This window comes from Flavobacterium aquaticum (assembly GCF_003259835.1).
Taxonomy (GTDB): Bacteria; Bacteroidota; Bacteroidia; order Flavobacteriales; family Flavobacteriaceae; genus Flavobacterium; species Flavobacterium aquaticum.
Genome location: NZ_QLMI01000001.1, coordinates 57,672 through 115,342 on the forward strand (window position 1 = coordinate 57,672; position 57,671 = coordinate 115,342).

Consider the following 57,671-nt stretch of genomic DNA (forward strand, 5'->3'; position numbering starts at 1 on the left):
GAGCAAAACACATTCAACTTGGAACCAAAAAAGATTTTACCAAATTAAATTCCGAACTTAAAATTCCATTTGTAGCTGAAATGAAAGAAAACGACACGCTTCACGTTCTTCTAACACCATCACGTGCCGATTTTAGAAAATTACTTCGTTTAGATGGTTTTGAATATGCAACTATTTATTTGATGAAATAATATATTATGAAAACCATCAAAAAACTACTAAAGTATTTCGCAATTTTCATTCTATCATTATTTGCGTATTTGTTAATCGTAACCTTATTGTCATTTGTTTCTGTAAATGAAGATGTTGCTGAAAATCATGGGGAAATTCCAATTTACATTCTAACAAACGGAGTTCATACCGATATTGTTTTACCAATAAAAAACGATTATCACGATTGGTCAACCCAACTCAAATTTGAACATACCAAATCAAAAGACACTACGTATCAATATGTGGCTTTAGGTTGGGGCGACAAAGGTTTTTATTTAGAAACGCCCACTTGGGCTGACTTAAAAGCAAGTACAGCTATAAAAGCAGCTTCAGGTTTGAGCACATCGGCTATGCATGTGACGTTTTATAAACATTTGAAAGAGAACCAATCTTGTAAAAAGCTTCAAGTTTCGTTAGAAAATTACAAAAAGTTAATTGCGTTTATTAATGAATCTTTCCAAACAAAATCAGGTGAATTTCTAAAAATAGAAACCAATGCCGTTTACGGAAAACACGATGTTTTTTACGAAGCCAACGGAAGTTATTCGCTTTTTTACACCTGCAATTCTTGGGCAAATCAAGTCTTAAAATCAGCGAATCAAAAAGCCGCCCTTTGGACAATTTCGGATAGTGGGATTTTTAGGCATTATGAATAACAGATTGATTATTTTTACAAAATGAAATTATTTTTATTTGCTCTGATTCCAATAATACTTTTTGGGACTAAAAAAGATTTAGTTCAGAATAATAAATTCAACAATCATAAAGTTACAGATACAATTAAAGATGTTGATACACTTTTGATTGGAGATTTGAATTCAGATAAAATTCCAGATACAATTTTCCGATTTTATCCTCAAATGATAAATGCAACAGAAGATTATGACGGAGATTGTGTAAATAACGCTTGTGATGTTACGTTTAAGTTTTCGTTCACAGACAAGCAAATTGTAATATACAATGCAATTGGTGCTGGTTGAGAATTTAGGTGACATTAATAAAGATGGATTTTGTGAGTTTGCAATTTTCCCACACTGGTACATCGGTTGTTGGGGGAAGATTCAATATTTTACTTTCAAAAATAATGAATGGAAAAATTTCGGTTTTGCTCGTGCAAATATTTGTGAAGAAGTGACTTTTGAAAAACATGTAAAGGTAATTTCTACAAAGAAAATCAAAGTTATGGAGGTGTATCCTAATAAGGATTATTCTGAAATGCTACAAAGATATAAAACTCTAAAATTGGATTAATTTTTATCTTTTCTCTTTCCTCTTTTCTCTATCTTCTTAACCGTATTTTGTCAATAACTTATCGGTTTTTCGCTTCTAAACTTTGGAGATAAATGCTATATTGCACAAAATCCAAAATCTGTCTATGTTAGAGCAAAATCAATATACCGAAGACAATATACGTTCGCTCGATTGGAAAGAGCACATTCGTATGCGTCCGGGTATGTATATCGGAAAATTAGGTGACGGTTCATCGCCTGATGATGGTATTTACATTCTGTTAAAAGAAGTTATGGACAACTGTATCGATGAATTCGTTATGGGTGCCGGAAAAACCATTGAAGTTACTATCAAAGATAAATTGGTAACCGTTCGCGATTATGGTCGTGGCATTCCGTTAGGAAAAGTCGTTGATGTAGTTTCCAAAATGAACACAGGAGGAAAATACGATTCTAAAGCCTTCAAGAAATCCGTAGGTTTAAATGGTGTTGGTACGAAAGCAGTAAATGCTCTTTCGAATTACTTCCGAGTAGAATCGGTTCGTGATAACCAACAAAAAGCAGCGGAATTCTCAGCCGGAAATCTTACACTGGAAGAAGATATTCAAGAAACTACAAAGCGAAAAGGAACCAAAGTTTCTTTCGTTGCCGATGATACCATTTTCAAAAACTACAAATACCGAAACGAGTACATCATCAAAATGCTTAAGAACTATTGTTATTTAAATCGTGGTTTAACGATTTATTACAATGGAGAAAAATACGTTTCGGACTATGGATTGAAAGATTTATTGGAAGAAAATATTTCGGCTGAAGATATGGTTTATCCAATCATTCACTTGGAAGGAGACGATATCGAAGTCGCTATTACACATAGTAAATCTCAATATTCTGAAGAGTATCATTCGTTCGTTAACGGACAAAACACCACGCAAGGAGGAACGCATCTAGGTGCTTTCCGTGAAGCGATTGTAAAAACCATCAAAGAATTTTACAACAAACCTTTCGAAGCTTCGGATATTCGTAAATCGATTGTTTCAGCGGTTTCGGTGAAAGTGGAAGAACCCGTATTCGAATCACAAACGAAAACCAAATTAGGCTCAACCGATATTGGTCCAAATGGTCCATCAGTTCGTACGTTCGTAAATGATTTTATCAAAACGAATTTAGACAACTTCTTACATAAAAATCCAGAAGTAGCTGATGCGCTATTGCGTAAAATTTTACAAGCGGAGCGCGAACGTAAAGAGCTTTCAGGTATACGAAAATTAGCCAAAGAACGTGCTAAAAAAGCAAGTTTGCACAATAAAAAATTACGCGATTGTCGTGTGCATTTAACCGATGCTAAAAATCCAAGAAGTTTAGAAAGTACGCTTTTCATTACCGAGGGAGATTCGGCTTCGGGTTCGATAACTAAGAGTCGCGATGTGAATACGCAAGCGGTTTTCAGTTTACGAGGTAAGCCTTTAAATTCTTACGGAATGACGAAAAAAATCGTATACGAAAACGAAGAATTCAATTTATTACAAGCGGCATTAGATATTGAAGAATCGATGGAAGATTTGCGCTACAACAACATTGTAATCGCCACCGATGCCGACGTGGATGGTATGCACATTCGCTTGTTATTGATTACGTTTTTCTTGCAGTTTTTTCCTGAGTTGATTAAAGACGGACACTTGTACATTTTACAAACGCCATTATTCCGTGTGCGAAACAAAAAAGAAACGATTTATTGCTACAGCGAAGAAGAGCGCGTTAACGCCATCGAAAAACTAAAACCAAAACCAGAAATCACCCGATTCAAAGGATTAGGGGAAATTTCGCCAGATGAGTTTAAGCATTTTATCGGGCAAGACATTCGCTTAGATCCGGTCATGTTAGATAAAGCCACTACGATTGAAACCTTGTTAGAATTCTACATGGGTAAAAACACCCCAGACCGACAAGAGTTCATCATCAACAATTTGAAAGTGGAGTTGGATGTGGTAGAGAAGAATTAGGTAATGATAAGATATAAATCATACATATATTCTGGTATTGGAATTCCATTTGTAGCGCTTTTGGTCTCTATATTGTTTTATTTTATTGCTATTACATTTTTTGTAGATTGGGTTTCATGGATGGTGATAAGTTTTGGAATAGCACTTTTTGTTTATAGTTTTAAATGGATAAATAATGAAATGTTTGATATTTATTTTAAAGAGAATGAAATAGAAATCAAATATGTTTACAGAAAGAAAATACAAATTATCAATTATCAAGATTTAATAAAATATACATTTATTGAAACATCTAAGAGTTCTAATAATTCGTTTAAAACAAAAGATTTTCATTTTGTCTTTAATAGAGTAGTAGCTAATAATCATTTTATTGAGTTTTATAAATTTTTAAAATCAAAAAACGAAAATTTAGAAATTGAAATTTTTCCATTAAGCTCTAATTTAGAATATTTAAGACAACAAGAATTTGGACTTAGTTATAGAAAAATATTAAAAGAAACATTATAATTCATCGTAATGAAAGACGAAGAAGATAACATCATCCCAGAAGACGACAATTTAGAAAATCAAGATCAACCTCAAAAAGAGGAAGGTTTTGAAGATATTCATGTGTCAACGGGACATCATTTTTACGAAAACAACGAAAATCCAGAGGATACCATTACCAAAGTTACAGGAATGTACAAAGATTGGTTCTTGGATTACGCTTCCTATGTAATTTTAGAGCGTGCTGTTCCTGCGATTGAAGACGGTTTTAAACCGGTACAACGTCGTATCATGCATTCCATGAAGGAGTTGGATGATGGTCGTTACAACAAAGTAGCGAATATCATCGGACACACCATGCAGTATCATCCTCACGGAGATGCGAGTATTGGGGATGCTATGGTAAACATCGGGCAAAAAGATTTATTGATTGATTGCCAAGGAAACTGGGGAAATATTCTAACAGGAGACGGAGCCGCAGCACCTCGTTACATCGAAGCGCGAATTTCGAAATTTGGTCACGATGTATTGTTCTCGCCAAAAGTTACCCAATGGCAATTGAGCTATGATGGTCGTAAAAATGAACCAATTCATTTGCCTGTAAAATTCCCATTATTGTTAGCACAAGGTGGAGAAGGAATTGCGGTAGGTTTATCAACTAAAATTTTGCCTCACAATTTCAATGAGTTAATCGATGCGTCTATTAAAATTTTAAAAGGAAAACCTTTCACACTTTTTCCAGATTTCCCAACAGCCGGAATTGCTGATGTTTCCAATTATAATGATGGAATGCGAGGTTCTCGTGTGCGCGTGAGAGCTAAAATCGCACCACTAGATAAAAATACCTTGGTGATAACCCAAATTCCGTTTTCAACCGATACTACAAAATTGATTGATAGTATTTTGAAAGCCAATGAAAAAGGGAAAATCAAAATCAAGAAAATTGAGGACAACACCGCTGCCGAGGTTGAAATCGTAATTCATTTACAACCCGGAACTTCGCCAGACAAAATGATTGACGCGTTGTATGCATTCACCGATTGTGAGTTGTCTATCGCGCCTTTAGGTTGTGTTATCGAAAATTGTAACAAGCCTTTGTTTATTGGTGTTTCTGATATTTTGAAGATTTCTACGAATCGTACCTTGAATATTTTAAAACGAGAATTAGAAATTCAATTGGACGAACTCGAAGCGAAGTGGCATTTTGCGAATTTAGAGAAGATTTTCATTCGTGAAGAAATGTACATCGACTTCAAATTGTATTCGGATAGAGATTCGCTTTACAAATACATGTACGACCGATTTGAGCCTTTCAAAACCATTCTAATTCGAGAAATTGAAGACGACGATTTACAACGTTTGACCCAAATTCCAATGATTCGTATCACACGATTTGACTCGGATAAAGCAGATGATGCGATTGCAAAATTGGAAGCCGAAATAGAGCAAGTAAAACATCATTTAGATCATTTGATTGATTATGCCGTGGATTATTTCACCACTCTAAGAGACAAATACGGAAAAGGAAGAGAGCGTTTAACCGAATTACGTAATTTCGATAACATTCAAGCGACGAAAGTAGTATTGCGTAACCAAAAATTCTATGTAAATAGAGAAGAAGGTTTCGTAGGAATGGGCTTGAAAAAAGACGAATATGTAGGTGAATGTTCCGATATTGATGATGTTATTGTTTTCTTACGCGATGGAAAAATGATGGTCACCAAAATCGATGATAAAAAGTTCGTTGGAAAAGACATCATTCACATTGCAGTTTTCGATAAAAATGACAAACGTACCATTTACAACATGATGTATCGCGATGGTAAAAATGGTTCTACGTTTATCAAGCGTTTCAATGTTTCTGGAGTAACTCGTGATAAATTCTATGATTTAACACAAGAAAAAGCAGGTTCAATGGTGTCGTATTTCTCAGCAAATCCAAATGGAGAAGCCGAAGTCGTTACGATTTTATTACGCCAAGTAGGAAGTGTAAAAAAACTGAAATGGGATGTCGATTTTTCGGATATTGCCATCAAAGGAAGAGCTTCTCGTGGAAATACGGTTACCAAATATCCAATCAAAAAAATCGAACTAAAAGAGAAAGGAATTTCAACTTTACGTCCGAGAAAAGTTTGGTTTGATGATACGGTACAACGATTGAATGTCGATGGAAGAGGCGAATTGTTAGGCGAATTTAAACCAAACGACCGCTTGTTAATTGTCAACCAATCAGGGAAACTGAAAACAATAATTCCAGAACTTTCTACGCATTTTGAAGAAGACATGATTGTGTTAGAAAAATGGAATCCAAATAAACCGGTTTCGTGTATTTATTACTGTGGTGAAAAAGACAGATATTTTGTAAAACGTTTCTTAATTGAAAACGAAAATAAAGAGGAAATCTTCATTACTGAACACGATAAATCGCAACTAGAAATCGTTTCTACCGATTGGCGTCCTGTTGCTGAGGTGGTTTTTGCTAAAGTGAAAGGCCTTCAAAAAGAAAATCAAGTAGTGGATTTAGAACAATTCATTGCTGTGAAAGGAATCAAAGCTCTAGGAAATCAATTAACTACGGATAAAATTAAGCAGATAAATATGTTAGATCCGCTTCCGTATGAAGAGATTTTAGAAGAACCAGAAATTCAGCAAGAAACTTCAGATGATAATGAAGGTGCTGATATTCAAGATTTCAATATAGAATTAGACGACGACGGACAAATAACGTTGTCTTTAGAATAAAATTCTGACCTGCAAGGTTTTACTTTGCAGGTTTTTTTATTGATTTTTATCATTTTTCATTCCAAATAAAACACTTAATTTCGCTCCAAAATAAAACACAACAACTAATGTCAACATTTCCATCAGACATTGAAATTGCACAAAATGCAACGATGTCTCACATAAAAGATATTGCCAAAAAAATCAATATTTCAGAAGACGATTTAGAATATTACGGTAAGTACAAAGCCAAGTTACCACTACACTTACAACAAGAAAACCCAAAAGGCAAACTGATTTTAGTTTCTGCCATGTCACCAACAAAATATGGTGAAGGTAAAACTACCATGTCTATCGGTTTGACGGATGGTTTGAATTACATTGGTAAAAAAGCAATTGCCGTTTTACGTGAACCTTCACTTGGACCTGTTTTTGGTTTAAAAGGTGGCGCTGCTGGTGGTGGTTACGTTCAGGTGTTACCAATGGAAGATATCAACTTACATTTTACAGGTGATTTTTCAGCGATTGAAAAGGCAAATAACTTGCTTTCAGCGGTGATTGATAACAATTTACAAAACACGAAATATTCTTTAAATCTTGACCCAAAATCGATTGCATGGAAACGTGTGATGGACATGAACGACCGATCTTTACGTCAGATTATTATTGGAGTAGGAGCGAAAGCGAATGGAACGATGCGTGAAGACGGTTTCAATATTACACCCGCTTCAGAAGTGATGGCGATTTTATGTTTGGCAAAAGATTTAGAAGATTTGAAATTCCGATTAGGAAATATATTCGTTGGAAAAACTTTGGATGGAAAAGCGATATTTGCTCGCGATTTGAATGTAGTAGGAGCCATGGCAACTTTATTGAAAGACGCAATCAAACCTAACTTAGTGCAAACCATCGACGGAAATCCAGCGATTTTACACGGTGGACCATTTGCTAGTATTGCACAAGGAACAAATACCGCAATCGCTACAAAAATGGGATTATCGTTAGGAGATTACGTAGTAACAGAAGCAGGTTTTGGTGCCGATTTAGGTGCGGAAAAATTCTTGCATATCAAGTGCGAACAAAGTGGTTTAAAACCAGATGCCGTGGTTTTAGTGGCAACAATTAGAGCTATTAAACATCACGCGGGATTAGCTGCTGAAGATTTTAAAACGGAAAACGTAAGTGCTATTGAGAAAGGTTTCTGTAATTTGGAAAAACACATTGAAAACATGCAACAATTTGGATTAAATCCTGTGGTTTGCATCAATGCTTTTCCAGATGATACGCAAGCGGAATATGATAAATTGAAAGAATTATGTGTAACTAAAGGTGTAACTGCAATTGTAAGTACCGCTTTTGTTTATGGAGGAAAAGGTTCGGCAGCTGTTGCTGAAAAAGTTATAGCAGAAATTGAAAAAGGAACTGCGAATTATAAACCGTTATATCAACCAACGGATAATATTGAACATAAAATTAATGTGGTAGCCAAAACGATTTATGGTGCGAATTCAGTAGAGTTTTCTCCAAAATCGAAAGCGCAATTAAAAATGATTAACGATTTAGGTTTCAGTCATTTTTCGGTTTGTATGGCGAAAACGCCTGCGAGTTTTTCAGACAATGAAAAGTTAATTGGTCGCCCAACGAATTTTGATATTACGGTTCGTGAATTTGAAATTGCCAGTGGCGCTGGATTTATTGTACCGCTTTTAGGTGAAGTAATGCGAATGCCGGGTTTACCAGCGGTACCAAACGCAGAACGAATTGATATTGATAACGAAGGAAGAATTAAGGGATTGTCTTAGAATTTTGACACAAATAAACAATACAAATCCTATCTAACCCTGATAGGAATGAAAATAAAAAATGGTGATTAATTAAAATCACCATTTTTTATTGTAATGTATAGCAGGAATAGGGTCAGCCGATATGTCCCGAACCATTCGTTGCTGAATTTTATTTTTTCTTACGCATTTTCATGTTTAAAAATTCTACTGCTAATGAGAATGCAATTGCAAAATATAAATAACCTTTAGGAACAGCACCTACGTGTTGACCCACTAATTCGGCATGTGATAAGTGCATACTCTCGGTAATCAACATAAATCCGATTAAGATTAGAAAGGCTAAACCTAAAATTTGAATCGATGGATTAGCGTTTACGAAATTTCCAACAGGAACTGCAAATAACATCATAACTCCAACCGAAATTACTACAGCAGTAATCATAATTACTAATGCACCTTCGATACCGTTTGTCATACCTACCGCAGTTAAAATACTGTCAACAGAGAAAATTAAGTCAATTAGAAGAATTTGTATAATTACACTTGAAAAAGATTTAGTAGCCGAAGTTTTAAGTTCTTTTTCTTCTTCACCTTTATGGTCTACTTTTTCATGAATTTCTTTCGTGCTTTTATAAATTAAAAACAATCCTCCAAGTAATAAAATCAAGGCTTGACCTGTAATATCTGCTGAAAACCAACCAAAGTCAAAACTGAACCAAGGTGCTTTCATGGCAATTAATAAGGTAATTCCAAATAACAATGCAATACGCATAAACATCGCTAAGAATAATCCTATTCGGGTTGCTTTTTTACGTTTTTCTTCGGGTAATTTTCCGGTAACAATTGAAATAAAGATGATGTTATCGATACCTAAAATGATTTCTAAAAAACTTAGGGTTAACAAGGCTACCCAAGCATCGGGATTTAAAAATACTTCCATTTTGTGTTTTAGTTTTAGAACTTGTTATACGATATTAATTCTGTTTTGTTACAGTACCACGTTGCTTTTTTGAATCGCCCACAAAAGAATATTCAAAAGTGTATGAATCAGAGTCAGTAGTCAAAATTTTCATTTGAACTGGTTTTTTCTCTTCGCGATTTTTTGGATTGATATTTTGAATAACATATTCGCAATTGTTAGTCCATCGTACTTTAAAAGTGTCGATTTTTCCTTCGTAGGTTTCTATTTGAATAGAATCGTTTCGTTCAAAAGTACTGGTATATTTTTTACCTTCGATTTCAGTTTCCGAAGTAAATTTTCCGGTTTTAAAATCTTTACAATTGCGTTCTTGATTGTAGCAAGAAACCAGAAGTAGCGCCGAAAATAAAATAAAAATGGATTTCATATTATGTATTTGTGTTTTTATCACCTTCAAACATACTTTTTACCAGAGTAGTAATTCCTTTAAATATCAAAAACATAGCTGCTAACGCAATTATGATTCCTAATGCTAAAATATAAGGATATAACGGATGTTTTTCGTTTTTAAAAGCACTGTTTATAATTACTGGTCCAAGAAATAATAATGGTAAAGCGCCTGAAAGATATTTTATACCTTTTGCTAGTATGTTTTTATCTGTTGCCATTAGAAATTAATTCGAAGTCCAACTCCATTACTATTATTCACAATATTTAGTTCAAAATTATCGCCTAATGTTTTCTTTTCGTCAATTAATCCTTGATTATACATGTCTACACTTTCTTGAACCATTTTTTTTCTTCCCGATAAAATAGGAATAGAAATAGCCATTAAACCAACACCAGCATAGGTAATTGCTGTAGGATATTTTACATCTGAGGTTAATCCCATTACTAAATCGGCAACTGTTCCTCCAATTCCTACTCCCAAAAGAAAACCTCCAAGTGATTCTTTCGTTTTTGCATTTTTAAAAACACGTAACGCTTTTAAATCTGTTTTCATTAAATTTTTGGTTTCAAACGAAGACAATTGTTCTCCATTTTGATAAATTTTACCATTTGTATATTCTAATTTTTGAGCAAAAGATATTGAAAAACCAAATACTGCCAAGATTAAAAAGAATTGTTTCATAGTATGTTTTATTTTTTGTTGTTGTAAAAATCTACTGCATTTCTAACACTTCCGTGTGTTTGTAATAATTGATTGGCTTCTTCATAACTTACCGGAATTTCCTCCATAATCATTCGAGTTCCTCTGTCAATTAATTTGGTATTGCTTAACTGCATGTCGACCATTTTGTTGCCTTTTACTTTTCCAAGTTGAATCATAGTGGCAGTCGATATCATGTTTAAAACCAACTTCTGAGCCGTTCCTGCTTTCATGCGTGAACTTCCTGTTACGAATTCTGGTCCAACTACCACATCAATCGGAAATTTAGCCGTTTTTGATAATGGACTTTCGGCATTACAACTAATACTTCCTGTGCTGATGTTATTTTGATTACACATTTCCAAACCACCAATTACATAAGGTGTGGTTCCCGAAGCAGCAATTCCAACTACAACATCATTTTCATTGATATTCCATTGTTGTAAGTCTTTCCAAGCTTGTTCTCGATCGTCTTCGGCAAATTCTACTGCTTTTCTAATCGCCGTATCGCCACCAGCAATAATTCCGATTACCAAATCAAACGGAACACCGAAAGTAGGTGGACATTCCGAAGCATCTACAATTCCTAAACGACCAGAAGTCCCAGCTCCAATGTAAAACAAACGACCACCTTGTTTCATTTTCGAAACAATTTCTGTCACTAGTTTTTCAATTTGTGGTAACGCTTTTTCAACAGCTAACGGAACAGTTTTGTCTTCGTTATTGATATTCGTCAACAAATCTGTAACCGACATTTTTTCTAAATGTTCGTATTTGGAAGCTTGTTCAGTGGTTTTGGTAAAGTTCATGCGATTATTTTAAAACGTGATGCGCCAAAACATTCTGCACATCATACACATTAACTGATTTATTAAATTGTTTCACGATACTTGGATGAGCTTCGCTTGAAACCCAAATTTTCAATTCGGCTTCTAAGTCAAAAGTTCCTGCCGTTTCTACGCTGAAGCGTGAAATGCTTTTGTAAGTAATGGATTTATATTCGATTTTGCTACCAGTAATCCCTTGTTTTTCAATTAGAATTAATCGTTTGTTGGTGAAAATAAAAGTATCACGAATTAATTTGAAACCTAATTCGATTTCTTCACCTGTAATCAAAAGTTTACCATAATCTTTAACTAAAGTTTCTTGATTTACAGCACCTGCATTGCCAAGTAGCGCAGAAAATAATCCCATATTAAATGTTTTAAATGTTCTTCAAATTTAAGTAAAAAGTACTTATGTTTTATGTTGATTTACGATTAATGCGAATGTCCCATTTCAATAATGTAAGCCAAAACAAAACCAAATACAATCATGGTAATTTTAGCCAAGTTGAATTTATGTCCTTCGTTACTTTCAAAAATAATAGTAGACGAAATGTGAAATAAAATCCCCACTACAACTGCCGAAATTTCTTTTGAATAATGTTGGGCAAAATGCATTTGTTCCGCTAGTAAAGTTCCAAGCGGTGTCATTAATGCGAAAGAAAACATAAACGCAAAAATCATCATTTTATTCATCTTCGCATTTACGAAAAACAAAGTCAAAATAATAGCAATAGGGAAGTGGTGTACCGCAATTCCGTATGCTAAATTGTTGTTTTCGTGAATTGGGAAACCTTCTAACAAGGCATGAATGCACAAACTAATAAACAACAACCACGGAATGTGGTGCAATTCGTTATGCTCATCAGTATGCACGTGAACGTGACCGTGTTCGGCTCCTTTTGAGAAAAATTCTAGTAGGATTTGGAATAAAATTCCAATCATAATAAAAACACCAACAGGTAAAGAGGTATGTGCTTCTTCTCCTTCGTGACTATGATTATGTCCTTCACTAAATAATTCAGGAAGTAAGTGCAAAACTGTTAACGAAAGTAAAAACGCACCACTGAACGCCAATAATAATTTGATGTTTTTTTTCTTTTGAGGCTTTAAAAACAAAGCGATTAAAAACCCTAAAATAACGGCTGAAAAGGTGATGATATATTGCATTATTTAAAAATCATAATTAAACGTTCGGATTGTGTTTTAAAGAATTTTCGCAATTTATAATCGCCAAAAATATCCAAAAGATAAATGCCGGCTTCTTCCATCATTTTCTCAAAATCTTCTAAGCGAAGGGCTTGTACTTTTTCGGTAAAATGAAACTTTTCGCCTTTATCTTCAAAATTAATTTCTTTGTAAATGTGTCCGTCTTTCAAATAACGTTTGATGTGAAAATCAATTCCGTCTACCGATTTTATTTCATCGGCAACTAAATTTTCCAACACATAATCCACATTCATAAAATCGATAACGGCAAAACCTGTTTCGGTTAAACTGTTGTGAATGGCTTTGATGGTTTTGTTATTGTCGGCATCGTCTTCAAAATAGCCAAAACTGGTGAATAAATTGAAAATCGCATCGTACTTTTCGTTACACGTTTCGCGCATATCGTGCACTTTGAAATGCAGTTTCTCATTAGCAAATTCAGATGCTTCTTTAATACTATTTTCAGATAAATCAGCACCTGTAACATCAAAGCCTAAAGAGTTTAAATAAATCGCATGACGCCCTTTTCCACAAGCTAAGTCTAAGATTTTAGCGTCTTCTGGAAGGTTTAAATAATGCGTTAAATTGTCCATTAACAATTGCGCTTCTTCGTCGTTGCGTTCCTTGTATAAAATGTGATAATATTCGGTATCAAACCAAGATTCGAACCAATTTTCTGATACAGGCTTTTGAATTTCTGACATTTATTCTTTTTCTGGCAAATTAATCTTGCAAATTTAATGTATTTTTGCACAAGAATACCTTAATTATTGCGATTGCAATTGATTTTTGCAATTGAACTTGAAATTGAAGAATGGAAAATTATAAAATGACTGCCAAAACCTTTTTTGGTTTTGAAGAAATATTAGCTAGAGAATTACAAATTCTTGGCGCACAACAAGTGGAAATCGGTACACGTGTGGTGAGTTTTAAAGGCGATAAAGGATTTATGTACAAGGCTAATTTGGCGCTTCGTACGGCTTTAAAAATCTTAAAACCTATTAAAACGTTTAAAGCACATAACGATAAAGCGTTGTATGAAGGCATCAGAGCGATTGATTGGTCGGATTATTTAACGGAACACAATACGTTTTTGGTAGAAACGACTTTGCATTCTGAAAACTTCAATCACAGTCAGTTTGTGGCTTTGAAAACCAAAGATGCTATTGTGGATCAATTTAGAGATTTGAACGGAAAGCGTCCAAGTATTGATAAAGATTTTCCAGATTTACAAATTCATATACATATTGATAGAGATACGGTTACGGTTTCTTTAGATACCTCGGGAGCTTCGTTGCACCATAGAGGCTATCGTACAGCTACGAACATTGCGCCTATCAACGAAGTTTTAGCAGCAGGAATGTTGATTTTATCGGGTTGGGAAGGGAAAAGTCATTTCTTAGATCCAATGTGTGGTTCGGGAACTATTTTAGCCGAAGCAGCGATGATTGCTTGTAACGTACCAGCGAATATTAATCGTAAGGAATTTGGTTTTGAGAAATGGAAAGATTGGGATGCGGAATTATTTGATAACATTATGGAATCGTTATTGAAGAAAACACGCGAATTTCATTATACTATTACAGGTTACGATAAAGCGCCAAGTGCGGTTTCAAAAGCAAAAGACAATGTTAGAAATGCCAATTTAGATGAATATATTACCATTACTAACGAAAACTTCTTCGATTCTAAAAAAGAAACCGAAGGACCATTACACATGGTGTTCAATCCGCCTTATGGTGAGCGTTTGGATATTGATATGGAACGTTTTTACAGAGAAATTGGTGACACTTTAAAACAAAATTATCCAAATACCAACGCTTGGTTTATTACTGCCAATTTAGAAGCTTTGAAATTCGTAGGATTAAAACCAAGTAGAAAAATTAAACTTTTCAATGGAAAACTTGAAGCACGTTTGGTGAAATACGAAATGTACGAAGGCAGTAAGAAAGGAAAGTATATGAATACTGAGGAATAGATTGGAGTAATTAGTAAAAAGGGATTAGTCATCGATTTAACAATTAAACATTATAAACAATGAGCAAAAAAGTAAAATCATTCTTATATAACTTCTTAGGATTTGTGGTGATTTATTTACCAACCTTATTTTTAGTAGACGAATTCACGCATTTGAATGGACTTTGGATTCCAATGACCGCTTTTATGGTAGCTTTAATTTTAGCTCCTAAGTTCCAAGCGATAAAAACGCACAACGGTGAAAAAATTTACATGAAGTGGTTTTTTATTAAAGGTGTGAAAGAAATAGAATAAGGAAATCCCGAGTGTGAGCTCGGGATTTTTTGTTTTTTTGTTCACGAGCGTGACGCTCGCGCTGGCAAGGGATTTCTTGTAACTGCTGTTGGCACATGTTTTTTATCTTTTTACTTTATTATTGTTATATTCAATTTTTCTATTTATGTCATTATTTGCTTTACTCCAGTCTACAGTTGGTTGTATAGTTTTTATAGCATTAATGTCTTTTTCATAATTATTTTTATATAAAACTAGGGTATCATTTTCATTAGCATATTCATTAAAAATGATGTTACCAACATATGTAATTTCTCCCTTTTTAACATCAAAAGGAATGGAAAAACTGCCTGAATAATTTGTTCTTTGCAGTGCTGCAATTCCACTGTTTGTAAATAATCGTATACTTGGAATTTCATATTTTCCTTCAGGTCTTTCGATTGCAAATAAATAAGTTAATCCATTATCTAATTGTCCCTTATGTTTCATTTTCCAAATTTGTTCTGGGCTTATTTGTATTTCAGTTGATTTTTTTTTAGCAATTTTTTCATCTGTATCTTTTGCATTTACTCTTATGAAATATCCATTGAATTTAGCTTTCTCCTTTGGAAATGTTATAGAACCTATAATTAATCCATTTTGAGTTGTTTCTTTTTGAAAACTCATAGGCTCACTTGAAAGTCCTGAAACTGCACAACTTTGAACTAAAATAATTGTTGAAAATAACACAACTGATAACGTAATAATTTTGAATAACTTCTTTTTCATTTTGTTTTTTTATCCCTTATTGTTAATTTTTTTGGCAAAATATCTGCCAACTTTTATATGTACTCAGTTTTTTATTGTTTAGTTGAGCATAGTTAGCAGTTTTTGGGTAGATATGCTCAACTTAGTTGCATATTATTTCGTTAGATTCAAATATAATAAAATATTTACAACTTTATGAATCATCTCACAAAAAAAGCGTTACGAAAGTAGCGCTTTGTTTCTTATTTTTTGGCTGTTGTAGTTTTGTTTTTCTTGTATATTGGAATAAAGTAACTTAAGGTGTAATTAAATCCCGCTCCAAATTTTCCATCATACGTTCGGTTGTAACCTGGGATGAAAAGATTGTCAAATCCATCTGGTTTTTTATTGGAAACTAAATAGTTCAATCGCACTGAAAAACCCATGTACAAGTTGTTGAATAATTCGGCTTTGATGCCGCCCACAACTTCTAACCAACTCGCTGTTAAACCATCGTATTCTCTTCCTGAAATTATGATATTTTCACCGTAATAATTAGTAGGATCGTAGATTTTATAACTATTCAAGGTGTGACTAAAACTACTAACTCCATAACGCATTCCTACGTAAATCATGTTTTCCATGTCGAGCCAGTTTTCAAATGAGTTGTAATCAAAACCCACTTTAAAATACGTTCCTTTTGTGGTAAAGTTCAAGCGGTCGTCGTCTACAGTTTTGTTTTCGTTTCCAAGTTCACCAGCGATGTAAAAACGCTTGGTTAAACGATAATCTCCCACTACTTCAAAACCACGATAGTCTTTTTCGTAAAACGAACGCGCAATTTTATGTAAATCGGTACCTAAACGTAAGCCGTAGCGTTCAGGATACATAACTTTTGCAGTGTCTTTAGTTTGTGCATTTCCTAATACTGAAAAGCACAATAAGCTCAGACTAAAAATAAATCTTAACATGTACTTCATTTTCGTTTTCTATATTAGGTTGCATTACTTCAATGTTTTGAATCCAGTTGTTGCCATCAGCAGTTAACACAATTGGATTGATATCGTTTAAATAAAATAGTGTTTTAAAGCCACAAGCACGAGAAACATATTCATTGATTCTTTCATAGTTAAAAGTAATCGCATCAATATTATCATTTGCTGTATCAGTGTCGCTTCCGTTTTGTGTAAAATTCAATGTAGTAATATCAGCCGTTGTTCGCAATGGAACTTGAATTTTAGAGACTCCATTAAAAGGAATTCCTTCTGTGAAAGTAGGTTCAATTATACCTAAATTCGTAACATTTTTTAAAATAGTAGGATTAGCAGCGTCGTAAAACTCAATAATTAATCGAGGTGTTACGGGAGTTCCTTCGGCGCAAATATCATCTTTTTCGCAGTTCCAAAACGAAACGGCTAAAAGCAAGGATAAGGTTATATAAACTATTTTTTTCATATTTATCTTATTCTGTCAGACTGAGCTTGTCGAAGTCGTTTTGTAACATTTCGACAGGCTCAATGTGACAAGTATTATCTTTTTTCTAAAAGAACCACATTTTCCACATGATGCGTTTGCGGGAACATATCCACAGGACGAACACGAACTACTTTGTATTTTTCGTCCATCAAAGCTAAATCACGGGCTTGTGTTGCCGAATTACAACTTACATACACAATTTTTGGTACATCTGTTTTCAATAACATCTCTACCACATCTTTATGCATTCCATCTCTTGGAGGGTCAGTAATAATAACATCAGGTTGTCCGTGTTGGTTAATGAATTCGTCGTTGAAAACGTTTTTCATATCACCTACATAAAACTCACAATTCGTAATGTTATTGCGTTCGGCGTTAGCTTTTGCATCGATAATTGCTTCTGGAACGGCTTCTACACCAATTACTTTTTTCGCTTTTTTCGATACGAATTGTGCAATAGTTCCGGTTCCAGTATATAAATCGTAAACGGTTTCGTTTCCGGTTAAACCAGCAAATTCTCTAGTGATTTTGTACAATTCATACGCTTGGTCCGAATTGGTTTGATAGAACGATTTCGCATTAATACTAAAATGCAAACCTTCCATTTCTTCCAAAATATAATCGCGACCTTTGAACAAAATAATGTCTTGGTCATACAACGTATCATTCAATTTTTGATTGATAACATATTGTAACGAAGTGATTTGTGGAAAACGTTCTGCCAAGAAATTCATCATCAATTCAATTCCGTTTTTATCGTTTTCAAAAAACTGAATCAACACCATAAGTTCACCAGTTGAAGCAGTACGAATCATCAACGTTCGCAACAAACCTTCCACAGCTCTTGCATTGAAGAACGTTAGGTTGTTTTCGTTTGCAAATTGTTTAATTTCGTTACGAATTTCGTTAGAAGGATCTTCTTGTAAATGACATTTTTCAATATCTAAAATCTTATCCCACATTCTTGGAATATGAAATCCTAACGCATTTTTATTATCAAATTCAGTTCCCGATTGAATTTCCGCATCGGTCATCCAACGTGCATTCGAGAAACCAAATTCCATTTTATTTCTGTAGAATAATTGCTTTTCGGAACCTAAAATCGGCTCGAATTCTGGTAATTCAATTTTACCAATACGTTTCAAATTATTATAAACTTCCTGATTTTTATAGAACAATTGTTGGCTGTACTTCATGTTTTGCCATTTGCAACCACCACAAGCACCAAAATGGTCGCAAACCGGTTCAATTCTATGTTCTGAAAATTCATGGATTTTTATAGCTTTACCTTCGTAGTAGGCTTTTCTTTTCTTCATGGTTTGTACGTCTACCACATCGCCTGGCACTACATTTGGAAGAAATATTACTTTACCATCAGGAGCTTTTGCTACCGATACACCTTTTGCACCTGCATCAAGGATTTTTACGTTTTCGAATACGATTTTTTCTGTTCTCTTTTTTCCCATGAGGCAAAAATAAGAATTGTTGGGTGGATTTGATAATATATTTTACTTTTATACCAAATTTTAAAAAATGAAAACCCACTTAGCCTTACTTCGCGGAATCAACGTTTCCGGTCACAACATGATAAAAATGGACATTTTGAAAATGCTTTTAGAAAACGCAGGATTTCAAAACGTACGCACTTATATTCAATCAGGAAACGTTTTTGTAGATTCTGAAGAAAAACATGGTGCGAGTGTTGGGTTTAAAATCAAGCAAGAAATTTTCAAGGAATTAGGATTGGAAGTTCCTGTCGTGGTTATTGGTAAAGAAGATTTAGAATCGTGTTTCAAAAACAATTCATATCTCAAAGAAAAAGCGTGTGATACCAAGAAATTGTACGTTGCTTTTCTATCGAAAGAATTACAAGGAAGCGCCATCAACGATTTAAAAATAAGTCAATTCAAACCTGATGAAGCCGCTATTGATAAAAGTAGAATTTATATCAAATACGCTGTTGGTGCTGGAAAAACCAGATTAGATCAAAAATATATCGAGAAAAAATTAAACGTCGTAGCTACCATTAGAAATTGGAATACGGTTACGACCTTGTTGGAAATGTTTGATTAAGAGTTTTAAAGGTTAAGGGTTTAAAAGTTTAAAAGAGTTTGGCCTAGTTTATATATTTTTAAAATTTCTTCCATTTCTAAAATCTGTGTTCCAAAAAATAGAATTTTTAGAGATTATTGATTTTGAATTTGAACTTGCCCTTGATTTTTGTATTTTTGACAACTATATGGTTGATTTCTCACCAATAAGAAGGAATTGCGATGTAACAATCAATAACAAAATTTTATGTCAGTTTTAGAAAGAATGACTTCGGCTGAAGCAATTGCATTAGAAGACAAGTACGGTGCACACAATTATCATCCACTACCAGTAGTTTTAAGTAGAGGAGAAGGAGTTTATGTTTGGGATGTAGAAGGAAAAAAATATTACGATTTTCTTTCGGCTTATTCTGCGGTAAATCAAGGACATTGTCATCCAAAAATTGTGGGAGCAATGGTGCAACAAGCACAAACCTTAACATTAACTTCAAGAGCATTTTACAATGATAAATTAGGAGTTTACGAGCAATTTGTAACCAACTATTTCGGATTTGATAAAGTATTACCAATGAACACAGGAGCTGAAGCAGTTGAAACAGCTTTGAAATTGTGTAGAAAATGGGCTTACGAGAAAAAAGGAATCAACGAAAACGAAGCACAAATTATTGTTTGTGATGGTAACTTCCATGGAAGAACGACTACAATCATTTCATTCTCAAACGACGAAAATGCACGTAAAAACTTCGGACCCTATACGGCTGGATTTATCAGTATTCCTTATGATGATATTGAAGCGTTAGAAAAAGCAGTAAATTCATCAAAAAACATTGCAGGATTTTTAGTAGAACCAATTCAAGGAGAAGCTGGAGTTTATACACCTTCAGAAGATTTTCTTAAAAAAGCAAAAGCAATTTGTGAAGCAAATAACGTTTTATTCATTGCCGACGAAGTACAAACTGGAATCGCAAGAACAGGTTCGTTATTAGCGGTCTGTGGCAATTGTACTTGTGAAGCAAAATGTGAAAAACAAGCCACTTATACACAACCTGATATTCTAATTTTAGGAAAAGCATTATCAGGAGGTGCGTATCCAGTTTCTGCGGTTTTAGCAAATGATAGCATTATGAATGTTATTAAGCCAGGACAACATGGTTCTACTTTTGGAGGAAATCCAGTTGCAGCTGCGGTTGCTATGGCGGCTTTAGAAGTAGTTTCGGAAGAAAACTTAGCTCAAAACGCTAGAAAATTAGGTAAAATCTTCCGCGAAGAATTAGGTAAATTTATCGAAACTTCAAGCATTGCTACTTTAGTAAGAGGTAAAGGGTTATTAAATGCTGTTGTAATTAACGATACAGAAGAAAGCGATACGGCTTGGAATATTTGTGTTCGTTTAGCAGAAAACGGTTTATTAGCAAAACCTACACATGGAAACATCATTCGTTTTGCTCCGCCTTTAGTAATGAATGAAGAACAATTGAGAGATTGTGTTTCTATTATTATTAATACGCTAAAAGAATTTGAAAAATAATATGGAACAAAATTTAGAATTAAATCAATTAGCAAAAGAAGCATTGAGAGAAGGTTCAAAGTGGACATTCTTTTTATCAATTGTAGGATTCATTGGAGTAGGATTAATGCTTTTAGCTGCTATTTTTATGACCATTTCATTATCTGATTTGCCTGATGAAGCTACAGGTTTAGGTCCATTAGGTTTTATGAAAAATTTCCTTTCATTATTATACTTTTTAATGGCAGGTCTTTATTTTATTCCAATTTATTATTTGTATAAATATTCTACAAATATGAAAACGGCGCTTCAATTCAACGATCAGAATTTGTTAACTGAAGCCTTTTTGAATTTAAAATCACATCATAAATTTTTAGGAATTTCGGTAATAGTAATAATTTCTCTTTACATACTAATACTTATAGGAGGCGTTTTTGCTATCGCTGCCTCAATATCATAAAAAAAAAATCCCGATTTAAATCGGGATTTTTTATTTTTGGAAGGTAGATTTACATACCACCCATTTGTTTTTGAAACTCTTCCATAGTTACTTTTGTAAAACCTTCACCTACTTTAAAAGCATCTGCAGTTATTTCTTTTGAAAATTTAGTTGCCATCATTACCATTTCGCCTTGTGCAGTTTTTACATTCATTTCTAGTGGATAGCCTGAAAGTTTTACTTTAGCATCTGCTTCAACAGCTTGTGGTGCAATTGCATCTGTGATATAAAATACGCTTTTAGTTCCATCGTTCATAGAAATGGTAGCTTTGTAGCATTTGAAGCCTAAAATCTCTTTAGTGTCTTTTTTGTCATAGATAACTTCTGTAGCGTTTTCAACATTTCCTACATTGTTAGTTGCTTTGCTAGCTTCTTCACCAATATCGGTAATTTCATATTTCATTCCCATAACTTCCACAGTCATTTTAGAATCTTTTTTATTTGCTGTAGGAACAATAGTTTTCATTAACATCATGCCGCCCATCATACTCATGTCGGTAGCTTGATTTTTTTCGTCAAAATGTACGGTAATTGTACTTTCGCCCATAGCAGCCATTTCTTCTGAAGCATTAGGCATTGTCATGCTATATGTTACAGAGCCTTTTTTTAATTGAGTTTGCGCAGTAGCTGTAATTCCTACAAATAATAAGGCAGTTAATGCAATTTGTGATAGTTTTTTCATTTGAATAGTTTGTTTGAATAATGTTGTAAATGTAATAAAATACTATTTCAATACAAATTCAAACTGTACATTTACTTTTTTGGTAACTTTTTTACTTACCACACTTGGAATTTCAATGTCGAAATCGTCTGTATTGACACTAAAGTCTGAAACAATTTCTATGCCATCTTTTCCTTTTTTAATTTTTGCGGTAATAACAATATCTTTTAATTTTCCATGTAGTTCTAATTTTCCTTTAATGGTATAATTGTTTGTTGTTGTAGTTATTTTAGATAAATCGAAATTCTCTATTTTTCCTTTAAAAGTTGCTTTTGGAAATTTGTCGCTTTCTACATAATTTTCATTAAAGTGTTCTTCCATTAAGGCGACTTTAAAACGAAACCCTTTCATTAATGCTAATGAAGCAATTTCACCTGTTTTCGTATTTAATACACAAGAAACGCCTGAATTTTTGGCTTTTACTTCTTCAAATGAAGGTGCCGAAGCTTCAAAAGTTATGGTTCCAGTTTTCGTAATTAATTTGTCTTGTGAAAAGCTGAGGCTACTAATTAAAAGTAAAGCCATAATTATTTTAGTTTTCATAATCTTAAAATTTAGTTATTGAGGAAAATCAGCATTTTGCCATGCTATGATAATGTTTATATCATTTTGAGATAATCTAGGACCACCAAGCGGCATGGCTCCAGATGTTCCTTCTGGTCTTGAAATTCGGTCAATTAAATTATTTAAAACCGAAGCCTTCACATTTTCGTAAGTAGTTAAAGAATTGGGCGCGCCAAAATTGGTTGGGTTTCCATGGCAATTCAAACAATTGTTTTGAATTATGGGTCTCACATCATTTTGATAACTTATTGATGTTGGAATTTCGGTTTCTGTTAAGTCGGAAACACTGTCTTCGCTACAACCCGAAAACGTTACTAAAATAAGAGCTAGAATTGGGAGTTTTTGTATCATTTTTTTCATTTTAAAAAGTATTAGTTATGAATAGAAAATTAAAATTTAGATTAGGACTAGGTGTCGCTTTGGTATTACTTTCTGCCATTGTTGTTTTGTATTTTTATGTGTATCAATCCCATCGCGATATTGATGCTGAAAAAGCCGCTTTTGAAACTAGTGTGAGTGAATTATCGCAACGTTTCTTAAATAATCCAGATTCTTCAACGGTAACTTATGCTGACCAAACTATTTCCATATACGGAAATGTTACAGCATTGGATTTAAAACAAAACACGATTACGTTAGATAACAAGTTAATCGCTACTACTTCTAAAGACGAAATGAATAGCGCTAAGATGGGAGAATTGGTAAAATTAAAAGGACGATTTATTGGCTATGACGAATTGTTCAATGAGTTACGAATGGATCAATGTACAATAGAAGAATAAAATGAAACGTATGAAATCAATTATTTTAATCATCGCTTTTTTGGGATTTTCTTCGGTTTTTTCTCAAGTCACTATTTTTGATGTTGCCAGAAGAGGAACAGTTGCCGAAATGTCTTCTTTATTAATAGCACAACCTCAGGCAATTGAGAGTAAGACCGTTCAAGGATTTACGCCTTTGATTTTAGCTTGTTACAACAGTAATGATGAGGTAGCTACTTTTTTAATTCAACAAAAAGCCAATTTAAATAATGTGAGTCCAAATGGAACTGCTTTAATGGCTTCGGTAGTTAAAAACAATCAAAAATTAGTAAAATTATTACTAGAAAATAAAGCTAATCCCGATTTACAAGACGGAAATGGCTTTACTGCTTTGCATTATGCTATTCAATTTAGAAATTATGAAATGATAGCACTTTTAATGCAATATCGACCTCAAATTACTATAAAAGATAATATGGGAATGACGGCAAAAGCATATGCAATCAACTTAAAAGACGAAAAAATACAACACTTATTAAAACTATAGATTATGAAAAAAATTACTTTTTTATTTTATTTTTTAGCCACTTTTTACAGCTGGGCACAGGGTTATTCAACTGGAACAATTAGTTTGAATAATACGGCTGGAGTTGCTATGACAGCTAAGATAGATGTAAACACTTTGGTAACGCTTACTTTAACTGGACCTTCTAATCGTTGGTTTGCTTTAGGTTTTGGAGCTAGTTCAATGACAGCAGGAACAGATGTAGTGGTTTGTCATGCAAATACTGTAGCATTGCCTTCATTTGATCGATATCTAACTGGTTTTTCTGCACCAGTATCAGATCCAACTCAGCATTGGACAGTAACATCAAATACGGTAAGTGGTTCTGTTCGAACTATTATTGCTACTAGAGCATTGAGTACAGGAGATACAAATGATTATATATTCTCATCCAATCCAAATCCAATAAGTTTGATTTGGGCTTACGGAAGTACGGCGAACAGCTACACTTTATCGTATCACGGAGGAAGAGGAGTTACTTCGGCTAATTTTACTTTAGGAAACAACGATTTTGTATTATCAGAATTTAAGATGTATCCAAATCCTGCTAAAGAATATGTTACTATTGATTTATCTGATTTAACTTCTAATGCAACCATTTTCATATATGATTACTTAGGACGACTTGTTAAAAAGGAGTTACTAAAAACAACTTCTTCAAGAATAGAAACATCCAATTTGCAAAAAGGAACGTATATAGTTAAAGTGGATTCTGATAAAGGATTAGCTTCTAAAATTCTAATAGTAGATTAAAACAAATTTTATGAAAAAAACATTCTTCTTTGCCCTGATTTTCCCATTTTTGGGATTTTCCCAAGATGATTTATTAAATGAAATCGATTCTGTTCCTCAAAATCAAAAGGTAGAATCGGCTTTTAAATCGTTAAAAATTGTGAATTTAGAATCTACAAAATTAGCCGCAAAGGGTGATTTTTATTTTGTGGTAGCGCATCGCTTTGGATTTGTAAATAATGGATTTGACGATTTTTTCGGATTGGACAATGCCAATACGCAACTAAAATTTCTTTACGGAGTAAATGATTGGTTAACAGTTCATGTATCAAGAAGTGGTTTTCAAGAAACCTATGATGCAGCGGCAAAATATCGATTGTTTTCGCAAGGAGAAAATAACTTTCCAGTAACTATTGTTGGATTTAATAGTGTAGCAGTTAATACCGAATTAAAAGAGGAAGATTATCCAAAATTAGAATTTGAAAATCGCCTGAGTTTTGCCACTCAAATTTTAATTTCTCGAAAATTCTCAGAAAAGTTATCTTTAGAATTGGCGCCAACCCTTTTTCATGAAAATACATTACGTGATGTTTTAGATGAAAATAATATGCTTATTTCTCCAAATCCTCAAGAAAATACGCAATATGCAATAGGAATTGGAGGTCGTTATAAGTTAACTAAGCGTTGGTCGTTTAATGTCGATTATGTAGCTCATTTAAATCGCACTAGTGAATCTATTTATAAAAATCCGCTATCAATAGGTTTTGATTTAGAAACAGGCGGACACGTTTTTCAAATGCATTTTACTAACGCAACAGCAATGCATGAAACAGGATATCTAGGGCAAACAGTAGGTGATTGGGGAAAAGGTGAGTTTGCTTTTGGATTTAATTTGGTACGTGTTTTTTAAACCATAAAAAAACCGAGCTTAGCTCGGTTTTGTTTTTTTAATTCTTTTTAAGTAGTACTTTTTCTTGTGAAAACTGATATGCTGCATCTAAGAAAGCAATCATTTTTTTCCAGTTAGCATTTGGTTCGTAAGAATTGATGTAATTTTTTGTGGAAACAATAACTAATTTATTGTCTTTTACTTCGGCTTTACTTACAAAACTTCCGGTTTCGTTTTCCACTTTTACGTTTAATTTTTCTAAACCACTAAGAGTGTATCCTTCTGGAATATCTAAGTTGATAGTATATTCAAAAGAGCGTGGGAAAATAGTATAGATGTTATTGGTTCTTTCGTATTCTTTTTCTTCAATATCTACTTGTGAACTGATAAATTTCCCAATATCTAAAATATAATTGTTTCCTGCTTTTTTGATGAAATTTGAAGTAATAGTGAAGTTTTCTGTAATCACTAATGGTTCGTCGATGCCAAATCGACCTGTTTTATCCACCTTTAAATCGTGTTTATCCACTTTAATGTCATATTCTTCTTCAATTTCTTTTTTGAATTTTTCAACCTGATTTTGTTTGAATTTTTCAATTAAAGCAGTGTATTCTTTTTTGTATTTGTCTTTGTCTTTTTGTTTTCTAACTAAATCTAAAACCGGACTGGTTCCATATTTTTCATAATCTTCATTGATGTAATCATAAAATAAAATTTTATTATTATGCTCAAACTCTTTATTATGACCATACAAAGAAGAAATTTTTGAAGCATTCGCCGATGTAAAGTCAGCGCTCAAAGAAAGGTTTGTTGTTACTTTTGTAACATTGTCTTTATAGGTTAAACCAGGAAGTGTTATTTCTTCAATATCGCTTACTTTTTTGTTTTTTGAAACTTTTAAAGCATATGCTTTTGTGTTTTCTAATGAACTGTCAAATTGATTTGGGATAGAAAAAGGATCAAAAATTCCGAAATAAATTGGGCTTTCTGTATTTACTTTAAGAAGAATTCTGATATTTTCTTGAATTAGCACATCACTTATTGGTCCATTTTCTCTTCCAGTAGCAACAATAATATCAAATTCAATTTTTTGTTTTTTTAGAAATTGCATGAAATAATTAATGAATTGTTCTTCTTTTGTAAAGAAAACAGGATCATAACCATAAAGTCCAAAAGGATTCATAATATTAGCATCGTTAATTACAAAAGCTTCAATGTATCTTGTGTAAAATTGGTGACGCATAAAATAATATACGGCTTTTACTTTTTCTTCATTAGACTTAAAGTTCTTTCCTTTTAAAAAGTTTTCTACATCATTTAAATTACCCGAAGGGAAAAATTTAGTATCATAATAATTAAAGATGTCTTCTTTTGTAGCTACTCTTTTAATAATACTTTCCTTTTCAGGTAAAAAAGCAGCTGCTCTTTGTTCAAATTTTCCAGAACGCGCAAAATAAACTTGAAATTTATAACATGGAAGTTCTACTAATGGTAAAAACCATCTTGGAAAATCGTTTTTAGGAATATCTGTTGCAACAATTTCATATTTACGTTCGCCACTTTTTTCTAACGGAATTTGTTTTAATTCTGGGCCATTATTGTAAGTATTGAAGTTAACAAAGAAATCATTTTCGGTTTGAAAAGTTAATTTGTAATTTAAAATAGGATAAGTTTCGCCAAGTGTTCTTTCTACCGCATCAAACCCAAATTCATAAGTTGAACTAAAGGTTTCTGTGCTGTAATTATAGAAATCAATAATATCGCCAATTTCTAAATTAGGAACGGCAATTTTTTTCTCTTTATCAACAGAAACAGCTTCTTTTTCTGTGTTTATGATGTTTTCTGTTCCGTTTGGTTTAATAACTTTTATACCAATAACTGTTTTAAGAACAGCTCCGTATCTTGGATTTGATTTTTCTGAATAACTAAATTCAGAGAAACTTGTGACAGCAGCTTGATCGTTTAGTTTTACTCTTTTTCTGAAGGCAGCTCTATAGGTTACGCTTTTTCCAAATTTATGAAAATCGTAATCTTCATATTTATAAATTACGACTGCAGATTCGTTTTTATACTTTTCTGGAATTGTATTTGCGCTTTTGTATTCGTCGTTTTTGCCCCAAAAGAAATCTTTAATTTCGTCTTTTGTTTGTGCTTGTGAAAGGCTAACCCAAAGTAAGGTTAGTAAAAATAATTTGAATTTCATTTTTGATTTTTATTTGGTTAAAACAACTTGTTCTGAATAGTTTTTTTGAATTGTTGCATAATGATTTTTCCAATCATTAAATTTTGAAGACTTGATGATTCCGTTTTTAAATTGAAATTGTTTGGTATATTCTAACGTATTTCCTTTTACTTCATATTTCATTAAAATGATATAATCATCTGTAATTATTGAGATGTTTTCAGGCATTTTCGATACTTTATAACCATCAGGAATTTGTAAACTAATCGTAATGTCATCAAATGATTTATAGTTCAACATAAAATCGGTTTTACGTTCTTTGAAATCAAATGAATTGAATTCTTTGTTGTAATTTAAATCCACATAAATTTCATTATCAAATGAAGAAACATGATTGGCGATAGAAACATCATAATCTAATGTTAGCTTTTGATCTCTATTTAATAAATCCGAAGTTTTAATGTTGGTTACGGTACAGTTTTTATCTTTCGAATTCAAATACCATCGTAAAGCATCTTCTTTTTTGTCATTTTTTATTGAGTTGTAGTTGTATAAAAAAGAAGCTCTACTTTCTCCAAGGTATTCGGCTTTTACTTTTCCTTTTAAGGTTTCATTTTCAATAACGTAGTTAATTGTACTTTTTTCAGTATTTGAAGCTGCTTTTTGTGTTGGAATTTTATCTAAAATAAATTTATCCCCATCTTCAATTAAAACTTCCTTTCCTTGAATTCTTTGTGCGTATTCTCCAAATGAGTTGTATTTTTCAGTTCCGTCTAAGAAGTATTTTTTACCATCTTTAATCAAAGCGCAAATCATGTGATTGTCAACAGATAGGGAAGGTGTGCTGTAATCATAAGCAATATGATTGGTTCCAATCCAGCACAATCTAGCGTCAAAACCTGCTAATTTTAGCATTTGTTTTGTTAAGTTTGCCATTCCTTTACAATCGCCATATCTTTTTTGGAAAACATTCTGAGAAACATCGGGTTTAAAACCTGCAATTCCGTCTTCAAAAGCAATGTATCTAATATTGTCTTGTACCCAATAGTAGATGTTTTTTATCTTTTCTTCGTCGGTTTTTGCATTGGCAGTTAATTCTTTTACTTTATCAGCGAAAATGCTAGAATCATCTTTCATTGAATCAACAAGTGATTTGTACCATTTATATAAATCGGCAGAAGAACTAAAAAGTGTTTTTTTCTCGTTTTTAACCGAAAATGATTTCGCAACAAATAAGATATGTGGATATAAAAAACTAGGACCTGGACTGTAGTTTTCTTTTGGATTTCCGTTTAAATTTTCAATGGTGTAAGTGTAAATAGTAGTTTCACCATTTTGCGTTATCGCTTTTTTGATAGCAAAACCTTCGAAGTTGAATTCTTTAATTTCTAAATCTAACCATTTTGGAATTTCAATAATTACCTTTTTTTCTATAACTGGAAATTCATCGCTAAAATAAATACTTGTAAAATATTTACTGTCTTTGATTTTCTTTTCCATTTGATATTTGTACGTATAACCTTGTACAGGAAAATCAACTTGCATAAATTTTACTCGGGCATCGTTGTAGAATAAGTCATCGCTTTTGTAAAATTCATCGTTTACAAAAAAGTTAGCTTGTTTATCAGTTTTGTATTTTAAAGAGAAATTTTCAATTGTAGATTGGCTGTCATAAAATTCATATTTCTGAATATCAGCTCTATGATTTATATTCATTAATTGTTCTTTTACGTTGTAATTAACTTCAACAAGATCGTTTGTTTTGTTAATGTTAAAAGTCACTTTTTCGGTACTGTTAAGTATTGCGATATCAAATTTATCGTACTTTTCTCGTATCGATTTTGCAGTTTTAATTTCTTCAGGCGATGGGTCTGCATTTTTTTGGGCAACTGCCGAAATACAAAAGAAAAGGACGAATAAAAGTTGAGAAATTTTCATGTTAAAATAATTTGCAATAATATAAAAAAATAGTTTACATATAAAAATAAAAACTGCCTTTAAGTAAAGACAGTTTTTAAATTTTATAAAAAAATCAAAAGTTTATTTCTTAATAAAACTTTCTGAATATTTGTTTCCTTCAGCAGTTTCAATTAAAAGAATATAAAACCCTTCCGCTAAATCAGAAACTGAAAATCTTGAGTCTGTAAGCGTAACATTTTTAACTACTTTTCCTAATGTAGATATTATAGAAACATTTTTAATTTGTAAATTTTCAATATTTGATAACGCTATAAAATCTGAACTTGGATTAGGATATAAAACTATTTTTCTGTCTTCATTGTTTACTAAACTTAACGGACTTGAACCTTCAATAACAGAAAGTGTTTCGTTAATGTTAGGGTTGTTTATTACATCAACAATTCCTGAAGGCCATTTTATAATTACTTGTGAAATTGTAGTATTTGTTCCAATTCCAAAATGAGCATTTAAAGTACTCATGTATCTAAATCCTTCACCACTGCGAATATCTCTAATTTGTTTACCAAAAGGGCCGTAAATTTCAACTCTTGCACCAATACCATTGCGGTTACTTTGAATTCCTTGTAATGTAACTTTAACCCAGTTGTTTCCGTTAGGCACGGCGTATCTAACAGTTGTTCCATTTAAAATATCAAGAAAACCGTCGTTATTTAAGTCACCAATAGCACCTACGCCTATAGCAGTATAATTTGTAGCTTCAAAAATATTATTTCCTTTGTTAAACATGATTTTATTTCCACCACCTAATACGTCTACTTTTCCATCATTATCAAAATCGTAAGCTACGTTATCAATATTTGTAGAAGAATTTGTGTCCCAACCAGAACCCGCAGTAATGTTTGTAAAAGCAGTTGTTGCTGTTTCTAAATTATTTCTAAAGAATTTATGTGTACCAGCACTTGCTGTAATGATAACATCCATGTCGTCGTCATTATCAAAATCAGCAACAGCCGAAGACCAAGTTTGAATAGGAGTAACATTTATTCCAGCTGCTGCAGAAATATCGGTAAATACACCATTTCCATCATTTCTGTGTAATTCACAAGGAGGCCCTGAACATTTTGAAATAAACATATCTAAATCTCCATCATTGTCAAAATCTGTCCAAAGAGAAGCATAATTACCACCACTTGGAGTAATTCCTAATAAATAAGCACCAGGCGTGCCAGATTGATAATAACTCATATTGCCACTTCCATCGTTGATATAGTACACATTAGGTGCAACATCATGACAAGAAAAAGCATCTAAATTTCCATCGTTATTTATGTCTACAAAATTTGTTCTTTGACAAAAAATGTAATCTGAAGGATTAACGTTAGTGTAGGCAGTTCCTGTGTTATTAGATTTCCAAAATGTTAAACCACTTCCACTACCAAGAACTAAATCGTTATAACCATCTCTGTTAAAATCTCCAGCAGCCATACTCCAAGAAGGCATGTCGCTTGTTCCAGTAATTGGAAAATCTGTTACGGTATATGTACCAGGTGTAGCACCTTGAAAGTGAACTCTTAAATTATTAGCGCTAACTCCAACAATATCGTCTTTATAGTCTCCATTCATATCTGCAATACAAATGTTATAAGTACTATTAATTGTAGCAACGGTTTGATTAGTATAAGTAACAGGAATTATAATTGGAGCTTCTGTTAAAGTAAAACTAAATCCATCTGCACTCCATTTATTATCCCAAACAATGTAATAAGTAACTCCTGCAGAGACTTCAAATGTTCTTACAGAAAGATTAGAATTTGTATTTCCAGAATTACAAGCAATAACTCCAGAATTATCATCATTGGCAACACAAGTTAATCCAGTTGTACAATTTCCAGTGTATACACTAAAATTGGTGTCTTTACAGATATTAATTGCTAAATCAGAAGATAGTGTAACATTAGCATTTATGTTAGGAGTATAAGAATACCATTTAGATAAACTAGATGAAGAACATGTAGTTACAATGTTTGTTTGATCAATTGCATTTACGACAGTTGTTCCAGCAGAAATTGGAGTTGCAGCAGCACAAGGATTGTAACCAGCAGGTAATTCGCTGATTTGAAAATTAAATCCTGTAGCCATCCAGCGATTGTCCCAAACTATATAATAAGTTGTTCCAGCAATAGCATTGAAAGTAACTCGAGATAAGTAAGAACTTCCAGATAAACAAGTAACCGTTCCAGAATCATCATCTCCAGCAACACAAGTAAGTGCAGCACAAGTTCCTGAATATACACGTAGTCTTGTGTCTAAACAAATGTTTTCTACCAAATCAGAAGATATAGTTACAGAAAAATTTTGTGATGGAGTATACGCATACCATTCAGCTGCTGTTGTGGATGTGTTATTTAAATTACAAGCTATAGCAGGTAATTCAGTTCCGTTGATTGTTCCTACTGTGAAAGTTCCCCCTGAGGAAATTGGAATTGCAGTTGCGCAATTGTCCTGAGCAAAAGTCATAATGCTACTAAGAACAAAAAGGATTAGTAAGTAATTTTTTTTCATATTTATTAGGTTGTAGTTTTTGTTTATCGACATTCATCTAATGAATTAATCCATTCTTCAATTATGGCAACTCCTTCAGTATGAATTAAAGTTCTACCATGAAGAGGCATTCTTGAGGCTTCATTTGTTGTGTTAACTCTGTGAAATAGCATTGATTTATCAGTTCTTCTTGGAGTTATTAATTTATCTAATTCAGGATCAAAATCTTGCATATCTTGAGTAGGTACACAAACCCCCATATTAGTTAAGCCATCTGAGGTTCCAGTATCACTAAATGCTAGTCTTAGTGGTCTGTAATCGCAATGACCTTTTTCTTTATGACAATGTGCACAGTTTATGTCAAAGTAAGAGCGAACTCTTTCACGGATAGGTTTTGAAGAATCATTATAATCCACAACTGTATTCGCTTCAGACGGTAATGCAATATTTTCTAAATATCCATTTTGTATCCAGTGCGTTAATTGATTTCTTGAAGTACTTCCGTAGTTGTAATTGAAGTTTAAATTTTGAGGTTTGATTCCAATAGGAGTAAAAACGGTTACTTCTTGACCATCAATTGTTTCTTTTTCTTTATGACAAACAATGCATTGAACTTCCGAAGGTACTCTGTAATTTACCGTTCTTGTTACATTGTTTTCATCAATCCAATTAATGTCTTTATAACTTCCTGCCATATCTAAATAGGCCTCAGTTTGCTCGTCATTCCAAACATATTCAGCAAAAATCCAACCAGAAGATTTGCGAATCATAATGCGAGTTTCTATTATTTTTCTTGTATTTGCTGGAAGTACATTGTCATAGTAGAAGGTTTTAATTAAAACGGCTCCAACAGGTAAATTAATTATATTACCATCGCCTTGATAGGTACCATGAGTGTTTTTAGGCATCCAAATGAATCTTTTTTTATGTGCATAATCACTAAAAAGAATACTTGCAGGTTCATAAGGAATAACATCAAGTGAAGGAACTTGATTTTTTATTTCACCTTCAAAGAATTTGTAATCAGATAGTTTCGGGTAAGGGACTTGTGTTAAGTCAACTGTAACAGGTGAAACGGGAGTATATTCATCTTCATTATCGTCTGAACAGGCATAAATAAAGAGGGAAATACTAATAATAAAAGCGTAAATCGAGTATTTTTTTATCATTTAGTTAAAGTTTGTTTGTATTGTTTGAAACAAATATAACTTTTTTTTCAAAACACCGATGATTTTGCAATTAAAAATTTAAAATATTTTATCAGAAATTACAACATTATATTTTTTAAGGTTTTCTAAAGCTTCTTTTGATTTATGATCAAAATTGTTTTCAATTTCTTTCGTTCTCTTTTTATTTTCAATACGATTAATGCTATCATAAAAACGACGAACCTCTTCCATATTTGAAATTATCAATTTTGGAACATTTACATTATTTCCAAATTCGTCTTTAGCAACCATAGTGAAATAACTCGAATTGCAATGTTTTTTAACTCCAGTCTGAATGTGTTCCGATGTTACTCGAATTCCCACAACCATAGAAGTTTTACCAACGTAGTTAACAGAGGCTTTTAAAGTTACTAATTCACCCACATCCACCGGATTCAAAAAGTCAACCGTATCAACAGAAGCTGTCACACAATAACAACCTGAGTATTTCGAAGCACAAGCAAAAGCAATTTGATCCATTAATTTTAATAAATAACCACCATGAATTTTTCCACTAAAGTTAGAGTGGGAAGGAAGCATTAATTCGGATAGCGTAATTCTTGAAGCATCTACTGTATTGGCAATTTCCATAAACGTTATTTTTCAAGTGAAACTTTAGTAACAAAATAGCGAGTATCGCCCCACCAAAAGAAAGTTTTATAGCGCTCTTCGTATTCCAAAGTCACTTTTTTACCTTGCCATTTTTTTAGATTTTCAATCACTACTACTTCATCTTCCATCACTGAAAAAGCAAAAATTTGAGCTCCAGAAATTCCTTGACTCAGTTCGCCTTCCCACGTTTTTATTATTAATCCTTTATGACTAATTTTAATTAATTCGCCCGATCGAACTCCTTCACTATAGGGTACATAATAAATAAAACTAAAGTAACCCACTGTAATTAAAGTGAGTGATAAAACAATATAAAGAATAATTTTGCGCATCATAATTTTCTTTTTTTAGTCGTTATTGTTTTCAGAAAGTAAAGAAATTTCATCAGTTTCATTAGCTCTTTTTAAAACAGATTCAGGCAAAGCCTTTTTGGCTTTAGCTCCCATTTTTTTTAGTTTTTCAACGCTTGTGATAAGGTTTCCTTTTCCGTCTACCAATTTGTTCATTGCGTTACCATATTCGATTTTAGCTTCGTCCATTTTTTTACCAATCTTAATCAAATCGGAAACAAAACCTTCAAATTTATCATACAAAGCTCCAGCTTGACGCGCAATTTCAATCGCATTTTCTTGTTGTTTTTGGTTCGTCCACATACTATCAATTGTGCGTAAAGTTGCCAAAAGGGTAGAAGGTGTTACAATCACAATATTTTTCTCGAATGCTTTGTTGTATAACGTTGTATCTTCATTTAATGCAATAGCAAAAGCGGATTCAATAGGAATAAATAACAACACAAAATCTGGACTTTCCATGTGGTACAAATCGTGGTAATTTTTGCTACCTAATTGCTCTACATGACGATTTATTGAAACAATATGTTCTTTTAAATGTTGATTTTTTATATCCGAATCTTCTTCGTTGATGTAACGTTCGTAAGCGGTTAAGGTTACTTTTGAATCGATAATCATTTTCTTGCCATCAGGGAGATTTATGATAACGTCTGGAAATACTCGATTACCGTCTTCTGTAACGTGACTTTGTTGTACAAAATATTCTCTGTCTTTCTCTAATCCTGATTTTTCTAAAACGCGTTCTAAAACCAATTCGCCCCAATTCCCTTGCATTTTACTATCGCCTTTTAAGGCTTTGGTTAAATTGATGGTTTCTTTGCTCATTTGCTCGTTCATTTCGCGAAGTCCCAAAATTTGCTGGCGTAAAGCTGCATGATAATCGATACTTTCTTTATGTGTATCTTCGACTTTCTTTTCAAAAAGTTGGATTTTATCTTGCAAAGGCGACAAAATATTTTTTAAATTCTCTTTGTTTTGCTCCGTAAATTTTACTGTTTTCTCTTCTAGAATTTTATTAGCTAGATTTTCAAATTCTTTTGTGAATTTTTCTTGAAGTTGTTCTACTTCTTGCTTTTGTTCTTTATTGCGTTCTAATAAATTATCGAAGTCATTTTCCTTTTTAGCCAAATGAATGGCTAAAGATTCCTTTTCTTTTTGCAGATTTTCTTTTTCGGATGAAAGTTGGGCAAACGATTTTTCAAACTGATTTCGCTCGGTTTGAAACTGAATTTTCAGTTGTTCAATTTGACCTAAAAGTCCCTTAATTCGTTCTTCTAAACCTGATTTTTCAGATTGTGATTTGGCAGAAAATAATATTTTTCCAATGAAAATTCCAATTCCTAGAGCAATAATAAATGCGGCAAGTACTAAAAGGGTTTGTGACATGGTTGTTGATTTTATTTTATAATGTAAATGTAGCAAAAAATAAAATTTGAAGCTATATTAGTACTTAAAACTCTTCGAAATTTTATTGAAAATAAGTTCGTCGATGTAATTATTCTTTTGTCGAGTGCTAATAATAATTATATGTTAAACATTTAAAAATCATTTATTTGTGTTGAAATGTTTTGTACTTTTACTATGTGATTTTGATTAGTTATTGAATATATCGTTAGTTACATATCTAAAAAGAGATTCAGTCGTTTATTCCTCTCAAGTTATAGCAGATCAGAAAAACGTAATAAATCAAAATCGACACAGGGAGGTCTTAATCAAGGCCTCCTTATTTTTTGTATCACTCCAACAGTTTTTATTATCTTCGTTGTCTCTTAAACGTAATTTTTAAATGCATCATCATTTCCTTATTCATAAGCCTTACGGATATTTATCGCAGTTTATTTACCAATTAAAACGCAAGAAAAAGTTGTTGGGCGAATTATACGATTTTCCAGAAAACACCATGGCAATTGGTCGTTTAGACGAAGATTCAGAAGGCTTACTTCTGTTAACCACTGATGGCATGATGAGCGAAATTGTCCGAAGCAAGAAAGTAGAAAAAGAATATTATGCTCAAGTCGATGGAATCATTACCGAAGAAACTTTAGAACAATTAAGAAACGGAGTTGAAATCGGTTTACATGGTAAAAAATACAAAACCAAAAAGTGCAAAGCATTTAAATTAGAATCCACTCCCAATTTAGGCGAACGCGGAAAAAAGATTCGCGATGAACGTCACGGACCAACTTCTTGGGTTTCTATAACCTTAACCGAAGGAAAATTTCGTCAAGTGCGAAAAATGACATCAGCGGTTGGTTTTCCTACGTTGCGATTGGTTCGCGTTCGGGTTGGAAACATTCATTTGAATGATTTGAAGGCAGGTGAAGTTTTAGAAGTGAGTAGTTTTGATGTATAAAAAAAACAGCTACTTCAGGTGAAATAACTGTTTTCAATTATTGAAATACTATAACGATTATTTAAAAATTTCTATAAAAAAGGTTTTCATCGCTTCCCAACTTCTTTTATCGGCTAATTCGTTGTAAGCAGTGCCTTTGCTGTTATCGCTTCCTGCATCTTTGTGAGTAAAAGCGTGAACCGAATTTGCATAATAAATCATTTGCCAATCAGCTTTAGTTTCGCGCATTTCGTTTTGAAAAGCTTCAATTTCTTTAGCAGGTACGTAAGGATCATCGGCTCCATGTAATACTAAAACTTTTGCTTTAATTTCATTAGGTGGACTATTTGCTGCTTTCCCTAAACCGCCATGAAAAGAAACTACTCCTTTTACATTTAAGTTACCACGAGCCGCTTCGATAGCACCTGTTCCACCAAAACAATAACCAATAACCGCAATCTGATTTTTATCAGCACCCGCTTTTACTAATTGGTCAATCGCTAATTGAATTCTTTTCTGATATTCCGCAGGATTGTTTTTGTAGAAACCAGCATTTTTTCCAGCTTCACCTGTATTTTTTGGATTGTTTCCAACACCATAAATATCCGCTACAAAAGCATGATAGCCTAATTTAGCCAACGATTCTGCAGATTCTTTTGCGTGAGCATCAACGCCCATCCAAGCTGGTAAAACGATAACACCAATTTTCTTTGGATTTGCTTTTTGTGCTTTAGCAAAAAAACCTTCTAATTTTTGATTACCGTCTGCGTAATCTACTTTTACTAATTGTCCAAAGCTATTCATTGTTGCTAAGAGTAAGGTAATGTAAAGGTACTTCATAACTTTTTTTTAGTAAAATTATGAAAATCGATAACAGAAATAGTTAAACAAAAGGTAAAATTGGGATAAATTATTTGATTTTAAACTTACCAATGGAAGCATCAAAAATCAAATGTTCGGTATCAAACAACGTATTGAAAATCCCAGTTTGAATTAAATTACAAGGTTGGTCTTGCACGATTTGAGTTGGTGTGAACACAATCATCTCATCTGTCATTTGAATCGCTAAATCGATGTCATGCGTAGAGTAGAGGATGGTTTTGCCAGTTTCATGAGTTAATTTTTGCAACAGTTTTAATAAAGTTGCTTTATGAACCAAGTCTAAATGGGTCGTAGGTTCATCCAAAATGATAATCGAAGTATCTTGAGCCAAAGCGCGAGCAATTAAAGCAATTTGTAATTGTCCATCGCTAATTTCATCATGTTTTTTGTGAACCAAATGTTGGATTTCGGTTAAAGCGATAGCTTCTTCAATTTTGATTTTATCTTCTTCGGATAAAGTACCTAACCAATTAGTATATGGCTGTCTTCCTAAAGCGATGATTTCGTAAACGGTTAAATTACTTGGTGGTAATTTTTCAGTTAAAACAATGCTTAATTCTTGCGCTAAATCAAGTGGTTTATAACTTTGAAGCGACTTATGGAGTAAAGAAACTTCACCTTGTAAAGGAGGAATAATTCCAGTTATTGTTTTTAATAAAGTCGATTTCCCAATTCCGTTTTCACCAATTAACGCGATTAATTTGCCTTTTTCTAAATCAAGATTAATGTTTTGAGCAATAGTAATCGTTTCCGATTTGGATTTATAGCCAATCGAAAGGTTTTGGGTTTGTATGGTGAAATTTTGTTCGCTCATTATGAAATACAAAAATAGGTTTTACCACATAGAAACATAGACTTTTTTTAGAGTTTTATCTAGAAACTAAAGTTTTATATAGGTTTATTCTTTTTCTAACTTTTTGAAATAGGTTTTACCACATAGAAACATAGATTTTTTGGAGTTTTGTTAAGAAACTAAAGTTTTGCATAGTTTTATTCTTTTTCTAATTTTTTGAAATACTCGTTTACAAATGTTTTTTGACCTTCTCTGAAAATATTGAAACAATTAAAGTTGATTATAATTCCCTTCGGAACCTTTAATAAGTTCATATAATTTAAAACTTGAGCATCATGAATTGGTTTTATTTCTGAAACTGATTTCAATTCAACTACTAAACAATTTTCTACAAATAAATCACAACGAAATTCAATATCAAGTTCTTTTCCTTTGTAAACTACAGGGACTTTAAATTCGGAAACAAAATTTATATTTCTATTGGTTAATTCCTCAATCATGCATTGTTGATAAACACTTTCTAATAATCCACTTCCCATGTTTTTATGCACTTCAATTGCAGCTCCAATAACGTTAAATGTCAGTTCGTCTAAATATTTTTGTGTCATATTTTTTAATTTACCACATAGAAACATAGATTAATATTATTTCATTTATTCTATCTGTAAAAACAAGTTTTCTATATTATTCTCAACATAAAACAACCTATGTTTCTATGTGGTTATATTTCAATTTTTATAACGTTAATCTAAAAACGTTTTTTTCTAACTAACAACCAAATCACAACTGGTGCTCCAATTACAGAAGTTATTGCATTTATTGGTAAGGTAATATCATTTCCTGGAACTTGTGCAATCGTATCGCAACACAACATGACAATGGCGCCTAGTAACAGCGTACTCCAAAACAACACAAAATGATTACTCGTTTGAAAGAATAGTTTCGCCATGTGAGGAACTGCTAAACCAATAAACGCAATCGGCCCTGCAAATGCGGTGATGCTTCCAGCTAAAATACTGGTGGCGATAATAATTAAAAATCGAGTTTTCTTATAATTGATTCCGATACTTTGAGCGTATTTTTCTCCTAATAATAAAGCATTCAAAGGTTTGATAACCATAAAACTAATGCCAATTCCGATTATAACAAAAACAGATAAAAGTGAAATTTCATTCCAGGATAAATTCGAAATACTTCCCATCGACCAAAAAGTAAATTTCTGCAATTTTTCAGCCGAAGTAAAATAAGATAAAACCGAAACTATGGCACTAGTGAAACTTCCAAACATCAATCCTACAATCAAGATTGCCATGGTGTCTTTTAATTTTTGGGAAACCAATAAAACCGCCATCAAAACTAAAAAACTACCTAAACTTGAGGCTAAAACCAATCCGTAATTTGATAGAAAGAAAGATGAAATAAAAGTAGGTAAAATTCCAGTTCCTAGAATAATAAAAGCCACTCCTAAACTCGCACCCGAACTCAATCCTAATACATAAGGTCCCGCTAATGGATTTCGAAATAAGGTTTGCATCAACAAGCCACTCATTGAAAGTCCGATTCCAACTAAAATTGCGGTTATGGCTTTTGGAAAGCGGAAATTCCACAGAATAATTTCCCAACTTTCCTTACTCATTTCTTGCGATAAAAGACCGTTAACCAATTCTTTTAAAGGAATTGAAACGGACCCTAAGCTAATATTCACCAAAAACAAAAACACCATCACTAAAAGTAAGATGATAAAAAGAAAGTTTTGCTTTTTGGTTAATGACATGCGTTGAATTTTTGGCTAAATTACATTTTTAGAATCTATTTTTGGAACACAGATTAAAGAAATGTGAGAAATTTAAAGAAATGTAATTCGTGTTAATTCGAGAAATTCGTGTCTATTTCAACTTCTCAAAAAAGAATAACTCATAATCTGGTAACACTTCAGGATGTAAAATCTTCACAATATCTTTTAAAACTAAATCAGGTCGATTTTGTGCTAATTCGTAATAAATAACACCGCCTGTTTTTCCTTTTTTAGTACTAAACGAATACACGTTTTTGTTCTTTACGGCTTTGAAATGAATGTAATTGGGGTTGCTTTCTAAAATTTGTTTGATAGAGCCAAATTGCCCTGGACCAATCCAAAAATCAGCGTCTTTTGCTTTGTCTAAAACGCTTTCGAATGATAATGCTAAACTTCCCGTTCCTTTGGAATCTTTCCATAGATAATTTCCGTTGGCTTCTTTTAAAAAATAGGCAGCCCAACTATCGCCTTGTGGTAAAAACCATTGGTCTTCGTAGATAGCACCTGCAAAAATAGTCGGTTGGGTTTTTGTATTTTTTGCTAATGTTAATACCGAATTATATTCTTTCTCAATAGAGTTAAAAATTTCAGTTGCTTTTTCGTCTAAATCATACAGTGCGCCGAAAAACTTAATCCATTCGGCTTTTCCCAGAGGCGTTTTTTCGGTCCAATCGCCATTGAAGATGATTTTTTGACCGTTTTTTTCTAAGTTTTTGTAGGTTTTTAAATCGCCATCAACGCTAAAACCAACAATTACATCGGGTTGTATGTCTAAAATAACTTCCGTATTTAATCCTTGATTGGAACCTAAATCTCTCACTTTTCCAGCATCAATTAATGCTCTTGTTTTTTCAGATGAAATATATTGAGTGGTTGGAAAACCTATTAATGTATTTTCTACTCCTAATGATTCTAAAGCAGGAATATGTGTTGTTGAAGTAACGATTACTTTTTTAATTGGAACTTCAATCGAAGTAAATTGTTGTAAACTATCTGGAATTTGAACGCCTTTTTTGTGAAGAATATAAGTGTAATCATTTTTAGCTTCAGGATAAGCGTTAGAAACTTTTATAACCGAAAAACCATCGTATTTTTCAATAGAAAAGCCTTTTGCATGTTGAATGCTATTTTGTGCAGAAGTGTTCAGATTTGCAGAACTTTCAGATTCTTTACATTGGATAAATCCTAAAAATAAAACAACTAAAATGAAATAGTGGCGCATGAAAATGTTTTTTGCAAAAGTAGTTTTTTAACCGCAAAGAGCGCAAAGGTTTGCGCAAAGTTCGCAAAAAAAGATAAAATCAGTTTTATATGCGGTCTGAAAATTGTGTAACAAAAATTGCAAATAGAAACTACTAAAACCACTAAATTTGCAATAAAAAAGATGAGAACAGATTCAAATGCTTTCCTTTATGCAGTGGCAACTATTATTTTAGTACACTTTGTTATTGGCTTTATTTGGTTGTGGCGTAAGATGAATAAAAAGAAGTAGTTTTTTGAAAGATGTTTAGTAAATATTGCATTTTTATAAAAATATAATACCTTTGCCCTCGAATTTTGGTTGTTGTTTCTGAATTTTTCAAAACAACATTAAAAGGGAATTAGGTGTAAAACCTAAGCTGTACCCGCAACTGTAAGCTACAAAGCTTGTTATTATCTACATTACCACTGTTGTTAATTTAGAATTAAGAATTCTGAATTTAGAAATTTTCTAACTTCTAACTTCTAATTTCTAACTTTCGATGGGAAGGTTGATAACAAGACGCAAGCCAGGAGACCTGCCACATTCATTGAGTAACAAACTTTCGGGAAAAAAAGTTTGAGTATGGGTAAATTCTGTGCTTTTCTCCCAAATTATTAAAATTTTTATTAACCTAAAATGAACAAAAAGTTTATTGGCTTAAGTGTATTTTCACTAGCTACTGCTTTTGCGTATGCTCAAGAATCAGATACGCTAAAAGTTACTAATTTAAAAGAAGTGGTCGTTTCCGACACAAAATTTGCGCAAAGCAAAGAAAAATCAGGTAAAATTATTGAAGTGATTACCGCTCAAGACTTAGAAGCTAAAAAAGGTCAAAATTTAGCAAATGTTTTGAGTCAAGTAGCGGGAGTTGAAATCAATGGAAATCAATCGTTTAATGGAAAAAACTTAGGCTATTATATTCGTGGTGGTCGTAATCGTCAAGTAGCCATTTATATTGATGGTGTTCCAGTTTCTGATGCTTCAGGAATTAATATCGAATATGATTTGCGTTTGATTCCAGTCGAACAAATCGAGAAAATTGAAGTAATGAAAGGAGCTTCGAGCACGCTATACGGAACAGGAGCTGCGACTGGAGTTATCAATATTACGTTGAAAAAATCAGCTAAAAAGGAAATTTCAGGAAATGCATACATCAATATGGGAACGCAAAATACTTCGGAAACTTCAAAAACAAGTGCACAAGATTTCAATCAAGGATTATCGGTAAACGGAACGATTAATAAAGTTTCCTACATGACCACTTTAAACAGCACGGAAACTAAAGGAATGTCTGAAGCAGCAGGAGAAAATTTTGAAGAAGATACGTTTTCGAGAGTAAATGTGTTGCAGAAAATTGGTTTTAAAGCGAATGATAAATTAAGTTTTGAGTTTTTTGGGAATTATGACCGAATCAAAAACACATTTGACAATTCGTTTGACGGTTTCATTGCGAATTCAGATGATTTGAACAACAATAGTTTTTCAGAACAATTCAGAATTGGATTCTTGCCAAAATACAAATACAATAAAGGAGAATTTGCTATAAATGCGGGTGCTTCAACAATTGATAGAGTTTTAAATATTTCAAATTCTTGGTCGGGAACCATTGATAATTACAATTATTCGGGTAGAAGTGCTTCGATTGATGCTTTCAATAAATACAATTTCAGCAAACAAGTATATTTAGTTTTAGGTGCGCAATATCAGTATTTCGATATGGCACAAAAAGATGCTTACACTGATGTAGCAAGAGAAGGAGCGAAATTCAATTTATTTGATCCGTATGCAACAGTTGTTTTTAATTCTGAATTTGGTTTGAATATTAACGCAGGAGCTCGTTTCAATACACACAGCGAATACGGAAGTCAAGCAGTTTATAACTTCAATCCAAGTTATTCATTTGAGAACTTACCTTTGAAAGTTTTAGCTTCTTATAGCACAGCTTTCATCACTCCAAGTTTATACCAATTATATGGTCCTTATGGAAATTTAGATTTAACTCCAGAAGAAAATGCTACGGCAGAATTGGGCTTTGAATCGCAATTATTGGATAAAAAATTAACGATAAATGCGGTTGGTTTTTATAGAGAAGAAGAAAATACTTTTGGATTTTTTACAGATCCAATAACGTTTGCTTCAAATTATATAAACATCGACGGAACTTACAACTCAAAAGGAGTTGAAACAAGTGTTCGTTATACATTATCTGAAAGATTCAATATTGGTGGAAATTATACGTTTACTCAAGTTGAAGAGCAATTAAACCGATTAATTCCAAAACACAAAGGAAATGTCGATTTGAATTACAAATTCAAAAGAGGAACTTTCGGAATCAATTATCAATATGTTGACAAAAGAAGTGACGCCTATTACGATTCGAATATTTGGGCAACGCAAGCGGTTAATTTGGCTGCTTATCAGTTGGTTAATTCAAATATTTCGTATGAATTACTACCAAATCGTTTGCATATTTTTGGAACTGTAACTAATATTTTAAACGATGATTTCCAAGAAGTAATTGGTTATAATACAAGAGGAAGAAATTATAAATTAGGTTTGAATTTCATGTTTTAACTAAAGTTTAATTATTTGATTTTAAAAGGTTTTGGTAGTTTTTTGCCAAAACCTTTTTTTATTTGTAACAAAATTAAATTACATTCGTCTTCATTATAAACCAACCCATTACTATGAACCAAAACGAGTTTGTACAAATAATCACTCCTTTTAAGGATAAGTTATTTCGTTTAGCTAAACGAATGCTCGTGAGTACTGAGGAAGCTGAAGATGCTACTCAAGAAGTGTTGGTGCGATTATGGAATAAAAACAGTTCTTTGGAACAATACAATAGTGTAGAAGCTTTAGCGATGACAATGACCAAGAATTATTGTTTGGATCAACTGAAAAGTAAAAGAGCTACAAATTTGCAAATTGTGCATAACAATTATCAAGACAAGCAAGCTAGTGTTGAAACACAAATTGAACATCAAAATACGTTGCAATGGGCGGAAAAGTTAATAAACGATTTACCCGAACAACAACGATTGATATTACAATTAAGAGAAATTGAAGAATACGAATTTTCAGAAATTGCTCAAGTATTAGAAATGAATGAAACAGCGGTTCGAGTAGCTTTATCAAGAGCACGAAAAACCTTAAGAGAACAAATTGAAAAAACACATAATTATGGAACTCAAGTTAGTTGAACAATTATTGGAAAAATACTTTCAAGGAGAAACTACAATAGTAGAAGAAAAACAATTAAAGGCCTATTTTTCTTCCAACGATGTGGCGCCGCATTTGGCAAAATATCAAACGCTGTTTGGTTACTTTGAAACACAAAAAGGAACGCAATTCGAGCAAAAACTTCCATTACAACCTAGAAAACAAAGTACTGTAAAATGGATAGGTATTGCAGCAAGTTTTGTAGTGCTTTTTGGATTGGCAACCTTCTATTTTTATCCATCAGAACCTAAGTATGAAGATTTAGGGACTTATGATAATCCAGAAGAAGCGTTTGCCGCTACACATAAAGCTTTGTTAATGGTTTCAGAACAAGTGAACGTTGGCATGGAAAGTGTAGTATATTTAGAAGAATACGAAAAAACAAAAAAAACAATTTTTAAATAAAATAGACATGAAAAATTTAGTAGTAGTTATAGCATTTTTAATGGCATCAACAGTTTCTTTTGCACAAGGAGCTTTTGATAAATTTGAAGATAAAGAAGGTGTTGCAACAGTTGTTGTAAACAAGAAGATGTTTGAAATGATGAGCAAAGTAAAAGTTGATGCTAAAGACAAAGAAATGCAACAATACATGAACTTGCTTAAAAAATTAGACAACTTAAAAGTTTTTACTACAAGTAACGCAAAAATTAGTTCTGATATGAAAGCAACTGTAAATAGTTACTTAAAGTCAAATCCATTAGAAGAATTAATGCGTGTGAATGGCGATGGTAAAAACGTAAAAATTTATGTGAAATCTGGAGCTAACGAAAACATAGTAAGAGAGCTTTTAATGTTCATTGAAGGTTCAAACGTTAAAGATGCCGGAACAGTAGTTTTATCATTAACAGGAAATTTTAGTTTAGATGAAATTTCTGTTTTAACCGAAAAAATGAGCTTACCAGGTGGCGATGATTTGAAAAAAGCTTCTAAAAAATAAACTATGAAAAAGTTAGTATTACTTGTTTCTTGTTTGATTTTACTTTGGAGTTGTGAAGACAAACCAACGCTTCAAAAGTATTTTGTAAAAAACACGGAATCTTCTAAGTTTATTGCATTGGATTTAGCTTCCAATATCATTAAAACGGATAAAGTTGAATTATCTGAAACAGAAAAAGCCGCATTAGAATCGTTCGAAAAAATGAATATTCTGGCTTTTAGAACTGATTCTACAGATATTACTGGATATGATAAAGAAATCAAAGAAGTGAAAGCTATTTTGAAAGACGAAAGCTATCAACAATTAATGAAAGCTGGTTCAGGTAATGATGGTGCAGCTATTTATTTCGTTGGAAATGATGACGAACACATTGAAGAGTTTGTTGTTTTAGCAGGAAAAAAAGAAAATGGTTTTGCAGTAGTTCGTGTTCTAGGAAACGATATGAATCCGACACACATAATGAATATGTTGAGTTTACTCCAAAAATCACAAGTAGATATGGAGCAATTGAAACCCTTACAACAACTAATGAAATAAAAAAATCCCGCAACTGCGGGATTTTTTAGTTCTTAAAGTATTTCAAAGGAACAATCAGCATTCCAAAACATTCTCCATGTTCTTTTCCAATGTGTTTATGATGCATTTTATGAGCACGTCTAACCGCTTTTGCATATCTGCTATTAGCGTTTCTAAACAACTTAAAGCGTTGGTGAATAAAGATATCATGAACTAGGAAATAAGCTAATCCGTAAGCAAAAATTCCAATACCAATTGCTAAACCAATTTCTAAGATTTCGTATTTCCAAAGTAAAAAACAACCAATACTAACTAATGCATAAAAAATAAAAAATGCATCATTTCGTTCAAACCATGAATCATGATCTTTCTTGTGATGATCGGCGTGTAAACTCCATAAAAAACCATGCATGATGTATTTGTGACTAAACCAAGCCATAAATTCCATGAAGCAAAAAGTGGTAAAAAAAACTAAGATATGTATCCACATAGTATTTTAAATTTCAATAATTAATTTTCAAATTCAAGAACAAGTTCAAAATCAAGTTCAAATTTTAGAGCAAATATAACTTCCAACTTACATTATCCTACAAAATATTCAATCTGTAATTCAAATAGCATTTTGCTAACAATCCCACCTTTTCGTAATCAGGAACACGAATTCTGGTGTTTTTGATTTCAACAGAAGGTGTTTTCTTTAATTTACTTAATAATTTCTTATAGTAAATGTAAGCTGTATAAACGCCGAATTTAGCTTCTAAAGGTAATTTTTGAATTCCTTCAAAACCCGCATCAAAATCAGCTTGAATTTCATTGATAATTTGCTGTTTTGAAGCTTCATCTAAACGAGATAAATCGGTATTTGGGAAATAAGTTCTACTTAAATCTTCATAATCCGCTTTTAAATCGCGTAAGAAATTCACTTTTTGAAAAGCCGAACCTAAACGCATCGCACTATGTTTTAATTCTTCGTATTTTTCATCATTTCCATTTACGAAAACTTTCAAACACATTAAACCCACAACATCTGCCGAACCATAGATGTACTGATTGTATTCTTCCACAGTAGTGTAAACCGATTTATGTAAATCCAATTTCATACTGTTCATAAACGCATCAATCAATTCCATTGGAATATTGTATTTATTTACGGTATGTTGAAACGAATTTAAAATAGGATTTAAACTTATTTTTTGCGAAAGCGCTAAACTTAATTCGTTTTCAAATTGCGAAAACAAAGCTTCTTTGTCGTAATCGTGAAAAGTGTCAACAATTTCGTCAGCAAAACGAACAAACCCATAGATGTTATAAATATCTTGTCGGATGCTTGGAGCCAACATTTTTACAGCAGATGAAAACGACGTGCTGTATGCTTTTGTAACTTTTACGCTACAATCAAATGAAACGTTATCAAAAATGGACTTCATACTATTGATACTTTTTTATTAAATCGGCAACTAATTTTCCTGAAATTAAGGACGGAGGAACTCCCGGTCCTGGTACGGTTAACTGTCCAGTAAAGTACAAGTTTTGTACTTTTTTACTTTTCAATTTAGGTCTTAAAAAAGCGGTTTGCAATAAGGTATTCGCCATACCATACGCATTCCCTTTGTACGAATTATATTCTTTAACAAAATCATTTACACAAAACGATTCTTTAAAGATAATATTATTTTTTACATTTTGATTAGTTAATTGCTCAAGACGAGTAATTATTTTTTCAAAATATAATTCTCTTAATTCTTGAGTGTCTTCTAATCCAGGTGCTAATGGAATAAGAAATATTCCTGCTTCTTTTCCTTCTGGAGCGCAATTCTCGTCTGTTTTAGATGGAAAACTGGCGTAGAAAAGTGGTTCTTCAGGCCATTTTGGATTATCATAAATAGCTTCGGCATGTATATCAAAATTTACGTCAAAGAACAAAGAATGATGTTCTACGTTTTCAATTTTCTTATCAAAACCAACATAAAATAGGAGCGAAGAAGGAGCAAATGTTTTGTTTTCCCAATATTTTTCCGAATACTGACGATATTTCTCATCTAATAAAGTTTCCGAATGATGATAATCGGCTCCACTTAGAATTACATCTGCTGTGATAATTTTATTATTCACCAATAAACCAGTTGCTTTTCCATTAGTAACATCAATTTTTTGAACATTGGCATTGGTTTCGATTTTCACACCTAATTCTTTAGCTAAAGTTTCCATAGCTAAAATTACCGAATACATTCCGTTTTTAGGATGCCAAGTTCCCAAACCAAAATCGGCAAAGTTCATGAAATTATAGAAGGATGGTGTGTCACTTGGTTTAGCTCCTAAAAATAGAACAGGAAATTCTAAAATTTGAACCAGTTTCATGTTTTTGAATCGTTTTCGAACATCTTTTTTGATGTTACTGAAAAATTGATTCACTTTTTTGGCTGTTTCTAAAGTAATTAACTCCAAAGGCGATTCACCTGGGCGATATACTAAATCTTTAATGGCAATATCATAATTACTTTTAGCTTCTGCCATAAATTGCTCTAATTGCTTTCCGCTTCCTTTCTCGATGGATTCGAATGTTTTTACAATTTCTGATAAATTGTCAGCAATGGTTACAAAATCTAAATGTCCAAAATAGACTTGATAAGCGGGAGAGAGTTTAATTAACTCATAATAATCGGAAGGTTTTTTGCTAAAGTCAGCAAAGAAACGTTCGAACACATCAGGCATCCAATACCATGTTGGCCCAATATCGAAAGTAAATCCTTCTTTTTTAAGTTGACGAGCTCTTCCGCCTATTGTACTGTTTTTTTCGTAAACAGTTACTTCATTGCCTTGTTTTGCTAAATAGCAAGCAGCAGCTAAAGAAGAAAATCCTGAACCAATTATTACAATTTTTTTATTCACTTGTTTTAATTTTGTTTAACAAAAATAGCAAAAAAGTTAAACAAAACAAATTTTTTTATAAAGTATTAGAAAGTTCTTCTATGCTATTAAAAATATGTACGTTATTATTAAGTGTTTTGGTTTCAATAAATTGTGTCATTCTACCTAATAATAAAAGTTCGTGATTGGTGTTTTCAAGAAGTTTAGATTGAATATCAGTTATATAATTATTAACTTCTTCCTGATTTGGTTCCACAGTTAAATAACTAACAAAGGTTATTTTTTCGTAAGAATTGATAAGGTCTAGCAAACTTTCTGTTGGAATACTTTCTCCTAAGTAAATAGTTTGATATCCTTTTAAAAGTATTTCGTAATTTAAATACATTAATCCTAATTCGTGTACTTCGTTTAAAGGAAGGAATAAAACAAAAACTTTATCTGTTTTTGTAGGTTCTAAAATTTGAACTTTTTCAGTATTAATTAAAAGTTTCTGTTTAATAAGATAACTTATGAAATGTTCGTGAGCAGGTGTAATTGTTTCGGTTTGCCATAGAAATCCAATTTCTTGCATTAAAGGAATAAATACGGTGTAAAATACTTCACGAAAAGATTTTTCACTTAGTAATTGGTTATAAGTATTGAAAAACAAAGATTGATCAAAATTCATCATCGCCATTTTAAAAGTACTAATAGCATGATTTTTTGCACTTTTTTCGGAAATAATATCGTTTGCAAGTTTATTTATCTGCTCTTGCGTAAGCGAACCAATTTTAGATATTTTATATCCGTAATTATGAAGCAAAACGATGTTTAATAGTTTTTGTAAATTCTTAATATCATACGAACGAATGTTAGTATCAGAGCGCATAGGTTCTAAAACATTATAGCGTTTTTCCCAAATACGAATAGTATGTGCTTTTATGCCTGAAAGATTTTCTAAATCTTTGATACTGAATACATTTTTAACGTTGTTCATCTTTTCGGTAAATTTATTAAACAAAAGTATAAAAAAAGATTTGTAAATAATTAAATTATTTAATATAAATTTGTTTTATATAACTTAAACAAATCTTAATTATGAAAAAAATTGTAACATTAGTGTTATTCATAGCTTCTTCTGTTGTTATGGCTCAAAAGACAAAAATTGAAAGCGGTGATTTCAAATTTTTAGCAGGTGTTAAAGAAGTTAACGTTGAATTTGACTATTCAAATTTGAAATTAATGAAAGAAAATTTAACTGAAGAGCAATATGTTACTAATAGAGCTACTGAGTTAAATGAGAAAAAAGGTGTTGGAGATATTTGGAAAAAGAAATGGCAAGGAAGTAAAGAAATGATCTGGAATCCTAAATTTTTAGAATTAATTAATGTTGTAAGTTCTAAAGAAAAAACGAATATTTCTTTTCAAGAAGGTTTAACATCGGCTAAATATACATTAATTGTTGAAGTTGTTTGGATTTATCCAGGTTGGGATGTTGCCATGATGAAACAACCAGCTAAAGTTACAACTAACCTTAAAATTGTTGAAACAGCTAATAGATCAAATACTTTAGTTGTTATGTCTAGTGAAAATGCTCCTGGTGATCAATGGGGAAGTAACTTCAGCAATGAAACTAGAATTGGTGAAGGTTTTGCAAAAACAGGAAAAACATTAGCAAAAGTTATTGCTAAGCAAATTAAATAATTAAGCCTAATTTTAATAAATAAAACTGTCTAAGAAATTAGGCAGTTTTTAATTTTTATAATAATGAAAAAGAATTTACTATTCGTTTTACTTTTTACAATTAATTTTATTTTTTCTCAGAAGGAGTTGTCTAAAGATTATAGTTACACAGTAAGTGCTCCTTACAAAGTTTTTGATGCTTCACAAAAGATTTATTTTTCTAAAAACAATCAATCTATAGCTATTAAGTTTGATGAAAAAAAGGTGTTAATCCAAAAATTTGATTCTGATAAACCAGCCTATCTAAAAGAAAAACTGTATGAGAAGTTTTTTCCTAAAAATTATAGAGTTGAAGACGTTTTAGAATTTGATTCAAAATTTTATGTGTTTTATTCTTCATGGAATGGTGATGAAGATAAAGAGCAATTATTTTCTGTAGAAATTGATTTTGATAAAGGAGAATTTATGACTCCTAAATTGATAATAGAAATCAATGGAAAACTTTCAGGAAAGAAAAACTTTAGTTTTTTTGGAGGAGGATTATATGATATGATTGATGGAACTCAAGATAAATTTGATTTCTTGGTTTCTCATGATAGAAAAAAAATGTTGGTTCAATATCGAAAAAAACCAGAAGTTAGAAATGATAAAAAAAGCTATGATGTTATTGGTTTAGTTGCTTTTGGAGATAACTTAACTCAAATTTCTGAAAGAGAAATTAAAATGCCATACACTGAAAGAAGAATGGATAATTTAGATTATCAATTAGACAACGATGGTAATTTGTATTTATTAACAAAAGTTTTTCATGATGATAGTAATGATGATAAAAAAAGAAGTAAAGATGAATTAGCAAACTACCATTTGGAATTATTTTTTATCAAAAATGAAACTAATGAATTAAAGATTTCAAGATTTGAAAACAAAGATAAGTTTATTACAAAATTATGGTTGTTTGATTCTCCTCAAAACTTTTTAGTTTGTGGTGGGTTTTTTAGTAATGGAAAAGGAGATTTAGATGATAGCGATGGTGTTTTGGCTTTTAAAATTGATAAGCAAGGAAACATCTATGATAGTGTTTCTCATGATATTCCTGCTGAAATAATCAATCAGTATGAAAGTGAAAAAACTAAAAAGAAAAACGATAAGAAAGAGAAAAAAGGAGACGTTCCAAAGTTTTCAAATTTATTCCTAAAAGATTTAATTGTTAACAATGATGGAAGTTTAATTCTAGTAGGTGAACAAGATTTTGTTGTTACTCACACTTCAATGGGACCAAATGGCTCAACAAGAACATATGTTCGTTATTTTTATAATGATATTTTAATCACTAAAATTGGGGTTAATGGCGAACTAAATTGGATGAAAAAAATTCCGAAAACCCAATCAGGAGGTAGAGGACAAGGTGGAATGTCATACAAGTATTTTAGTGCAAATGAACACCATTATTTGGTATTCTTAGATAATGTAAAAAATATTGATTTACCAATTGATAAAACTCCAGCGCTTCATTCAGATGGCCAAGGTGGTTATTTAACAGCTGTAAAAATTGCTGATTCAGATGGTTCGTTAACAAAAAGTTCCATTTTAAACGGACGAGATATTGAAGATTTTCAAATGCATCAATTTTCAGTGAATCGAGTTTTTAAAACAAGTGAAAATTCTTTTATGTTAGAAGTTTACAAAAAGAAGAAAGAAGATATTATGATTAAAGTAATATTAAAATAAAAAAAAAGGGCAATTTAAAATTGCCCTTTTTTTATTGTTGTTTTTCTAAGTTTATCATGTGTGCCATGTTTTTAATAACATTGTCATGTTTTTTAACAAAAGGATTATTTTGATCCCAAACATAACCTGCTAGTACGGCACAAATTTTCTCTTTAACATCTGGGTTTTCAGGTTGATGAAAGAAAAGCGTTTGTAAATTTCCAGTGTACCATTCTTTTACATAAGTAGTAAAAACGCCGATTCCACTTTTCATGTATTCAGTAAATTCCTTTTCCCAATTTACTTCTGTTCCGTTTAATTCTTTATGAATTAATTTAGCGGCTAACATTCCAGATTCGGTGGCAAAAGCAACTCCAGATGAGAAAACAGGATCTAAGAATTCTGAACTATTTCCAGTTAAGGCAAAACCATCTCCATACATTTGTTTTACGGAACGCGAATAATTTTCTAATTTCACAGGTTCAAATAAGAATTCAACGTCGCCAAAACGTTTAATATAATAATCAGATAACTGAATAGCATTTCTTAACGCTTCAGCATTATTTCCGTCTGATAATGAATTGATAAAAGACGTTGGTCCAACTACTCCTAAACTCGTATTTCCATTAGAAAACGGAATCACCCATAACCAAACTTCGGTTTCTAAAATATCAAACGAAATTAAAGTTCCTTCTTCACCTTCTGGTCTGTTTTTATCTTGTACATGTGTAAAGATAGAAGAATGCGGATCTAATTTTGATGGCGTATCTAAATCTAATAAACGTGGTAAAACACGACCATATCCACTTGAATCAATAATAAATTTTGCGTGAATTTCTCTTAAATTACCGTCTTTATCTTTAATTGTTGTAATAGAATTTTTTCCTTCAAATTTTACAGCAATAACTTCAGATTCAAATTCTAAATCAATACCTTTATTTATAACTTCTTCTGCTAATGTATTGTCAAAATCAGCTCTTGGTACTTGCCAGGTCCAATCCCATCCTTCAGAAAACTTCTTGCTAAAATCAAAAACGCAAATCTCATTTCCACGAATAAATCGTGCACCAAGTTTCTTTTCAAAATTCATTTTATCTAAAGCAGGAAATAATCCAGCTTCATCAAAATGATCCATTACTCTTGGAATTAAACTTTCACCAACAACAAGTCTGGGAAATTTAGTTTTTTCAACCACTTTTACTTTAACGTTATTGTTGTGCAAGTATGAAGCAGATACGCAACCAGATGGTCCAGCACCAATTACTAGAACATCAATGAATTCTTGTGTCATATTTTTCTTTTTTGTTTGTAAGAATATGTTACCTTTGACGCTTCAAATTTAATCACATATTTTTTATTTATGCATAAATTGTTTGTGATTTTTCAAATAAATTTAAAGTATTAATAATGAGCACGTTAAACGAGTATCTGTCTATTGAAGATTTTACATCTATAATTTTTAACAACAATAAAGTTGCTGTAAGTGATTCTGTTATCAAAAGAGTTGAAGAAAGTTTTGACTTTTTAAAGGAGTTTTCTGGTAATAAAGTAATTTATGGTGTAAATACTGGTTTTGGTCCAATGGCTCAATACAGAATTAAAGACGAAGACAGATTACAATTGCAATACAATTTAATTAGAAGTCATTCGTCAGGAACTGGAAAGCCAATAAGCCCAATTAACGTAAAAGCGATAATTCTTGCTCGATTAAACACGCTTTCTTTAGGGAATTCTGGAGTTCATCCTTCAGTTATTCATTTAATGAAAGAATTTTTAAATAGAGATATTACGCCTTTAATTTTTGAACACGGTGGAGTAGGTGCAAGTGGCGATTTAGTGCAATTAGCTCATTTAGCATTAACACTAATTGGTGAAGGTGAAGTGTTCTATAAAGGAGAAAGAAGAGCTACAAAAGAAGTTTTTGAAATTGAAAAATTAGAACCAATTAAAGTTGAAATTCGTGAAGGTTTAGCCTTAATGAACGGAACTTCAGTAATGACAGGTATTGGAATTGTTAATGTGCATAATTCAAGAAAAGTGCTAGATTGGTCTGTTAAATGTTCTTGTGCAATCAACGAAATTGTAAAAGCTTATGATGATCACCTTTCCTTTGAATTAAATAATACGAAGAAACATTTTGGTCAACAAGAAATCGCGAAACTTATGCGCGATAATTTGTCTGATAGTACTTTAGTTAGAAAAAGAGAAGACCATTTATATTCTGGAAATAACAACGAAGATGTATTTAAAGAAAAAGTACAAGAATATTATTCTTTACGTTGTGTTCCGCAAATATTAGGACCTGTTTTAGATACTATTAATTACACTTCTCAAGTTCTTGAAAACGAAATTAACTCGGCAAACGATAATCCAATTGTTGATGTTAAAAACAAACACGTTTATCATGGTGGAAATTTTCATGGAGATTACATTTCACTAGAAATGGATAAATTGAAAATTGTAATTGCAAAATTAACGATGTTGTCTGAACGTCAATTAAACTATTTATTAAACTCTAAACTAAACGAAATTTTACCTCCTTTCGTAAATTTAGGTGTTTTAGGATTTAATTTCGGAATGCAAGGTGTTCAATTTACTGCTACTTCAACAACTGCAGAAAGTCAAATGCTTTCTAATCCAATGTATGTGCATAGTATTCCTAATAATAATGACAATCAAGATATTGTTAGTATGGGTACAAATGCAGCTGTAATTGCAAGTAAAGTAATCGAAAATGCATTTGAAGTTTTAGCTATTGAGTTAATTACAATTGTTCAAGCTATTGATGCATTAAATTATAAAAACGAAATATCTTCTGTAACCCGAAAAATGTATGATGATATTAGAGCTATCGTACCAGAATTTAAAGAAGATCAAATTATGTATCCTATAGTTCAAAAAGTAAAAGATTATTTGATGCAATAATTTATTTTTCAAAAATTTCATTATTTCACAATAAAGATTAAATTGCTTAAAATTAAAATCTACTCAATATGAAAAAGTATTTATTATTATTCCTATTTAGTCAAATTTTTTATGCTCAAGAAAATGCTCTTGTAAAGCAGAATGATAAATTTGGTTATATCACCAAAACAGGAAATTTCAGCATTGAACCTCAATATAAAGTAGCTAAAAATTTCTCTGATGGTTTGGCAGCAGTTGAAAAAGATGGAAAATGGGGTTTTATCAACACCAAAGGTGAAATGGTTATTGCTCCTATATATTCTAACGCTAAATATTTTAATAGTGGAATTTGTGTTGTTGAGAAAGATAAAAAATGGTTCTACATAAATAAAAAGGGAGAAGAATTAAAAATGCCAGCTTCTGATAAAGTGTTTGATTTTGAAGATGGTGTTGCTTTCATTAAAGTAAATGATAAAGTTGGGTTAATCAATCCAAAAGGTGAAATAATCGTTCAACCAACTTATCAAGTAATTAAGTCGTTTGAAAAAGGTTTTGCAAAAGTAAAACAAAATGATAAATGGGGAATTATCGATAACAAAGGAAAATTAGTTGTTGAAACCATTTATGATGAGGTTGGAAGTTACTACAAAGGCACAACTTGGGCTCGTTTAGGAACTGCTTTTGGTTTAGTAAACGCAAATAAATTTCAAGCAATTGATGGAGTAGATAAGATTTGGGATTTCCTATATCAAGATGTTACTTATGCTAGAAAAAATGATAAAATTGGATTCATTGATTTAAAAGGAAATTGGATTATCGAACCAAAATTCGACAAAGCAAAAGCATTCCATAAAAATTTAGCACCTGTTTGTATCAACAAGAAATGGGGGTATGTTAATTTAAAAGGCGAAGTTGTTATTGGATTAAGCTATCCAGATGCAGAAATTTTTAGTAAAGATGGATTAGCTCCAGTTAAAATCAAAGAATGGGGTTTTATTGATGAAACTGGTAAATTAGTAATTCCAGCCGATTACCAAATCACTGCAGGAGGTTTAGCTTCTATGTTTAAAGAAGATGATAAAGGATTCGTTAATGGTTTGGCAAGAGTTAAACATAAAGGGAAATGGGGTTTTATTACAAAAGAGGGTAAAGCATTAGGAGATAAATGGTTTGATAACGCAGAATTATTTCAATAAAAAAATAAGAAAAATGAAGTGTGCATTAGTTACAGGTGGATCAAGAGGAATTGGAAGTGCAATTTGTAAGAAATTAGCAGAATCTAAAGAATATCATATATTAATTAATTATCAATCAAATGTTGAAGCAGCTGAAAAAACACTAGAAGCTGTAAAAGAAAATGGTTCAACAGGAGAAATTATTAAATTTAATGTTTCGGATGCAGAAGAAGTAAAAGAAGCATTAACAAAATGGCAAGAAGCAAATCCAACAGCCGTAGTTGAAGTCATTGTAAACAATGCCGGAATTACCAGAGATGGCTTATTTATGTGGATGTCTTATGAAGACTGGAATAACGTAATCAACACAAGTTTGAATGGTTTTTTCAATGTAACTAACTTTTTTATTCAAAAAATGTTACGCAATAAATATGGCAGAATTGTAAATATGGTTTCTGTTTCTGGTGTAAAAGGAACTCCAGGACAAACTAATTATTCTGCAGCAAAAGGAGCTGTAGTTGCAGCAACAAAAGCATTAGCACAAGAAGTTGCTAAAAGAAATATAACCGTAAATGCTGTAGCCCCAGGATTTATTAGAACCGATATGACTGGTGAATTAGACGAAAAAGAATTGATAAAAATGATTCCTGTAAACCGTTTTGGAGAAGCAGAAGAAGTAGCCGATTTAGTAGGTTTCTTAACTTCAAAAAAAGCAGGATATATCACAGGCGAAGTTATCAATATTAATGGTGGAATTTATTCATAAAAATTAGCTATGAGCAGAAGAGTTGTTATTACTGGAATGGGAATTTATTCTTGTATTGGTACTTCAATAGAAGAAGTTAAGCAATCTTTATACGAAGGCAAATCAGGAATTATTTTTGATGAAGAACGAAAAGAATTTGGTTTTCAATCGGCATTAACTGGTAGTGTTCCTAAACCTGATTTAAAAAATCACTTAAGCAGAAGACAAAGAGTTAGTATTGGAGAAGAAACCGAATACGCTTATTTGGCTACCATAGAAGCATTAAAAAATGCCAAAATAGACGATGCTTTTTTTGATGAAAATGAAGTGGGTATTTTGTACGGAAACGACAGTGTTTCTAAAGCCATTATTGATGCAATTGATATTGTTAGAGAAAAAAAAGACACTGCTTTAATTGGCTCAGGAGCTATTTTTAAGTCAATGAATTCAACCGTAACCATGAATTTATCTACGATATTTAGATTACGTGGTGTAAATATGACTATTAGTGCAGCTTGTGCTAGTGGTTCGCATTCTGTTGGTTTGGCTTACCTTTTAATAAGTAGTGGTTTACAAGATATCGTTATTAGTGGTGGAGCGCAAGAAATTAATAAATATGCCATGTCAAGTTTTGACGGACTAGGTGTTTTTTCGCCAGATGAAGCAAATCCAACAAAAGCATCAAGACCATTTGATGCAAGTAGAAATGGTTTAGTTCCAAGTGGTGGAGGTGCTACTTTAATTATTGAAAGTTATGAATCTGCAATAAAAAGAGGTGCGCCAATTTTAGCCGAA

61 protein-coding genes and 1 riboswitch (2 of these 62 cut by a window edge) are annotated in these 57,671 nt (G+C 32.1%); of the genes, 29 read left to right on the forward strand and 32 right to left on the reverse strand.

Annotated features, from left to right (window positions below; all coding sequences use genetic code 11):
• From B0I03_RS00295 to B0I03_RS00330, 8 genes are all read left to right on the forward strand, one after another.
• Positions 1-191 carry the end of a hypothetical protein gene (locus B0I03_RS00295; protein WP_111565497.1) on the forward strand. It extends 475 nt beyond the left edge of the window, so 191 of the gene's 666 nt are visible here — the last part of the coding sequence; the start codon falls outside the window, past its left edge; the stop codon is at positions 189-191.
• Positions 192-197: 6 nt separating this feature from the next.
• Positions 198-869, forward strand: coding sequence for a TIGR02117 family protein (locus tag B0I03_RS00300; protein ID WP_111565498.1), 672 nt, complete (start codon positions 198-200; stop codon positions 867-869).
• A 21-nt stretch (positions 870-890) separates the two neighbouring features.
• A complete protein-coding gene (locus B0I03_RS00305) occupies positions 891-1,193 on the forward strand; it encodes a hypothetical protein (RefSeq protein WP_111565499.1) in 303 nt (100 codons plus the stop codon).
• The gene (locus B0I03_RS00310; protein WP_111565500.1) at positions 1,174-1,464 is read left to right on the forward strand and encodes a hypothetical protein; all 291 of its coding nucleotides are present in this window, start codon (positions 1,174-1,176) and stop codon (positions 1,462-1,464) included. Before B0I03_RS00305 ends, B0I03_RS00310 begins: the two co-directional genes overlap by 20 nt.
• A gap of 124 nt (positions 1,465-1,588) precedes the next feature.
• Positions 1,589-3,445: a DNA topoisomerase IV subunit B gene (locus B0I03_RS00315; protein ID WP_111565501.1), complete on the forward strand. Its 1,857-nt coding sequence runs from the start codon at positions 1,589-1,591 to the stop codon at positions 3,443-3,445.
• Between the two features lie 3 nt (positions 3,446-3,448).
• Positions 3,449-3,952, forward strand: a complete 504-nt coding sequence (locus B0I03_RS00320; RefSeq protein ID WP_146603237.1) for a hypothetical protein — start codon at positions 3,449-3,451, stop codon at positions 3,950-3,952.
• 9 nt (positions 3,953-3,961) lie between these two features.
• The gene (locus tag B0I03_RS00325) at positions 3,962-6,673 is read left to right on the forward strand and encodes a DNA gyrase/topoisomerase IV subunit A (protein ID WP_111565503.1); all 2,712 of its coding nucleotides are present in this window, start codon (positions 3,962-3,964) and stop codon (positions 6,671-6,673) included.
• Between the two features lie 107 nt (positions 6,674-6,780).
• On the forward strand, positions 6,781-8,454 hold the full coding sequence (locus B0I03_RS00330) for a formate--tetrahydrofolate ligase (protein ID WP_111565504.1): 1,674 nt from the start codon (positions 6,781-6,783) through the stop codon (positions 8,452-8,454).
• Positions 8,455-8,605: 151 nt separating this feature from the next.
• Here the strand turns inward: B0I03_RS00330 and B0I03_RS00335 are convergent, their stop codons facing one another.
• From B0I03_RS00335 to B0I03_RS00370, 8 genes are all read right to left on the reverse strand, one after another.
• Complete coding sequence (locus B0I03_RS00335) at positions 8,606-9,376, reverse strand: TerC family protein (RefSeq protein WP_111565505.1); 771 nt, start codon at positions 9,374-9,376, stop codon at positions 8,606-8,608.
• Positions 9,377-9,410: 34 nt separating this feature from the next.
• Positions 9,411-9,782 (reverse strand): DNA topoisomerase IV, encoded by a 372-nt coding sequence (locus tag B0I03_RS00340; RefSeq protein ID WP_181452310.1) that lies wholly within the window; start codon positions 9,780-9,782, stop codon positions 9,411-9,413.
• 1 nt (position 9,783) lies between these two features.
• Positions 9,784-10,023 carry a DUF6095 family protein gene (locus B0I03_RS00345; protein ID WP_111565506.1) on the reverse strand — a complete coding sequence of 80 codons (240 nt, stop codon included), beginning with the start codon at positions 10,021-10,023 and terminating at the stop codon, positions 9,784-9,786.
• Positions 10,023-10,487, reverse strand: a complete 465-nt coding sequence (locus B0I03_RS00350) for a hypothetical protein (RefSeq protein WP_111565507.1) — start codon at positions 10,485-10,487, stop codon at positions 10,023-10,025. Before B0I03_RS00350 ends, B0I03_RS00345 begins: the two co-directional genes overlap by 1 nt.
• Before the next feature lie 8 nt (positions 10,488-10,495).
• On the reverse strand, positions 10,496-11,314 hold the full coding sequence (gene murQ / locus B0I03_RS00355; RefSeq protein WP_111565508.1) for an N-acetylmuramic acid 6-phosphate etherase: 819 nt from the start codon (positions 11,312-11,314) through the stop codon (positions 10,496-10,498).
• Positions 11,315-11,318: 4 nt separating this feature from the next.
• Positions 11,319-11,699, reverse strand: a complete 381-nt coding sequence (locus B0I03_RS00360) for a PH domain-containing protein (RefSeq protein ID WP_026726256.1) — start codon at positions 11,697-11,699, stop codon at positions 11,319-11,321.
• A 65-nt stretch (positions 11,700-11,764) separates the two neighbouring features.
• Positions 11,765-12,499 (reverse strand): ZIP family metal transporter, encoded by a 735-nt coding sequence (locus B0I03_RS00365; protein WP_111565509.1) that lies wholly within the window; start codon positions 12,497-12,499, stop codon positions 11,765-11,767.
• The gene (locus tag B0I03_RS00370) at positions 12,499-13,242 is read right to left on the reverse strand and encodes an SAM-dependent methyltransferase (RefSeq protein ID WP_111565510.1); all 744 of its coding nucleotides are present in this window, start codon (positions 13,240-13,242) and stop codon (positions 12,499-12,501) included. The genes B0I03_RS00365 and B0I03_RS00370 overlap by 1 nt, the downstream gene beginning before the upstream one ends.
• Positions 13,243-13,352: 110 nt before the next feature.
• On the opposite strand from B0I03_RS00370, the gene B0I03_RS00375 reads away from it, so the two are divergent.
• Both B0I03_RS00375 and B0I03_RS00380 read left to right on the forward strand, forming a co-directional pair.
• A complete protein-coding gene (locus B0I03_RS00375; RefSeq protein ID WP_111565511.1) occupies positions 13,353-14,516 on the forward strand; it encodes a THUMP domain-containing class I SAM-dependent RNA methyltransferase in 1,164 nt (387 codons plus the stop codon).
• A 59-nt stretch (positions 14,517-14,575) separates the two neighbouring features.
• Complete coding sequence (locus B0I03_RS00380) at positions 14,576-14,809, forward strand: hypothetical protein (protein WP_111565512.1); 234 nt, start codon at positions 14,576-14,578, stop codon at positions 14,807-14,809.
• Positions 14,810-14,911: 102 nt separating this feature from the next.
• On the opposite strand, the gene B0I03_RS00385 is transcribed toward B0I03_RS00380, so the two are convergent.
• From B0I03_RS00385 to rlmD, 4 genes are all read right to left on the reverse strand, one after another.
• Entirely contained in the window at positions 14,912-15,556 is a 645-nt protein-coding gene (locus B0I03_RS00385; RefSeq protein WP_111565513.1) for a hypothetical protein, read from the reverse strand.
• 221 nt (positions 15,557-15,777) lie between these two features.
• A complete protein-coding gene (locus B0I03_RS00390; RefSeq protein ID WP_111565939.1) occupies positions 15,778-16,485 on the reverse strand; it encodes a DUF6048 family protein in 708 nt (235 codons plus the stop codon).
• Positions 16,466-16,969 (reverse strand): DUF6452 family protein, encoded by a 504-nt coding sequence (locus B0I03_RS00395; RefSeq protein ID WP_111565514.1) that lies wholly within the window; start codon positions 16,967-16,969, stop codon positions 16,466-16,468. The genes B0I03_RS00390 and B0I03_RS00395 overlap by 20 nt, the downstream gene beginning before the upstream one ends.
• A 74-nt stretch (positions 16,970-17,043) precedes the next feature.
• Positions 17,044-18,456: a 23S rRNA (uracil(1939)-C(5))-methyltransferase RlmD gene (gene rlmD, locus B0I03_RS00400; RefSeq protein WP_111565515.1), complete on the reverse strand. Its 1,413-nt coding sequence runs from the start codon at positions 18,454-18,456 to the stop codon at positions 17,044-17,046.
• A 67-nt stretch (positions 18,457-18,523) separates the two neighbouring features.
• Here rlmD and B0I03_RS00405 point away from each other — a divergent pair, with 67 nt between their 5' ends.
• The 3 genes from B0I03_RS00405 to B0I03_RS00415 all read left to right on the forward strand — a co-directional run bounded on the left by B0I03_RS00405 (position 18,524) and on the right by B0I03_RS00415 (position 21,008).
• Positions 18,524-19,063 carry a DUF1697 domain-containing protein gene (locus tag B0I03_RS00405; RefSeq protein ID WP_111565516.1) on the forward strand — a complete coding sequence of 180 codons (540 nt, stop codon included), beginning with the start codon at positions 18,524-18,526 and terminating at the stop codon, positions 19,061-19,063.
• 225 nt (positions 19,064-19,288) lie between these two features.
• Complete coding sequence (rocD, locus tag B0I03_RS00410) at positions 19,289-20,569, forward strand: ornithine--oxo-acid transaminase (protein ID WP_111565517.1); 1,281 nt, start codon at positions 19,289-19,291, stop codon at positions 20,567-20,569.
• Between the two features lies 1 nt (position 20,570).
• Positions 20,571-21,008, forward strand: coding sequence for a DUF5362 family protein (locus tag B0I03_RS00415; RefSeq protein ID WP_111565518.1), 438 nt, complete (start codon positions 20,571-20,573; stop codon positions 21,006-21,008).
• 49 nt (positions 21,009-21,057) lie between these two features.
• Here B0I03_RS00415 and B0I03_RS00420 read toward each other — a convergent pair whose 3' ends face one another.
• The 3 genes from B0I03_RS00420 to B0I03_RS00430 are packed head-to-tail and all read right to left on the reverse strand — an operon-like array spanning position 21,058 to position 22,683.
• A complete protein-coding gene (locus B0I03_RS00420) occupies positions 21,058-21,729 on the reverse strand; it encodes a hypothetical protein (protein ID WP_111565519.1) in 672 nt (223 codons plus the stop codon).
• 42 nt (positions 21,730-21,771) lie between these two features.
• A complete protein-coding gene (locus B0I03_RS00425) occupies positions 21,772-22,311 on the reverse strand; it encodes a YceI family protein (protein ID WP_111565520.1) in 540 nt (179 codons plus the stop codon).
• A gap of 15 nt (positions 22,312-22,326) precedes the next feature.
• On the reverse strand, positions 22,327-22,683 hold the full coding sequence (locus B0I03_RS00430; protein WP_133607724.1) for a c-type cytochrome: 357 nt from the start codon (positions 22,681-22,683) through the stop codon (positions 22,327-22,329).
• A 26-nt stretch (positions 22,684-22,709) separates the two neighbouring features.
• On the opposite strand from B0I03_RS00430, the gene B0I03_RS00435 reads away from it, so the two are divergent.
• The 4 genes from B0I03_RS00435 to B0I03_RS00450 are packed head-to-tail and all read left to right on the forward strand — an operon-like array spanning position 22,710 to position 25,300.
• A complete protein-coding gene (locus B0I03_RS00435) occupies positions 22,710-23,114 on the forward strand; it encodes an OB-fold protein (protein WP_111565522.1) in 405 nt (134 codons plus the stop codon).
• 10 nt (positions 23,115-23,124) lie between these two features.
• Positions 23,125-23,640, forward strand: a complete 516-nt coding sequence (locus B0I03_RS00440; protein ID WP_181452311.1) for an ankyrin repeat domain-containing protein — start codon at positions 23,125-23,127, stop codon at positions 23,638-23,640.
• Positions 23,641-23,643: 3 nt separating this feature from the next.
• Complete coding sequence (locus tag B0I03_RS00445) at positions 23,644-24,411, forward strand: T9SS type A sorting domain-containing protein (protein WP_111565524.1); 768 nt, start codon at positions 23,644-23,646, stop codon at positions 24,409-24,411.
• Between the two features lie 10 nt (positions 24,412-24,421).
• Positions 24,422-25,300, forward strand: coding sequence for a DUF5777 family beta-barrel protein (locus B0I03_RS00450; protein ID WP_111565525.1), 879 nt, complete (start codon positions 24,422-24,424; stop codon positions 25,298-25,300).
• Positions 25,301-25,337: 37 nt separating this feature from the next.
• On the opposite strand, the gene B0I03_RS00455 is transcribed toward B0I03_RS00450, so the two are convergent.
• The 7 genes from B0I03_RS00455 to rmuC form a co-directional block, all read right to left on the reverse strand.
• Positions 25,338-27,482 (reverse strand): DUF3857 domain-containing protein, encoded by a 2,145-nt coding sequence (locus B0I03_RS00455; RefSeq protein ID WP_111565526.1) that lies wholly within the window; start codon positions 27,480-27,482, stop codon positions 25,338-25,340.
• 9 nt (positions 27,483-27,491) lie between these two features.
• Complete coding sequence (locus B0I03_RS00460; protein ID WP_111565527.1) at positions 27,492-29,399, reverse strand: transglutaminase-like domain-containing protein; 1,908 nt, start codon at positions 29,397-29,399, stop codon at positions 27,492-27,494.
• A 102-nt stretch (positions 29,400-29,501) separates the two neighbouring features.
• Positions 29,502-31,943 (reverse strand): FG-GAP-like repeat-containing protein, encoded by a 2,442-nt coding sequence (locus B0I03_RS00465; protein WP_181452312.1) that lies wholly within the window; start codon positions 31,941-31,943, stop codon positions 29,502-29,504.
• A gap of 23 nt (positions 31,944-31,966) precedes the next feature.
• Positions 31,967-33,091 (reverse strand): hypothetical protein, encoded by a 1,125-nt coding sequence (locus B0I03_RS00470; protein WP_111565529.1) that lies wholly within the window; start codon positions 33,089-33,091, stop codon positions 31,967-31,969.
• A 78-nt stretch (positions 33,092-33,169) separates the two neighbouring features.
• Positions 33,170-33,721 (reverse strand): acyl-CoA thioesterase, encoded by a 552-nt coding sequence (locus B0I03_RS00475; protein WP_111565530.1) that lies wholly within the window; start codon positions 33,719-33,721, stop codon positions 33,170-33,172.
• Between the two features lie 5 nt (positions 33,722-33,726).
• Positions 33,727-34,074: a 6-phosphogluconate dehydrogenase gene (locus B0I03_RS00480; protein WP_111565940.1), complete on the reverse strand. Its 348-nt coding sequence runs from the start codon at positions 34,072-34,074 to the stop codon at positions 33,727-33,729.
• Between the two features lie 15 nt (positions 34,075-34,089).
• Positions 34,090-35,478, reverse strand: a complete 1,389-nt coding sequence (gene rmuC / locus B0I03_RS00485) for a DNA recombination protein RmuC (protein WP_111565531.1) — start codon at positions 35,476-35,478, stop codon at positions 34,090-34,092.
• A 400-nt stretch (positions 35,479-35,878) separates the two neighbouring features.
• On the opposite strand from rmuC, the gene B0I03_RS00490 reads away from it, so the two are divergent.
• Positions 35,879-36,445, forward strand: a complete 567-nt coding sequence (locus B0I03_RS00490; protein ID WP_111565532.1) for a pseudouridine synthase — start codon at positions 35,879-35,881, stop codon at positions 36,443-36,445.
• Positions 36,446-36,502: 57 nt separating this feature from the next.
• On the opposite strand, the gene B0I03_RS00495 is transcribed toward B0I03_RS00490, so the two are convergent.
• The 5 genes from B0I03_RS00495 to B0I03_RS00515 form a co-directional block, all read right to left on the reverse strand.
• The gene (locus B0I03_RS00495) at positions 36,503-37,264 is read right to left on the reverse strand and encodes a dienelactone hydrolase family protein (RefSeq protein WP_111565533.1); all 762 of its coding nucleotides are present in this window, start codon (positions 37,262-37,264) and stop codon (positions 36,503-36,505) included.
• Between the two features lie 70 nt (positions 37,265-37,334).
• On the reverse strand, positions 37,335-38,120 hold the full coding sequence (locus B0I03_RS00500; RefSeq protein ID WP_111565534.1) for an ABC transporter ATP-binding protein: 786 nt from the start codon (positions 38,118-38,120) through the stop codon (positions 37,335-37,337).
• A gap of 176 nt (positions 38,121-38,296) precedes the next feature.
• Positions 38,297-38,707, reverse strand: coding sequence for a GxxExxY protein (locus B0I03_RS00505; RefSeq protein WP_111565941.1), 411 nt, complete (start codon positions 38,705-38,707; stop codon positions 38,297-38,299).
• 140 nt (positions 38,708-38,847) lie between these two features.
• Positions 38,848-39,873 (reverse strand): FecCD family ABC transporter permease, encoded by a 1,026-nt coding sequence (locus B0I03_RS00510; RefSeq protein ID WP_111565535.1) that lies wholly within the window; start codon positions 39,871-39,873, stop codon positions 38,848-38,850.
• 112 nt (positions 39,874-39,985) lie between these two features.
• Entirely contained in the window at positions 39,986-41,116 is a 1,131-nt protein-coding gene (locus B0I03_RS00515) for an ABC transporter substrate-binding protein (RefSeq protein ID WP_111565536.1), read from the reverse strand.
• 319 nt (positions 41,117-41,435) lie between these two features.
• Positions 41,436-41,694: riboswitch (cobalamin riboswitch) on the forward strand.
• Positions 41,695-41,773: 79 nt separating this feature from the next.
• Here B0I03_RS00515 and B0I03_RS00520 point away from each other — a divergent pair.
• The 5 genes from B0I03_RS00520 (at position 41,774) to B0I03_RS00540 (ending at position 45,836) form a co-directional block, all read left to right on the forward strand.
• Positions 41,774-43,711 carry a TonB-dependent receptor plug domain-containing protein gene (locus B0I03_RS00520; protein ID WP_111565537.1) on the forward strand — a complete coding sequence of 646 codons (1,938 nt, stop codon included), beginning with the start codon at positions 41,774-41,776 and terminating at the stop codon, positions 43,709-43,711.
• 113 nt (positions 43,712-43,824) lie between these two features.
• Positions 43,825-44,340 (forward strand): RNA polymerase sigma factor, encoded by a 516-nt coding sequence (locus tag B0I03_RS00525; RefSeq protein ID WP_111565538.1) that lies wholly within the window; start codon positions 43,825-43,827, stop codon positions 44,338-44,340.
• On the forward strand, positions 44,321-44,764 hold the full coding sequence (locus B0I03_RS00530; RefSeq protein ID WP_111565539.1) for a hypothetical protein: 444 nt from the start codon (positions 44,321-44,323) through the stop codon (positions 44,762-44,764). The genes B0I03_RS00525 and B0I03_RS00530 overlap by 20 nt, the downstream gene beginning before the upstream one ends.
• 7 nt (positions 44,765-44,771) lie before the next feature.
• Entirely contained in the window at positions 44,772-45,299 is a 528-nt protein-coding gene (locus B0I03_RS00535; RefSeq protein ID WP_111565540.1) for a DUF4252 domain-containing protein, read from the forward strand.
• Between the two features lie 3 nt (positions 45,300-45,302).
• The gene (locus B0I03_RS00540; RefSeq protein WP_111565541.1) at positions 45,303-45,836 is read left to right on the forward strand and encodes a DUF4252 domain-containing protein; all 534 of its coding nucleotides are present in this window, start codon (positions 45,303-45,305) and stop codon (positions 45,834-45,836) included.
• A 25-nt stretch (positions 45,837-45,861) separates the two neighbouring features.
• Here B0I03_RS00540 and B0I03_RS00545 read toward each other — a convergent pair whose 3' ends face one another.
• From B0I03_RS00545 to B0I03_RS00560, 4 genes are all read right to left on the reverse strand, one after another.
• Positions 45,862-46,305: a sterol desaturase family protein gene (locus B0I03_RS00545; protein WP_111565542.1), complete on the reverse strand. Its 444-nt coding sequence runs from the start codon at positions 46,303-46,305 to the stop codon at positions 45,862-45,864.
• A gap of 97 nt (positions 46,306-46,402) precedes the next feature.
• Positions 46,403-47,242, reverse strand: coding sequence for a phytoene/squalene synthase family protein (locus tag B0I03_RS00550; RefSeq protein WP_111565543.1), 840 nt, complete (start codon positions 47,240-47,242; stop codon positions 46,403-46,405).
• A gap of 1 nt (position 47,243) precedes the next feature.
• On the reverse strand, positions 47,244-48,704 hold the full coding sequence (locus tag B0I03_RS00555) for a phytoene desaturase family protein (protein ID WP_111565544.1): 1,461 nt from the start codon (positions 48,702-48,704) through the stop codon (positions 47,244-47,246).
• A 55-nt stretch (positions 48,705-48,759) separates the two neighbouring features.
• Positions 48,760-49,659: a MerR family transcriptional regulator gene (locus tag B0I03_RS00560; protein WP_111565545.1), complete on the reverse strand. Its 900-nt coding sequence runs from the start codon at positions 49,657-49,659 to the stop codon at positions 48,760-48,762.
• 101 nt (positions 49,660-49,760) lie between these two features.
• Here B0I03_RS00560 and B0I03_RS00565 point away from each other — a divergent pair, with 101 nt between their 5' ends.
• Positions 49,761-50,366, forward strand: coding sequence for a hypothetical protein (locus tag B0I03_RS00565; RefSeq protein ID WP_111565546.1), 606 nt, complete (start codon positions 49,761-49,763; stop codon positions 50,364-50,366).
• A gap of 63 nt (positions 50,367-50,429) precedes the next feature.
• Entirely contained in the window at positions 50,430-52,073 is a 1,644-nt protein-coding gene (locus B0I03_RS00570; RefSeq protein ID WP_111565547.1) for a hypothetical protein, read from the forward strand.
• Positions 52,074-52,104: 31 nt separating this feature from the next.
• On the opposite strand, the gene B0I03_RS00575 is transcribed toward B0I03_RS00570, so the two are convergent.
• On the reverse strand, positions 52,105-53,343 hold the full coding sequence (locus B0I03_RS00575; protein WP_111565548.1) for an NAD(P)/FAD-dependent oxidoreductase: 1,239 nt from the start codon (positions 53,341-53,343) through the stop codon (positions 52,105-52,107).
• 116 nt (positions 53,344-53,459) lie between these two features.
• Between B0I03_RS00575 and B0I03_RS00580 the strand changes: the two genes are divergently transcribed.
• From B0I03_RS00580 to B0I03_RS00595, 4 genes are all read left to right on the forward strand, one after another.
• A complete protein-coding gene (locus B0I03_RS00580; protein WP_111565549.1) occupies positions 53,460-54,977 on the forward strand; it encodes an HAL/PAL/TAL family ammonia-lyase in 1,518 nt (505 codons plus the stop codon).
• A 68-nt stretch (positions 54,978-55,045) separates the two neighbouring features.
• Entirely contained in the window at positions 55,046-56,152 is a 1,107-nt protein-coding gene (locus B0I03_RS00585; protein WP_111565550.1) for a WG repeat-containing protein, read from the forward strand.
• A gap of 13 nt (positions 56,153-56,165) precedes the next feature.
• A complete protein-coding gene (gene fabG, locus B0I03_RS00590) occupies positions 56,166-56,897 on the forward strand; it encodes a 3-oxoacyl-ACP reductase FabG (protein WP_111565551.1) in 732 nt (243 codons plus the stop codon).
• 9 nt (positions 56,898-56,906) lie between these two features.
• Positions 56,907-57,671, forward strand: partial view of a beta-ketoacyl-[acyl-carrier-protein] synthase family protein gene (locus B0I03_RS00595; protein ID WP_111565552.1) — the 5' portion only. Its footprint extends 462 nt past the window's final position; the window shows 765 of its 1,227 coding nt (coding positions 1-765); its start codon is at positions 56,907-56,909; its stop codon lies beyond the right edge, outside the window.

Bases quoted from the DNA above. Each gene is read 5' to 3' on its own strand.
- B0I03_RS00495 (WP_111565533.1), bottom strand. From the start codon at position 37,264: ATGAAGTACCTTTACATTACCTTACTCTTAGCAACAATGAATAGCTTT.
- murQ (WP_111565508.1), bottom strand. From the start codon at position 11,314: ATGAACTTTACCAAAACCACTGAACAAGCTTCCAAATACGAACATTTA.
- B0I03_RS00430 (WP_133607724.1), bottom strand. From the start codon at position 22,683: ATGATACAAAAACTCCCAATTCTAGCTCTTATTTTAGTAACGTTTTCG.
- B0I03_RS00365 (WP_111565509.1), bottom strand. From the start codon at position 12,499: ATGCAATATATCATCACCTTTTCAGCCGTTATTTTAGGGTTTTTAATC.
- B0I03_RS00420 (WP_111565519.1), bottom strand. From the start codon at position 21,729: ATGAAAAAACTATCACAAATTGCATTAACTGCCTTATTATTTGTAGGA.
- rlmD (WP_111565515.1), bottom strand. From the start codon at position 18,456: ATGGGAAAAAAGAGAACAGAAAAAATCGTATTCGAAAACGTAAAAATC.
- rmuC (WP_111565531.1), bottom strand. From the start codon at position 35,478: ATGTCACAAACCCTTTTAGTACTTGCCGCATTTATTATTGCTCTAGGA.
- B0I03_RS00580 (WP_111565549.1), top strand. From the start codon at position 53,460: ATGAGCACGTTAAACGAGTATCTGTCTATTGAAGATTTTACATCTATA.
- B0I03_RS00375 (WP_111565511.1), top strand. From the start codon at position 13,353: ATGGAAAATTATAAAATGACTGCCAAAACCTTTTTTGGTTTTGAAGAA.
- B0I03_RS00325 (WP_111565503.1), top strand. From the start codon at position 3,962: ATGAAAGACGAAGAAGATAACATCATCCCAGAAGACGACAATTTAGAA.
- B0I03_RS00545 (WP_111565542.1), bottom strand. From the start codon at position 46,305: ATGTGGATACATATCTTAGTTTTTTTTACCACTTTTTGCTTCATGGAA.
- B0I03_RS00475 (WP_111565530.1), bottom strand. From the start codon at position 33,721: ATGGAAATTGCCAATACAGTAGATGCTTCAAGAATTACGCTATCCGAA.
- B0I03_RS00445 (WP_111565524.1), top strand. From the start codon at position 23,644: ATGAAAAAAATTACTTTTTTATTTTATTTTTTAGCCACTTTTTACAGC.
- B0I03_RS00435 (WP_111565522.1), top strand. From the start codon at position 22,710: ATGAATAGAAAATTAAAATTTAGATTAGGACTAGGTGTCGCTTTGGTA.
- B0I03_RS00455 (WP_111565526.1), bottom strand. From the start codon at position 27,482: ATGAAATTCAAATTATTTTTACTAACCTTACTTTGGGTTAGCCTTTCA.
- B0I03_RS00525 (WP_111565538.1), top strand. From the start codon at position 43,825: ATGAACCAAAACGAGTTTGTACAAATAATCACTCCTTTTAAGGATAAG.
- B0I03_RS00415 (WP_111565518.1), top strand. From the start codon at position 20,571: ATGGAACAAAATTTAGAATTAAATCAATTAGCAAAAGAAGCATTGAGA.
- B0I03_RS00385 (WP_111565513.1), bottom strand. From the start codon at position 15,556: ATGAAAAAGAAGTTATTCAAAATTATTACGTTATCAGTTGTGTTATTT.
- B0I03_RS00315 (WP_111565501.1), top strand. From the start codon at position 1,589: ATGTTAGAGCAAAATCAATATACCGAAGACAATATACGTTCGCTCGAT.
- B0I03_RS00505 (WP_111565941.1), bottom strand. From the start codon at position 38,707: ATGACACAAAAATATTTAGACGAACTGACATTTAACGTTATTGGAGCT.
- B0I03_RS00305 (WP_111565499.1), top strand. From the start codon at position 891: ATGAAATTATTTTTATTTGCTCTGATTCCAATAATACTTTTTGGGACT.
- B0I03_RS00490 (WP_111565532.1), top strand. From the start codon at position 35,879: ATGCATCATCATTTCCTTATTCATAAGCCTTACGGATATTTATCGCAG.
- B0I03_RS00575 (WP_111565548.1), bottom strand. From the start codon at position 53,343: ATGACACAAGAATTCATTGATGTTCTAGTAATTGGTGCTGGACCATCT.
- B0I03_RS00480 (WP_111565940.1), bottom strand. From the start codon at position 34,074: ATGCGCAAAATTATTCTTTATATTGTTTTATCACTCACTTTAATTACA.
- B0I03_RS00535 (WP_111565540.1), top strand. From the start codon at position 44,772: ATGAAAAATTTAGTAGTAGTTATAGCATTTTTAATGGCATCAACAGTT.
- B0I03_RS00350 (WP_111565507.1), bottom strand. From the start codon at position 10,487: ATGAAACAATTCTTTTTAATCTTGGCAGTATTTGGTTTTTCAATATCT.
- B0I03_RS00425 (WP_111565520.1), bottom strand. From the start codon at position 22,311: ATGAAAACTAAAATAATTATGGCTTTACTTTTAATTAGTAGCCTCAGC.
- B0I03_RS00380 (WP_111565512.1), top strand. From the start codon at position 14,576: ATGAGCAAAAAAGTAAAATCATTCTTATATAACTTCTTAGGATTTGTG.
- B0I03_RS00520 (WP_111565537.1), top strand. From the start codon at position 41,774: ATGAACAAAAAGTTTATTGGCTTAAGTGTATTTTCACTAGCTACTGCT.
- B0I03_RS00320 (WP_146603237.1), top strand. From the start codon at position 3,449: ATGATAAGATATAAATCATACATATATTCTGGTATTGGAATTCCATTT.
- B0I03_RS00470 (WP_111565529.1), bottom strand. From the start codon at position 33,091: ATGATAAAAAAATACTCGATTTACGCTTTTATTATTAGTATTTCCCTC.
- B0I03_RS00405 (WP_111565516.1), top strand. From the start codon at position 18,524: ATGAAAACCCACTTAGCCTTACTTCGCGGAATCAACGTTTCCGGTCAC.
- B0I03_RS00395 (WP_111565514.1), bottom strand. From the start codon at position 16,969: ATGAAAAAAATAGTTTATATAACCTTATCCTTGCTTTTAGCCGTTTCG.
- B0I03_RS00515 (WP_111565536.1), bottom strand. From the start codon at position 41,116: ATGCGCCACTATTTCATTTTAGTTGTTTTATTTTTAGGATTTATCCAA.
- B0I03_RS00300 (WP_111565498.1), top strand. From the start codon at position 198: ATGAAAACCATCAAAAAACTACTAAAGTATTTCGCAATTTTCATTCTA.
- B0I03_RS00550 (WP_111565543.1), bottom strand. From the start codon at position 47,242: ATGAAGTCCATTTTTGATAACGTTTCATTTGATTGTAGCGTAAAAGTT.
- B0I03_RS00500 (WP_111565534.1), bottom strand. From the start codon at position 38,120: ATGAGCGAACAAAATTTCACCATACAAACCCAAAACCTTTCGATTGGC.
- B0I03_RS00585 (WP_111565550.1), top strand. From the start codon at position 55,046: ATGAAAAAGTATTTATTATTATTCCTATTTAGTCAAATTTTTTATGCT.
- B0I03_RS00530 (WP_111565539.1), top strand. From the start codon at position 44,321: ATGGAACTCAAGTTAGTTGAACAATTATTGGAAAAATACTTTCAAGGA.
- B0I03_RS00560 (WP_111565545.1), bottom strand. From the start codon at position 49,659: ATGAACAACGTTAAAAATGTATTCAGTATCAAAGATTTAGAAAATCTT.
- B0I03_RS00510 (WP_111565535.1), bottom strand. From the start codon at position 39,873: ATGTCATTAACCAAAAAGCAAAACTTTCTTTTTATCATCTTACTTTTA.
- B0I03_RS00370 (WP_111565510.1), bottom strand. From the start codon at position 13,242: ATGTCAGAAATTCAAAAGCCTGTATCAGAAAATTGGTTCGAATCTTGG.
- B0I03_RS00360 (WP_026726256.1), bottom strand. From the start codon at position 11,699: ATGGGATTATTTTCTGCGCTACTTGGCAATGCAGGTGCTGTAAATCAA.
- B0I03_RS00310 (WP_111565500.1), top strand. From the start codon at position 1,174: ATGCAATTGGTGCTGGTTGAGAATTTAGGTGACATTAATAAAGATGGA.
- fabG (WP_111565551.1), top strand. From the start codon at position 56,166: ATGAAGTGTGCATTAGTTACAGGTGGATCAAGAGGAATTGGAAGTGCA.
- B0I03_RS00540 (WP_111565541.1), top strand. From the start codon at position 45,303: ATGAAAAAGTTAGTATTACTTGTTTCTTGTTTGATTTTACTTTGGAGT.
- B0I03_RS00440 (WP_181452311.1), top strand. From the start codon at position 23,125: ATGAAATCAATTATTTTAATCATCGCTTTTTTGGGATTTTCTTCGGTT.
- B0I03_RS00460 (WP_111565527.1), bottom strand. From the start codon at position 29,399: ATGAAAATTTCTCAACTTTTATTCGTCCTTTTCTTTTGTATTTCGGCA.
- B0I03_RS00390 (WP_111565939.1), bottom strand. From the start codon at position 16,485: ATGTTAAGATTTATTTTTAGTCTGAGCTTATTGTGCTTTTCAGTATTA.
- B0I03_RS00565 (WP_111565546.1), top strand. From the start codon at position 49,761: ATGAAAAAAATTGTAACATTAGTGTTATTCATAGCTTCTTCTGTTGTT.
- B0I03_RS00340 (WP_181452310.1), bottom strand. From the start codon at position 9,782: ATGAAATCCATTTTTATTTTATTTTCGGCGCTACTTCTGGTTTCTTGC.
- B0I03_RS00335 (WP_111565505.1), bottom strand. From the start codon at position 9,376: ATGGAAGTATTTTTAAATCCCGATGCTTGGGTAGCCTTGTTAACCCTA.
- B0I03_RS00450 (WP_111565525.1), top strand. From the start codon at position 24,422: ATGAAAAAAACATTCTTCTTTGCCCTGATTTTCCCATTTTTGGGATTT.
- B0I03_RS00465 (WP_181452312.1), bottom strand. From the start codon at position 31,943: ATGAAAAAAAATTACTTACTAATCCTTTTTGTTCTTAGTAGCATTATG.
- B0I03_RS00345 (WP_111565506.1), bottom strand. From the start codon at position 10,023: ATGGCAACAGATAAAAACATACTAGCAAAAGGTATAAAATATCTTTCA.
- B0I03_RS00570 (WP_111565547.1), top strand. From the start codon at position 50,430: ATGAAAAAGAATTTACTATTCGTTTTACTTTTTACAATTAATTTTATT.
- rocD (WP_111565517.1), top strand. From the start codon at position 19,289: ATGTCAGTTTTAGAAAGAATGACTTCGGCTGAAGCAATTGCATTAGAA.
- B0I03_RS00330 (WP_111565504.1), top strand. From the start codon at position 6,781: ATGTCAACATTTCCATCAGACATTGAAATTGCACAAAATGCAACGATG.